Here is a 57,671-nt window from a genome sequence, read left to right on the forward strand (position 1 = left end):
AAGGAATTGGTGAAAAATTGGCTGTATTTCTTCAGGGAGAAGCAAGTTACAGGCATTCCAATATCCATACATTTAAATCTAACAATTTCTCAGCAGGTTTGCGACCGGGAATTACATTTATGATGGATAAAAACTTAGCACTAGAAGCATCTGTAGGATTTCTAGGATATTTCTCAGGTACTTCGGAGGAAGACGGCGGACTTTCTGAACGGGATAATAAAGGATTTAGAGCGTCATTGAACTCTTCTAATTTACTCTTCGGATTAAATTATTATTTTTAAAAGCAATGATTAATGACAACCGCAACCGTCTTTTCCACAAGCTTTTGCGGTTTTCTTTTTCCAGAAAAATTTCTTCACAAGAAAGCCTACTGCAATCAAAAATGTAATGCCTACTAATATTTCCTGAATCATACTTTTACTTTAAAAATTGATACGCAATAAATCCTGCAACATAAGCAATGAGTGTCATGGCGCCTAATTGAATCATTGGCCATTTCCAGCTCTTGGTTTCTCTTTTTACAATTGCCAATGTACTCATACATTGCATGGCAAATGCATAAAATAACAATAGTGAAATTCCTGCGGCAAAGGTAAATACCTTTTTTCCTGAACCTGCATGCACTTCCGATTTCATTTTTGCTTTAATCGTATTTCCTTCTTCATCATCACCTTCACTACCAACACTATAAATTGTTGCCAAGGTTCCAATAAATACTTCACGTGCAGCAAACGAACTTACCAAAGCAATCCCAATTTTCCAGTCGTATCCCAAAGGTTGTATCACAGGTTCAATAGATTTTCCAATGGTTCCTAAAACGGAGTTTTCCAATCGTAATCCTGCAATTTCATCTTCAATTACGGCATCTTTAAACTCTGAAATTTTGGTTTGAATGGCTGCATTTAAATCTTGTTCGGTATATACTGTTCGGTTGGTCGTAAAAGTAGCTGCTAAACTTTCTTTGTAACGTAGAATTTTATTGTCTAGCGCAATTTGTTGAATCTCACTGAAGCCATTTTTTTCAAAGGATTCAGTGACAATGGTTTCTGCATTTTTAAAAGTATCATTGACACCTACAGAGGCTAAAACCCATAAAATAATAGAAATCGCTAAAATGATTTTTCCAGCTTCAAACACAAAGGCTTTTGTCTTTTCAATCACCGTAAACGCTACATTTTTGAATAGTGGAATTTTATATTTTGGCAATTCCACGACAAAGTATGACTTGCTTTCAATCTTTAGAGTTTTGTGTAAAATATAAGCGGAAAGTAGTGCAATGGCGAATCCAATTACATACAACAACATTAACGTAATTCCTTGCCAAGTAAAAAACCAAAAGACAGGTTCACCTGGAATGATCAATGAAATTAGAATAGCATACACAGGCAAACGCGCAGAACAGGTAATAAATGGTGTCACTAATATAGTAATGAGACGTTCTTTCCAACTTTCAATGTTTCTGGTTGCCATGATCGCAGGAATAGCACAGGCAGCTCCAGAAATTAAAGGAACCACGCTTTTTCCGCTTAAACCAAATCGACGCATGACTTTATCCATTAAAAAGACCACACGACTCATATAACCACTTTCTTCTAAAATGGCAATAAACAGAAATAGGAAGGCAATTTGTGGAATAAATATGACGATTCCGCCCAAACCAGTAATGATTCCATCGGCAAGCAAATCGGTAAACATACCTGCGGGCAATACTTCTTTTGTCCATTCGGCCAAGGAGCCAAAAGAACTGTCAATAAAGTCCATTGGTATATTACTCCATTCAAAAATCACTTGAAAAATCAGCAATAATAATACTGCAAAAATGGCGTATCCGAAGAATTTATGGGTAAAAATCCGATCTAGTTTCGCCTGCATATCGGTTGCTTTTGAACGATCAACCGTATACGATTTTTTTAAAGCTTCATTGATAAACTGATAGCGAACAATAGTTTCACGATGCTGTACTTTTTTAAGCTCAACTGTTGAAAGTGAAGTTAAAAGTTCAGTATGGGTAATGGTATTTTGTTTAATTTTTTCTGCTGGAATACAACGTGCTGTAGGAAGATTGCTGTAATTGAGAATAGCTTCTTTTACCTTGTCAATTCCAGTTTGTTTTTTGGAACTGATAAGTACAACCTTTGTATTCAGATCGGCTTCTAATTGTGAAATATCAAGTGAAATTCCTTTCGGTTGCATCCGATCAGCCATATTAATGACTAAGATTGTTGGAATTTCTAAATCCTTCACCTGCGTAAAAATGAGTAGGTTTCGCTTTAGTTGCTCCACATCAGTGACGACAACCGCTACATCAGGATAATTAACATTGTCACGATTATTTAAAATATCGATGGCAATTTTTTCATCTGCGGAAGAAGCATTCAAGCTATACGTTCCGGGTAAATCTAAAATGGTAGCTTTTTGTGTCTTGGAAAGTTTGCAGGTTCCTGTTTTTTTATCGACCGTAATTCCAGGATAATTTCCAACCTTTTGGTTTAAACCTGTTAAATGGTTGAATAATGACGTTTTTCCAGTATTTGGATTTCCTATTAAGGCTACTTTTATTGTTGAATCACTCATAGCAAATAGGATTAAATAACTTTTTCAATTCTGATTTCTGCAGCAGTATCTTTTCTGATGGCAATATTGCTGTCATTAATCGTTAAAAATAAAGGACCATTAAATAAAGTAGTTTGTACAAGGGAAATTTCGTTTCCAGGCAAACAGCCCATTTCTATAAGTTTTAGTGGAATTGTGTCTACTGGAAAATCAAGAATAATTGCCTTTTCTCCTTTTTTTAAATCTGCAACAGTCAATACGTCTTTATTTAGATTAATTTTAAAGAAGCAAAAATAAGCTAAAAAGTTTAGTTAGAAAATTTCCATGTCAAAAAAGCGTTATTCGTCGTAAGAAGCTTTTAGGATTTCAATTTCTTCAAGAAGTCTTTCAATTTCTTCTTTTTTGGTGCCATCATAAAATCCACGAATGCGACGTTCTTTATCGATTAACATAAAGTTCTCGGTATGTACCATACTATAATCTTCATCGCCATTTGATTTTACAGCCAAATACGACTTACGAGCCAAATCGTAAATTTCCTTTTTGTCGCCGGTAACTAAATTCCACTTGGCATCGTTTACACCTTTTTCTAAAGCATATTTTTTTAATTGCTCAACCGTATCAATTTCGGGAATCACAGAATGCGATAACAACATTACTTCATCGTCATCGAGAATTGCTTTTTGGACATCTGCCATATTTTTTGTCATAATTGGACAAATAGTTTGACAAGTGGTAAAAAAGAAGTCAGCTACGTAAATTTTCCCTTTATACGTGTCTTGCGTGATGGTTTCACCGTTCTGATTCACCAAAGAAAAGTCATTTATTTTATGATATTTACTTACATGTTGTATGGAATTGTCAACTAATTCGACATTTACATTAGCAGGTTGATATACATTGAGTACTTTTTCCTTACGAAGTGCAAAGTAGAAGGTAATCATGATAATCGCTGATAAACAGGTCATTACGATAGCGAATAGTCTGTATTTTCTAAAAAATGATAGCATTAAATGTCGTTTAGCGGATAATTTTACAGTTCATCGATTAAATTTTGGGTGTTCATCGAAAAAACCCTGTACAAATTTACGATTTTTATTTTTGGATAGGAAAAATTCCTATCTTGGTAATCCCAAATCTAACTTAACTATGAAGAAAACCATTTTAGCCCTTGGTTTCTTATGGACTTTTATCGCCTTTGGCCAGACAGATCAGGAATTGATCGATGTGGTTGAAGGAGAGTATAATAAAGCAAAGCAGTTACAGGATTTTCAAGCAAACGAAAACACAGCTTCTTACGATTTATTATCTCAGAAACTTGAAATAGAAGTCGATCCAGCTGTTCATTATATTAAAGGAAAAGTTACTACAGAGTTTCGCTCTTTAGAAAACAAAAACACAATTGTGTTTGACTTAGCAGACAATTTAGAAGTGTCGTCTGTTACTACTGAAGAAGCAACTTTACCATTCACGCACCAAGATAACGAACTTACCATCACATTTGCTAAAGATGTTTGTGAAGATGCTATTCGTACCATAACCATAGCATATGAAGGAGTTCCTAACAAAAATCCTGGTGGAGATGGATTTGTAACTACAACACATAACAATACGCCATCATTATATACACTTTCTGAGCCATACGGTTCAAGAGATTGGTGGCCATGCAAACAAGACTTAAACGACAAAATAGATCAAATTGACGTCATCATCACTGCTCCCAAAGCATACAAAGCTGTTTCTAATGGAATGGTAATATCAGAACAAGAAAGTGGAGCAATGGTGACGACGCATTGGCAACATAATTACCCAATTCCGACATACTTAATTGGTATTGCGGTTACAGATTATGAAGTGTTCTCGCAAACTGTTGAGAGAGATGGATATAGCTTTGATATTGTAAATTATGTATATCCAGAATCAAAAGAAAAAGCAGAAGAGTACACGAAAGTAACTGTTGAAATTATGAATCTTTTCCAAGATTTATTCGGAGAGTATCCGTATAAAGATGAAAAGTACGGTCATGCAGAATTTGAGTATGGCGGAGGAATGGAGCATTCTACAATTTCATTTATGGGGAACTTTAGCAGATCATTAATTGCACATGAATTAGCACACCAATGGTTTGGAAATAAAGTGACTTGTGACTCTTGGAATGACATTTGGTTAAACGAAGGTTTTGCTACGTATTTATCTGGTTTGGTTGAAAATCACTTTGATGGTGAAGAAGACTTTATCAATTGGAAACGTGGAAAAATTGCAGATATCACAACTTCAAGAGCTGGTTCCGTATATGTAGAAGATGAAAAGTTAGACAATCCTGGACGTATATTTAGCTCTCGCTTAACGTACAATAAAGGAGCAATGGTGATTCACATGTTGCGCCAACAATTAGGAGATGCTGTATTTTTCAAAGCTATCAGAAATTATTTGAATGATGAAGAATTAGCGTACGGATATGCTAATACAGATCAGTTACAAACACATTTAGAAAAGGCAAGTGGACAAGATTTACAAGAGTTTTTCAACGATTGGATTTATGGTCAAGGATATCCTTCCTATGATGTAGCTTGGTATCAAGGTGCTAAAGATGAATTGAACATTACAATGAATCAAGCGCAATCAAGCAAAAAAGTAGACTTCTTTGAATCAAAAGTACCTTTCTTAGTATTAGGAATGAATGGAGAAGAGGAATACATTACGATTGATCATACTTTTGATGGACAATCTTTTGCAGTAAATTTTGACTTTGAAATTTCTGATATCATTATTGATCCAAAATTCGATTTAATCTCTCGAAATAACAGTGTTAGAATTGATATTGAAGCTGTTGCTGAATTAGAAATTCAATCTTCTATCAACAATACAGCAAATAAAACTACCTTAGTTACTGCTAAAAAATAATACGACACTACATCGTTTCTGAATAAATATGGTGAAATCCAATTATTAGCGTGCTGCTATCTTTTTTAAGTAATCATAAAAGCTTACTTTTGTGCGTTCTATAAACATTTTATATTATAAATGGGAGTATTTATTCAGATTACATCGTTTGTCCTTATCATTTCAATTCTTGTAATTCTTCATGAATTAGGGCATTTCATACCAGCAAAACTTTTTAAAACAAAGGTTGAAAAATTCTATTTATTCTTTGATCCGTGGTTTTCTATTGTAAAAAAGAAAGTAGGAGATACGGTTTATGGAATTGGATGGTTACCCTTAGGTGGTTATGTGAAAATTGCTGGAATGATTGATGAAAGCATGGATAAAGAACAAATGGAACAACCTCCACAACCTTGGGAATTCCGTTCGAAACCAGCTTGGCAACGTTTAATCATCATGTTAGGAGGAGTTATTGTAAACTTCTTATTGGCTTGGGTGATCTATATCTCAATCTTTATGTATTATGGCGAATCTTACGTTCCTGTAGACAAAATAGAGCACGGTTTACATTTTGATAGTGTTAGTGAAAAGATTGGACTCAAAACGGGCGATAAAATTATTGCCATAGATGGAGACAAAGTTGAAAAACTAGATAAATACCTTAATATTGATTTATTACTTGGTGATGAAGTAACGGTAATTCGTAACGGAAAAGAAGTAACGGTTGCACTAAGTGATGAAGGAAAAAAAGCAGCCTTAGACAGTAGAGGAAAGCAAATTATCATTCCACGATACAATACATTAGTAATTGGAGAAGTTGTAGATAGTACAAATGCAAAAAAGGCAGGTTTACTAGCAGGAGACAAGGTTATCAAAGCTAATGGAAACACTTTTGAGTTTTGGGATGAATTTAGTGATGAAATAGGAAGAAATAGAGGAAAATCTATTGCCATTCAGGTAATGAGAAATAATGAATTGATAGACATTAACGCTCAAATTCCAGATAGTCTTGGTTTAGGAGTGAGACCAGATTTAGAACTTGCTCAAGAGAAACTATCTATTACACGTGAATATGGCTTTTTTGAAGCAGTGCCAAGAGGTTTTGAAGAAACTATCAATGTATTAGTCCGTCAGGTAAAACAGTTTAAATTAATCTTTAATCCAGTCATTCAAGGATACAAAAAAGTAAAAGGTCCTATTGGAATCGTAGAAATGATGCCTTCACAGTGGAATTGGTACTTCTTTTGGAGCTTTATGGCGATGTTCTCTGTATGGTTAGCCTTTTTAAATATCTTGCCTATACCGGCTTTAGATGGTGGCCATGTGATGTTTTTATTATACGAAATCATTGTGGGGAAAGCTCCATCGCAAAAAGTTATGGAAATAGGGCAAATTATTGGATTCGTACTCATTATGAGTTTAATGGTTGTGATCTTTGGAAATGACATTTGGAACCTCATAAAAGGTAATTAATCAATAGGAATCGAACAGAATTAAAAAGTTTTTCAAATTTTTAAAAAAAATGTTTGTTCGAAATAAAAAATAGCATATATTTGCCCTCGCAAAAAGCAATAACACTCCTCCTTAGCTCAGTTGGTTAGAGCATTTGACTGTTAATCAAAGGGTCCTTGGTTCGAGCCCAAGAGGGGGAGCAAAGCTTTCGAAAGCCATCCATTAGGGTGGCTTTTTTTATGCGCTTACTTCTCGTGAAATTAACAATTCTTTTTACACTTATATTTTTTGATACCACTTTAAATTTTTCTGATCTACTGCTGCTTTTCAGAAAAACAAAGAATCCTATTGTCTAAAAAAGTCAATATTTTCAGAAAACAAGATACACTTTTGTATTTACGACATCACAATCAAATATGGACACTTAAAACGAGTCATATTTTAGGTATCCATACAAGAGTAAAATAAATCTTAAAAATCTTCTTAACATTTAATTAGTAGGAAAAAACACAAAATTTAGCTTAAAATTCAACGCTTATTTGAAAAATTCGACGCTTATAAAATAATGTTGTGTAAAAACAGAAAAGTATTTTCCTTTAATACCCAAAGACTAAAACGAGCTTCCTTTTCCCCAATCCTTTTTAAAGGAATTATTAATAAAAAACGTATTGTAATGATGTTAAAACAAAAAGAATCAAAGCATAAGATCAGAGATACAAAAAACTATCTTTTGGTGGGCACCAAACATCAAGGTGAGTACATAGAAAAATCAAAAATCGTATACATAGAAGCCTGTGAGTGTTACTCATGGATATATCTGAGCAATGGCTTAAAAGTACTTAGTTGTAAATCTATAGGTTATTATGAGCAGCTATTCTCAGAGAACAATTATTCCCGTACCCATCGTTCGTATTTAATTAATCTTTCTCATTTGAAAAGCTATGAGCCACGCTATCGCTTGGTACATCTAAAAGGAGAAATTGTCTTACCTGTGAGTCACCGAAAGAATCGAACGATTTCTAAAATGGTAAGTAACCAGGAATCTAGTACTCCATTTAAAATGGCAGTGTAACAACATACATCTTCAAAAAACAAAAACTAGTAAGTAACTAAAATTAAAACTTTATGAAAAAACTGATTATTGTAAAATTGTGCATGCTTTTTTGTTGCTATTTGGGTTTTTCTCAAATAAGCAACACAGAGTACAGTACACCAGCGGTTATTCCTCAAAGCCCAGAAGTAGCATCACTGCTTCGTTACAGTGAAGTACCTGTTTCGTATTACAACGGTATTCCAAATGTTGGCGTACCCATTTATACGCTTCAAGGGAGAGAGCTATCAGCTCCTATTAATTTATCATATCATGCAGGAGGACATCGTGTCACCGAAGAAGCAAGTTGGGTTGGACTGGGCTGGAGTCTCTCAGGAGGTGGTCAGATCAGTCGAACGGTTAAGGGACATCCTGACGATCATGGTCAGTATGGGTTTATCACTAATCCTTATACGGTAGATTATATCAAGCTTGTATGCGATGGTGATCCATCAGTGGCGAATGATACTAATGGATGTGTATATTACACAGGAGAAGAGGCAATCACACAACGCTTTGATTACGAGCCAGATGATTTTAACTACAGTATGTTTGGTCAATCTGGACGTTTTATGTTCAACCAAGAAAGAGATGCCACCAATCCTAAAGGTGAAATCGTTCAATTTCCGAATAAAAATGTCATTATTGAGCCTAATTACGATGGATACAAAATCATAGGTTGGACTATTACTGACACTAATGGAATTGTTTATGAATTTGTAGAAGGTAATGTATTTGAAACTGCCGAGACATTTCAAAAGAGTGCAGGCGCAATAGAGCTTTCTACTCAAGATGGTAATAGTAACAGTTATATAGAAACATGGGATTTGGTAAAAGTAACCAGTCCAAATGGAGATATCATTACTTTAGAGTATGATCATCCAGTTTTAGATGGTTTTTCATCAGCATATCCTTACAATGATATTACCACTGCTCAAGGATCACAATCACTCATTGTACACAGCAATGGAGTTGCTTTAGGAGATCAAGACAGAAAGCGTATCGAGACATTTTCTGTGACTAGACGTCATTATACGCTCCTTTCAAAAATTACCAGTAGTAAAGGCTCTGTACATTTTATACGTGATACAGCCAATCGATTAGATACTCAATCTACTAAACAACGATTAGCATCTGTAGAAGTATACAATGTCGATAATGACCTTACTCAGCGTATTAAGTTTACCCATGGATACTTTAATAGCCAACCAGTCTCAAGGAATGAGTTTATAGGGTCTAATATAGCCGATATAGCCGCAGGAGCAGATAGCTTTTTAAATAAACGCTTGTACTTGCAAAAAGTTACTTTTGAAGGACATTATGATGGATATAATTCAGCTGATGATTACAGCTATAGCTTTGGCTACAATACAGAAACTATGTTGCCAGATAAGCGCTCTTACGCACAAGATCATTGGGGATATTATAATGGCAAGAGCAATAGTAATTTAATTCCTTATCATGGCGCCGGAAATACCCAAAAAGCAAACCGTGAGGTTGATCCAGATTATAGTAGTGCGTGCATATTAAACAGTATTACGTACCCTGAAGGCGGAGTTACCAAGTTATATTATGAAAATAACCGAGGAGACGTCTATCATGTTGATACGCCTCCCTATTTAGAAGAAAAAGTAAAAGTAGCAGCACTTGCGACCAATCCACATAGCATCACCGAAAATGGAAATGCTACAACGTATGTATTCTGGTCAAATAATTTTGCGGTAAGTAACAATGCAAAACCCTCAGCGAGTGATCCAAATAAAGTACAAATGGAGTATTTCGGATTCTCCAATCGTTGTGACAATGTTGACGCCATATATACAGGAACAGATCAAATATGTGACTCCATGTTCTTTGAATTATACGAGGTAAATGGACTCAGCGAGACACTTGTTCAGCGTTATTCTATTTGGGAATCAGGTTCATTACTTGTTGATAAAAATGCAACCTATAAAGTAAAAATAGAAATTACTTCAGATGGAGATAATTACAATCTTATCGATCATTACAGTGATGTCACTTTTTCATGGTTTGAAGAAAATCCAAATCAGAACGGCGAAGTATTTGATTATTTCGGAGGCATTCGAGTAAAAGCCATCAAAACCTATGATAAGCGTAAACTTGCCTCTTATAAAAGTTTTGAATACAGTGATGGCTATATCGTAAGTCAACCATTTTATTTTTCAATTGGAAGTAATGATGTTCGTAAATATGTTTCCCAAAGTTGGGTTCCATTACAAACCACACAGTCAGGATATGCAGGATATAAAACGGTTGTAGAAAATATCCATGAGGTAGCCACTGAAACAGGTTATAGTACTTTAGATGCAGGAAGTTCTGGAATGCGACAAGTGCGACGTACGTTTTCAGCAGCCTCTACAGATATCGCTTTTCCAGGAGCACCATACACGCAAGAATGGGTTGGTGGTCATCCACTACTAGAAGAAGTGACAGGAAAGAGCAGTTCGACTACTAGCTATGTCACTTTTGCTAGTGAAAATATAGATAATATTAGAGGTTTTATCTTGCAAAGAGAATATCATTTATGGCCTTTTGATTTGGCAAGTCATAACGCTATTGTTACCTGTATGAATGGAGGTAACTGTAATATTTCAAGGAATATCTACAATATATGGCCAGGACAAAAATTTCCAGACAGACAAACGGTGGTCACTAAAGAAGGAACACGTGAGCTATCACAAGTCACTGAAACCTTCTATGAGAGTGTTCCCAATCATCACAATCCCACCAAAACTAGTTTTACCGACAGTAAAGGTGATGTGTATGAAACAGTGATTCGTTATCCTTATGAGGAGAATATCACAACACTCCTTGCAGAGAATAAACTCAATTTTCCGTTAAAGACACAGCAGTATAAAGAAGGCATACTCATGCAAACAGCGATCACTGAGTTTGGAAGTTTTACAGGAAGTGATCCAGTAGCGAATCCAACAAATGTGTTATTGGCATCTATGTCTGGAGCAAAAAAGACAAATACCCTTGAAGAGCGTGTTACCTATCATGGATATAACAAATATGGACAGGTACGTGAGGTATCAAAAACTGATGGTACGCATATCACCTATATATGGGGCTATAATTACAATTACCCTGTAGCAAAAATAGAAAATGCTACCTACGGGCAGGTATCTGCCATTGTAAATGAAGACAATATTCAAAATCTTACAGGATCAACTTTAGAAAATACACTTAATGAGCTGCGAGGTGGATTGCCTAATGCAATGGTCAGCACCTATGTATATCAACCCCTAGTTGGTGTTACACAAACCACGGATCCTAGAGGAAGAAATACCTATTACAAATATGATGGTATGGGGCGTTTAAAGCATGTATTGGATCATGACCAGCATGTATTAAGTACGAACAATTATCACTATAAGAATAATTAAAAACAGCCGTAGACAAATGAAAAAACACATATATACCTTACTACTGATTTGTGGTTTTATAACGATCATAAATGCACAGAGTACAGCTCCATTTGGTCCAGTGAATTGTGATACGTATTATTACGATTTAGACCGTGATGGTTTTGGAGGACAGACCATGTATACAGGAAGCGCAGAAGTGACTCCTGAATTTAGAGAACTTAATAAGCTAGTTTGTAATAGCAGTGACTGTGATGATAGTAATCCGCAAATAAACCCAAATACCAATTGGGCAATACTAATTGATAGTGATGGCGATGGTTTTTATGTAATTGGAAGCGTAGAGAAAACCTGCGTGCCAAGTGATCCCAATGCAGTGCTTATTGGAGAGAATGCTATCCTTGAAAACTTTTCGTACTTACAACTTGATTGTGATGATACCAATGGAAGTTTGAAACAATCAACACTTTATTATGAGGATATCGATGGTGATGGTTTTGGAGATATTGAATCTGTGATTTTATCTTGTTCAGGAAGTATACCAACCGGTTATGTAGTAAATGCTGGCGATAGTTGTCCTGATGTGTCGGGAGATTATAATGGCTGTCCTGATGTTACTACTGTAGAGGGAATCAATCAAAATAAAAATTATGTCCATAGCATCAGCTATCAAAGACCAGTACATTTAATAGAGTTATCAAATCTAGCAGCGAAAGATAAGATAGAACAGGTGACGTATTTTGATGGTATGGGACGCGCTCAAATGCAAGTGGCTATTGGACAATCACCAAAAGATGGAAGAGATATCAAAACAATTATCTCTTATGATAGTTATGGACGCGCAAATACAGGCTTCTTACCGTATGTAGGTACACAAAGAGGTGGTGGTTTTGTAAATAAACAAGTAGGAGGAGCTCCCAATACAGATGCTGAGATCAATGCAGAAATTAAAGAACAACAACAGTTTTATCACAATAAATATCCAGAGGATGTACAAAGCTTTACCACCAGCAATGGAGGACTAACTATGTTAAATAATCTGGAGAACATTCCTGAAGAGTTATTGGATGATATTGCAAATAACACCCCAGAGACAGGATTGTTATATCCGTCCTACACAACCAATACCTATGATGAAATAGATAGACCTATCCAAACGGCAGCCCCTGGAAAAGACTGGTCGTTGGATTTTAATCATACCATTAAGATGGAATATGATTTAAATGATGAAACTATTGACGGGGTAAAACGTTACGATGTATCACATCCAGCTAATGCGCCAGAGGATATTGTACTATCAGAAGGGCAACCGTACTCTACGGGAACGTTATATAAGAGTATTACCAAGGATGAAAACTGGCAACCAAACCAGCAGTATGCTACTGATCATACTACGGAAGAATTTAAAAATAAATCTGGTCAGGTAGTTTTAAAGCGTACCTATAATGGAACACAAGAATTAAATACCTATTACATCTATGATGACTTTGGAAATCTAACCTATGTATTGCCTCCAATGGCTTCAGCACAGCCAGATATCAATTCGAATAATACGCTTGAAAAGTTCTGTTATCAGTACAAGTACGACCATAGAAATCGATTGATTGAGAAAAAAATTCCAGCCAAAGGATGGGAATACATTGTCTATGACAAACTAGATCGTCCAGTGCTTACCCAAGATGTAAATCTAAGAGGAAGCAATACATGGCTATTTACCAAATACGATGCCTTAGGAAGGGTGGTTTACACAGGAAAGTATATCGACAATACCAATATCACTAGAGTGAGCTTACAAAACATTGCTTCATCTAATACTAACTTGTATGAGACTAAAAGTAATACAGTTTCTACACTGGTAGGAGATACTTATATTTTCTATAGCAATAGTGTATTTCCAAATATCGGATTAGAAGTATTAACAGTGAACTATTATGATAATTACTTTTGGGATGTAGGAACTTCTTTTGAAGCAAATTATAACCTTAACAATAATGATGGAGTCACCACTACAGGAATTGAACAAAAGAAATCAACGGGACTGACAGGTTCATGGACAAATTCAGGATTTGCTACTGAAGGAGCAATTTATGGCGATGGATACATTCAATATACTATAAAAGGAACAGAGAATCAGCGTGTAATGGTTGGACTCTCTCATGAAGCAACCGCTGGACCAATTCATTATAGTTCCATCAACTATCGTATCTATACAGGATATGGAACCGATGGTCGTATTCGTGTCTATAAAGACGGGAACTTAGAATCTTTTCCGAATACCTATTGTGTTATTGGAGATACCTTTAGAGTAGAACGCTCTGGGAATCAGATTCTATTTAAAAAGAATGGAGAAACCTTTCATGCAGTAACAACGGATTATACTGGAACACTTGTTGGAGATGCATGCTTCTATGATCCTGACACTGCTATTGAAAACGTATATATTGGATATTCCGTAATGGGACAAACCTTTACACAAAACGTAAAAGGATTGGCAACAGGAAGTAAAGTACGCGTATTAGATACGGGTGATTGGATTACAACGGTATCGTATTATGATGAAAAAGGACGAGCAATTCATACAGCGTCTCACAACACCTATTTAGACACGAATGAAGCAGTAAGTAGTTTGTTAGATTTCACCGGAAAAGTACTCAAATCAAATATGACACATAAGCAAATAAGCAATGATCCTGTAGTAACCAACGATGAATATATTTATGATACCAATAACAGATTGTTGTATCAAACCAAACAAATCAATAATGAGGACAAAGAGCTTATTGCTAGAAATCATTATGATGAACTTGGACAATTAGTTCAAAAGCAAGTTGGAAGTAGTTTGCCTGAGATTAGTAGTTATGAGAATGTAAATAACATTACCCAAGACAAAGACAAGCTTACCAAAACATCTGCTAATGGATGGGATAGTGGAGTCAATACAACTACAACCATTATGGGTGATGGATACCTAAGCTATATGCTACCTCAATCCACTAAAACGATGATGGTTGGACTCTCTGATGTAGTAGGTGATGATAGCTATCAGAGTATTAAATATGCCATCTATACCACATCTGTTGGAGGGATTCATATTCGAGAGAATGGAACTACACTTTGGAATGTCTCCACCTATGTAGGAGGTGATACTTTTAAAATAGAGCGTCGAGGAAGTACAATCTATTATCTAAAGAATAATGAGATCTTCTATATCTCAAACTCAGTGGATAATGGAACAGCACTGCTTGGTGATGTAGCCATGTTCCACAATGATGGAAATATCAAGGATTTAGTACTTATCGATCTTGAAAAAGAGCTACAAGAGGTAGATTATACTTATAACGTACGCGGTTGGCTTAAAGGTATTAATGATGTAAAAAATCAGGGAGACGATCTCTTTAGTTTTGCCTTAAAGTACAACGACACCAGTGATCCAACCAAACAGTTATTCAATGGAAATATCTCTAGCACATTATGGAAAACCAAAGGGCAAGATAGCTCACTAAAAGATTATGTTTATGGCTATGATCCGCTGAATAGAATCATTAGTGGTATGGACAATACTGGAAACTACAACTTAGACGAAGTGGAGTATGATATGAATGGGAACATCAAACGTTTACAACGTAGTGGACACAGAAATGAGGCTTTTACTGATTTTGGAGTCATGGATCAATTGGTATATGAGTACAATGGAAACCAATTAGAAAAAGTAACGGATGCTACGAGTATCGACTTTGGATTTAAAGATGGAACTAATACAGGCGATGATTACAGTTATGATGCCAATGGAAACATGGTGGAAGATAAAAATAAAGGGATTACTAGCATCACTTACAATCATTTAAATCTTCCGACACAAATTACATTTGATAATGGGAGTACAATTACGTACTTTTACGATGCAGCAGGTATAAAGCAACAGAAAATTGTAAATGACCAGAGTAATGAAAGTCAACAAGACACGTATTACGCTGGAAATTACATTTACAAAAAATCAAATGCACAAACCGCTGCTGCACTTACGTTCTTTAACAGTGAAGAAGGCTATATAGAGCCGCAATTTGATCCAAATAAGCCAACAAAGATAACTGGTTTTAACTATACGTATCAGTACAAAGACCATTTAGGAAACATTCGACTTTCCTATGAAGACATTGATGGAAATGGAGTTATCAAAGCAGATACAGAAATCAAGGAAGAGAATCATTATTATCCTTTTGGACTCAAACATAAAGGGTATAATAACCAGATTACTGGAAGAGATCATCAGTATGAATTTGCAGGAGAAGAGCTTGAAGAAGATTTAGGAAAAAATACAGTTGCATATCAATGGAGAGATTATGATCCTGCAATCGCTCGTTTTAACAAAATTGATAGATTTTCTGAAAAGTATACTGATTTAACTCCATATCACTTCTCTGCCAATAGTCCTTTGTATTTTAAAGAAATTAAAGGAGATAGTATTAGGCTAGTTTTTGATAACGATAGAACAAAAATAAAATACGAGACAGAGGTTAATAAAGGTACTGGAGGTTTTTATGAAGTGCAAATTGACTCTGACGGAAAAGTTACTGGCTTAAAAGCAACAGACAAAGAAGGGGAAATGACAGAAGAGCAAAAAGCATTTTATGAACTATATAAAAATGTTGCTGATAGTGAACATGCTGTAGAAATGAAAGTATGGGGAAGGTCTGTTGATGTTAATGTTGGAAGCTGGGCTCTTAGTAAAATAGATATGTCAGATATCCAAGCATTTGATGAAGCGGGAGAAGGAGGTTCTACCAGTGCTGGTGCTCTTATTCATGAAACTGTAGAGCAACATGAAAAAATTAAAAATGGTTTTAGACCCGGAGAATTAGCAACAGAAGGTTATGCTCCTGCACATGAAATAGCCATACAGGCAGAAAATAGAGTAAATGGAAATGTTAGAAATGGTAATGAGTATACTGAAAAAGATGGAACCGTAACTGTGCAGAGAATAATTCCAAATACATTAACAGGTAAAAATAAAGTTACAAAGAAGAAAAAGAAAAAATCATAAACAATGAAAAAATCAAGTTTAATATTACTATTAATAACCTCAATATTTTTTATTGGATGCGAAAGAAAAGAGTCTAAAAACTGTAATGAAAATATAGAGTTTAAAGATGCATTTATGTCTAGTGTTTCTAAAATAGAAGAATACACTTCTGGGAAGGGAACAAGAAAAGATTTTGATAATAGTTTAAAATTTTTGTCTAAATATGTGAAAGTTTCTTTTGAAGATATGATGAATTATTCAAATGAATATACCAATATTAATGTATTCAAAAAAGATAAAGAAAATTGGTTAAAATGGTATGAAGAACAAAAATGTAATTATATCAAATTTCAATAAAACTAATTCTATAACTATTTTTTAGAAAAAAAACCGCTCACAATAGATTTGTGGGCGGTTTTGCTTTTCAGCATATTCAGTTATTTTATCCAAAGTTTTTCACTCTTCTCAAGTAAGTGCTCTGTTAAACCCGTCTTGTGGGTAATGGTACAGATTAGTTGATTAACTAATTTAAAACTATAATTAATTGTAAAACAGTAAATTATAAATAGATTTATACTGTAAAAGGATGAACATTATGTTCATCCTTTTCTTTTTTAACGCATTTAAAGGTTTTAAAATGCGTTTTTTTCATCTTAGTGGTTCAAATTAGTTGATGGAAAAATATGAAGTGTAAAAAGTGTAAAGGTCTAGCAGTTAAAAATGGCAAACAATCAAGCGGTAAGCAAAGTTATTATTGTAAGGCTTGTAAGCACAGTTTTCAAAGAAGCTATAATTATAATGCTTACAAAATTGATACGAATAAAAATATTTATCAGTTGCTAAGAGAAAGTGTTGGTGTTACTGCAACTTCTCGTCTACTTTCTATATCAAAGACTACGATCATTAAACGCATAAAACAGATGGGTTGTTTGATAACAAAACCGTTATTTAATGAACATCATCAATACTATGAACTTGATGAAATGCGAGTAGTAGTTGGCTATAAATTAAATGAAGCTTGGATTACCTATGCAATCAATAGATACACCAAAAAAATCATCAACTTTATTGTAGGTAGAAGAACCAAGCGAAATATTTCTGTAATTACAAAATCAGTGCTTCAACTCTACCCGAAAATGATATTTACTGACCGATTAAAAACATATAAAAGCTTAATTCCCAAAACTCAACATGACACGAGAAAGAAAAATACAACAGTCATTGAAAGACACAATTTAACCTTACGCACACACCTAAAACGTCTCTCAAGAAGAACAATTTGTTTTAGTAAAACCTTTGAGATGCTAGAAGCGACCTTAAAACTCTATCTTTGGGGTTATCAATTAAAGTTTTGAGAAATATTCTATACTTTGTTGATCATATCAAGTAACGCTCTTTTATTTCCTTTGTAACTTTTGTTGAGTAAATTATTCTCATATTCATAATAGTTAATCATCGCTTTTTTGTAGCCAATAATAATTTTTTCACTTATAGGGTTTTCTGAAAATGCAAAAAAGATAATATGAGCATCAGGAGAATTAATACTCGATGGAAATTTACTGTGTTTTATCCAATCAGTAAATGCTTTTATATCGGTATCATTGAAATTAGTAGTAGTGACAAATTTTTTAAAAGTCATTATATAAATATGAATTATTTCAAAAATACAGAATTGTATTAAAAAAAACACCTCCATCTTTCAGGAAGTGCTTAAAATATTTAATTGTTATTTGAGCCACAACTCGTAGCTCTTCTCATAACCTATCCAATTGTTGTTCATATCAAAACCACGATTGGCAAGTTCCCAACGAATCATTAGCTTGAGCGGAATTTTTGTATGAAGAATAAACCTAAGTAATTCGCCATTCATTGTGGAAAACACACCACGCAGTTCTTCCCACATGCCCACATAATCTTCATCCATACCAATCATTTTCAAATGTTCGTATGAAATATTGGAATAATCTTGTGGTAATTTTTCAAATGTTTCCCCTTTAAAAGTTGGATGATTCTTTGGTACAACCAAATAATCTCCACGACTACTTTGAATCACACCAAATTGTGAGCCTTCTACTCGATGACTAAAATTTAGCCAAATAGCATGATCAATCGCTTTTGTTAGACTTGGATGTCTGGGGAGTTTGTTTTCCATTAGCTTTTGGTTTTTGTGGTTCTGTTTTTACAGTTTTCACTTCCTTTCTTTTTTCAAGAATCTCTTTACTCCAATTATAGGTTACATAGCTAATGACAAACATATCATCAGCGATAACATTTAGGAGTTCTTCATTTTCCATTTCTACTAGGTTGTATTCTTTCGGAATACTTCCGTTGTAAATAGAAGTGATGATTTCAATGAGTTCTTTTCGTTTGAAGTATTTAATCAACAGGGAAGTGACTTCTAGTGTATTATTTTCAGTACTTGATCTTCTCTTTAAAATTCCTGAGAAGATTTTTAATAATGATTTTTTTGTATCATCCATAATGTTTAAATTTTTAATTGTGTTTGTGGAATATTATTTTAGGTTAAATACACAGGAATGATCCTAAGATATTTTTCATCATGCATCGCTAACTTTTTAACTGTAGCTAGAGAAGACTTAGCATCTTCAACCGATACATAGTATTTCTGATTATTGAAGTTTATGAGTTCCTTGGTATGTAACTCTGGATTGATATACGCGAGAATAAATACCATAATCATATTGCTTTGTATCGTTCCAAGATGTGAACTTCATCTTTTTGAAATGTTCCATTTTCAACACCAGAGTGCATCATTTCAAATGCGTCTTCTACGGTTTCAAAGAAACGTTTGGGAGGACTATCAACTTCATACACATTTTCTTGGGACACACTAACATCATAGATACCATATACTCTAGTAATTTTTCCTGCTTTTTGTTGCAAAGACATATAATTGCTGATGTCATACTCATCCCATATGATAATATCTTTTTGACCTAGATAATGTGTTTGATGTCCTAATTGTTCCAAGGTATTGTAAACACCACGAGGATTAATATGATCATGAGTAGATAGTTCTTGCTCCCACTGATTTATGTAGTGACGAAGAATATATAACTCATCATCAATGACTTCCAAGAGTTCTTTATGACTTGCTGTGTCTAAGTCTTCTACTTGTTGCAATCCAATATCTCCAAACATGAAGTCAAGGATTTTCAAAAGTTCCTCACGCGAGAAGAAATTTTCAAAGAAGGAACTCATTTGCGGATGCTTTTTCTCTGTAAGCTGTTGTTCGTAACAAGACAAAAAATGTCTTAGTACCGTTTGCGTTGTAATATTCATTTGTAAAAAGTTTTAAAAGTTTGTGATTTAGTTTTCTTTTACTTCGCAGTGATTCATAATCGTTGCGAGTAAATAGTTGTAATCTTTCGATTTCGCTTCTTCAATGACAGCATCAATTTCTTCACGAGTCCAGCCTTCTTTTTTGGCTTGTGAGCCAAAGAGTCCCATGATGACATAGGCGTTTCCGTCTTTTCCGACAAGGTCTAAGTTGACCGTTTTGTTTACGATTTTTTTCATGTGTTATGTAATTTTAGTGAGTAAATCTTTGAATGGTACTTCTTTGAAGTAGAGATCGCGTTCAATGGTCAGTCCAAATGGGCGTTGTATTGCTTCCATTTCATCAATAGAGAAATATCCCCATTCATCGAATGCTAATCCTGTAACATAGCCATAGCAGATGCTTGTTTCAGGATCATATTCAGTTGCGTACCATGTTCCTGATCCAGCAGGATCAAAGAATTTGGCAATAACAAGAGGATCTTTCTTTTGCGGACCAACTTCTTTGAATCGCTTTTGTAATTCATCATTGATGAGTTTCATAGATATTAAATTTTAAAGGTTTGTATTTGTTTTTTAGATTGCGTAGTTTGCTACGAGTACCTCAGTCTTTCGAGGTCTGGTTTCTCCTGCTTGTGCTTTTTTGGCAGAAAGAGGCTTATCAAAAGATTTGATGTGCCAACCGTTTTTCTTGATGTATTCTTGGAGTATTTCTGATGGATACGAGGAAAGCAGAAACTTTCCTTTTACACTCTTAAGAGTGTTTAATAAATTCTTGTAATCAACTTCAGTGTATCCGTCATAGTGACCTTGATTACTATTAATGTATGGCGGATCAACATAATGGAACGCATCTTCAGTGTCACGAGAAGTAATTACCTGACAGGCATCATGTGATTCAATTTGAGTGTTCTCCAATCGCTTTACAATGTCATCAGTAAACTTGATTTTCTTTTGCTTAAATGCTTTTACCTGACTAGCACAGCGAGAATATCCAAATGATCCAACTTTTGAAGCAAATCCTAATTGGGTTGCGATGTAAAATGCCCAAGCGATCTGCAATTTTGAAAACAGATGTGGCATTCGATAAATGGTAAGTGCTACTTTATAACTTGCACGTGAAAAGGGTGTTGCTTCAATTTTTTGTTTAAGGTTGTCAAAGTCTGTTTTACAGACTTCATAGAAAGTCACAATAATGTTATTGCTGTCATTTATAATTTCAGACTCGGCAGGCTCTTTGGCAAAGAATACCGCTCCACCACCGAAGAAGCTTTCAGTATATATTTTATGAGGATGAATCAATGGAAGAATATGTTTGAGCATATTGATCTTACCACCGTAGTAGGATATAGGAGTTTTAAGTTTTGACATATACAGGACAATGGGATTAGAGAAATAATGAAGTCTGTATAAATCTTTTTAAATTGTTGAAGTGTCGTTATAAAATCGTATCTGCACTAAAGGGAACTGATGGTTTGCCATCAATCATTAATCTTAGGTATATAGAATAGTTGGCTAGGGAAGTGAAGTCAGTAGTACTAAAGACAGGATAAAATTCTTTTGCCATTAAGTTGGCATCCGTAATTCCAAGTCTGAAGCATACAATCGTTCCCACGTTTCCAAGCACACTATTACGTACTTCAATATTTAATTGATGGAGAAATTGGTTGGCGAGAATAAGTCCAATTTTGAACTTACGAATCTGCGCAAGCATTTCAGAGATAAGTTCGGTACTCGATAAAATTTGAAACTCATCGATATATAAAAAATAGGGAACTCGCTGATGCTCTGGAATATCAATTCGAGAGAAACAAGCAGATGCTAGGGAAGTCAGAAGTAATCCGCCAAGAATATTGGCAACATCGCTTCCAACGTGTCCTTTAGCCAGATTGATAATCAAAATTTGATTTGTATCTATGATTTTTCTAAGCGAAATCTGTTCATCATTTTCAACAAGAACTTTTTTGATGATTCGATGCGATAGTAATGCACCAATCTTATTCATAATTGGAAGCAGATCATTCGGTTTATACTTTGGAAATTCTTTCTCCCAAAAGAGGAGAATCTCCTCAGATGAAATATGTGTAAGGCATGAGTTTCGATATGACGTATCATGCATGATTCTTAAAATATCAGACAAATTTGCTTTTGGTTGTTCCAAGAGAGAAAGTAAAATCATTCTTAGAATGTGTTCCATTTTCATTCCCCAAGCTGACTTCCAATTACGCTTAAATATTTCTAAAATATTAGATACAACAAGGGAACGTTTTGCAGCACTTACTTTCCTTAGCGGATTATATCCAAACGGTATTTCAGGATCAGTCACATCAAAATAGATAAGTTTCCGATCTGGAAAACGATCTTGAATGTTTGCTACAATTTCAGTTGAAGCATCTCCGTGCAAGTCCAAAAATGTAAATCCACGCCTAGCTTCTACATCTTGCATCATCAGTACTTTTAATAGTGTCGTTTTACCACTTCCACTTTTGCCAAAGCAATAAAAATGTAACATTCTATCTGCCTGTCTGATGCCAAATAATTTTCCATCACTTCTAAAATTAGTTCTTGCGAAATAGCTGATATCGTTCAAATTATTGAAAAAGAACATGGCTTTATGGCTAGTAAATGAATAAGGATATTGAGTTGTATTTGTCAATTTTCATGGACAAAAAAAGGAACTACTTGCTTTTTTTAAATGCTATGGTAATTTTTAGAAATGCTTGAAGATATTTTTTGCGTGCTAACTTATACCTATTATATCATATTTAGACGTATCAAAAATCTTTGGCTAATCATCGTAAGGGGAGCATACAGTCCTTGCAAAAAAATCATTTATGAAATACACTATTACAAGCTATTTTAATACAAACAAAATTCCGTTGGGCGAAAGCCTCGTTATTACTTTTTTGTGATAACTAAAACGACAGCGGCGAGTTTTTTCATTTTTTCTAATTTTTGAATTGGAAATATGAAAGACCCGCTCAGATCGTTTTTGGCGGGTCTTTTATGTTTTATGAATATTCAAAAATCTATAGCGACTTATTTAAACTGGAAAAGTGGTCACACCAAACACAGTTATGTTCCTTACAAACGTCAATTAAAACTATTTGCTGAATACCTAGAAAATCGTGGAATAACAGTATTAAATATGATTACCAATGACCATATCATTGCTTACCATAACTATATGGAAGAAACTGGATATAAAGATGCTACTATCGCATATTCCGCTAGAATCCTTAGAAACTATTTTTGGTTTTGGAAGGGAAGAAAAGAGACTAGCGTAATCAATGAAGAAATTAAACCTCCAAAATTTATAAATACTGAAAAAGATGTTGTTACAGAGGAAGACTTTGAACAATTAACGATGGTACTTGATGATCGTTATGCAGAAGATTTAGTTAAGAAATTAGTGCTACATCTTTTATGGGATACTGGAATGCGAGTGAGTGAACTCTTAGATATCAAACTTACTGATATTAGCAAACAAGGGAAGCAAGGACTTAGAACTGCCAGAGTTAGAACTCGAAAATCTATGCGATATAATTTAGTTGTTTGGGGAGCAGACACCAACGTATTACTTAATAACTACTTGGGAATTCGCTTATGTATGAATACCGATAGTAAATACTTACTGATCAATCCAAAAACAAAAGAACGATATACTCCAAGAAGCATTCAACGTTGGATAAAACAAATCACAGAGATGACTCTGATTGACAAGAACATTACTCCGCATAGTTTCAGACATGGAAAGGCTAATAATATTTTAGAACAAGGCGGAAATATGAGAGATGTATCAGCATTACTTAGACATGTATCTCCAACATCAAGTTTTCATTACTTACAGTTATGTGAAAAGCGTTATAAGGAAACCGCAGGACGTTTTCTTAAAACCGCAGTATAAATTAAAAACAATCCGGAGCAGATTGTTTTTTGTTTGTAGCTAGTGTATAATCCATGATAAGTACCTTTAACTAGTAAGTATAGTTTATGAACTTAAATGTTTTATTACAAATTAATGCTTTGTATTAAAATAGCTAAACTTAGTATCAGATGCCAATGCCCTCAAGTAGGGTATAAAAATTTACCATTGTAACGTCGTAAAATATATGGTATACGATACGTATGTCGCATAACCTTAGAAGGGTTTTACGACATACATACATCTAAATTCATAGATTATATTGGAGCAATCCTAAGGTTACTGGTACATTAAAATTTAATTTATAATGTCAAAATTTTATAATGTAGTAGTTAAAAAAGTAATTCCTGATAGTAAGGAAAAAGCTATTTATCACAAAGTAGGAACGGTAAAAATCACCAAAAATGGCGGTTGGTTTTTACAGATGTATCATCAGCCAAATACGGAGTTTATGATCTTTCCAAATCATAATGAAACCTTACCAGTAATTGAATTTACCGATCATGAAGCTTAACAATACTACCGCAGTTCCGAATGCCTTTTTTGATAAGCAAATGACTGAATTAAGCGGTTCTGCAATTCGCGTGTATTTAAAAATTATTCGTAATACCATTGGTTGGCGTGATCCAAGTGGACGTATTAAAGGACGTGATTGGATTGCTCATTCTCAATTTGAAAAAACAGGAATTTCCAATCGTAGTGTCACAAGCGCTATTGAAGAACTCCTTCAAAAAGAACTTATTACCGTTACGGATTATGTTGGCAATTCACTCAACAACCCTATAGAGCGTAAAAAAGCTAAAAGAGTCTACTACTCCATTGTAGTGGATAACCTTGAAAAAATTGCACTCCAGACCGAAAAAAACGACCAAAACAAACCGCAAGAATTGCGGACTACAAAAGAAAACTTTTTACAAAATTACAACGCAGAAAATGCAAGTCCAGACCAAAGAAGAATTAAAGAAATACTAGAGCAGGAACGGCGCAAGCAAATTCAAAGAGATTGCTGGGTATAATTTATTTTTTGGAGCGTGTAATTTCCCTAAAGGAAATTATAAGGGCTATCTGTTAATAATTGATCTATTTGGCTATTGTATTAAAGATTTCAAGTTGATGCTTTATATTTTTGTTTAAAAAATCACTATCTAGAATATTAACTATATCAAATATTGAAATACCATAATCTAAGTATGCACTGATGATCAATTGTGATTTCAATTTTACTTCATTAATGTTTATCTTTTCTAACTCATCTCCCTTTAAACGTAATAAATAATCGATTAATAAAGACCAAGATGCAACATCTGATTTGTTAGTATTCATAAGAACATCTAAATTATCAAATAAGAGCTTTTCTGTTTTTTCTTTATATTCAGGATAATTGTCTTTTACTTTATAACAAGCTAAGCAGAACTGAACAGATGTTCGTAAGTCAGGTACTTGATTTAATCCTAATGGAATGCCAATGCGGTTTTCTTCCCATATACTGATTAGTTTAGGAAAAAGAAGTTTGATAATTTCATTTAGTTCTTTTTCAGAGTTATAATGATCTAAAAGTCCGTCAAGAATATCTACTGTAAAACAATACTTTCTGTCATCATTACTAGAGATAAACCACCAATTTGAATTGTTAATAAGATTTTGTGACAACCAATTTAAACCAAATTTCCAAAATTTATCGAGAAATAAATCAGACTTATCATATTCAATATTATCTAATAAATTTGCTTTCTCAAAAGCTTTTAAAGTATTTAAAACATAGGCAGTTGTTAGTGGATCAGCATTCTGATCAATATTTGGAGGTTCTGCAGACCAAGACCAAGAATTAGTCATTTGATTAATAACATAAATGATACTCTCTAAAGCTAAGTTTAAAGATTTTCCATGTTTTAATAAAAACAAAGCACCTGTAGCTGTATGGCGAGTGTGTATTCTAATTCCAGTTTCTGGCACATAACCCGAACCTATATCTTTTTTCATACCAATACCACCATTTTTGGAAGATCTTCGATTTAATAAGTAATTTTTGAAGTCAAGAAAAAATGACTCAAACTCGTTTATTTCAAATTTATCTAAAACATTCATAACCCAAAGACTAACAGTAACACTACCGGGGTCTTTGTGTCCATAACTTTGAGATGATGATGCTAACGATCGACCCCATACCCCTATCGGAAATCTATCTAATATCAATAATAAAAGAGCGTCTTCAATAATCCTTTCAATATTGTTTTTAGAATATATTTCAGAACAAGTTTTGAAAATGGATTTTAGATTTGATAATTGATCATAGATAAGATCTTCTTTCTTATTCAAAGATAATGTCCAATTTTTAGTTGAAATTTTAATTGGTGAAATACTTAAATTTTTAGTTAGTGAAGACTCTTGAAGTTCTTTAATCAATTTATTACATTTTATTTTATCCTCTACTGATAATCCAGTATTTGGAATTGGTATAAAACATTTAAAGAAATTCTTTAAATACAAAATATTATGATTTTGCATCTGATCAGTCCCATTAGATGAAGAGCAAAAAAAGAATGCTAGGAAAGAGCGTAAGGTTCTAACAGGAAAGATTCCCAAACGAATTTCGTTATTTAATTTATCATCATCAATATTAGCATTAATAACAAATTTTCTGTATTTCTTTATTGAATTATGCGGATTAGCTTTAAATACTTTTCTTCTGATTTGATTTTCTTTTTCTTCAAAAGATTTGATCTCAGTTCTAATAGCTAAGCCAATGTTAATATTACGATTGGTGGGCACAAGATTTTGAATAAATTCTTCATATTTCCCATCAATAACCTTAAAGAGTTTTTCACTAGCCATATATAAAAATACAATTTCTCAACTAATTATTTCACTGTTTCGACTGCTGATTCGACATCAAACAGATGATTATTGAAAAGAGCTATTATTTTAAGGGAATTCGATCATTAATTTAATTTCTAACTGTCTGATTCGCTCACTGTTTCCATTGATACTCTCTGCTTTGTTTTAAATATTTGCTACATATAAATAAATGTTCATTTTCATGTTGTAAAATCAACTCCTGTTTCAGTAAAGCGTTATAAAAAAAGTCCCATCCAAAATGAATGGGACACCCATCTGTAATAGACAGGGCTGATTTCCTTAATCTCACCTAAGGAAAGTATCAACTAATCTTAAAGTTGCTGTAACAACTATTTAAGATCTAAGTGTACTATACAAGTAATATATGTATATGTACAGTCATTGATACTGTACCTAAGTGACTTTGTGGATAACTGAAAGTTAACCTAAAAAAGTTACAGAATATGAAAAACAAAAAATCAGGTGTAAAAGATGAACACCGTAAAAAATCACAGCAGTACTTAACTGCGATAAAAGAGATGATAAAAACACCATCTCTTCGAAGACTGGGTTTCGAGAAACTACAAATTATCGATCACGAAAGCCTTCCAAAAGACCTTCACGTACAATACTTGTACATACGTTGCAGATACCACATTTTTGAATTTGAATACACATTCAATATCGAGCATCTTGAATTTGCGAACGATTGCACAGATGAAATGGTTGCACTAGCAAAAGAGAATGATGTACCATTAAAAGCTAAAAAAGTATTTCGTTCGTGCCAGAGTGAAATACTTGTTATCGCTCCACATGAAAAAAGTAGATACACGAAAGTACTTCCACGGGCGCGCCTTGTATCTCACCAATATTTCGCGAAAGCGATTTAAAGACAATCGGCAATTTGAGTGGCTCTATATGGAGTTGACCAAATAAAACTTTTAACAGCACCTCTGTAACAGGAGGTGCTTATTCCACCACATAATTTACAACAAACGCATCGTAAAAAATCCATTTGGTAACACAACCAAACAGGATAGATAAATCACACACGTATTTCAATCACATCAATTCTATGAAAACACAAAAGACAAGATCGCCAGTAGATCATAAACAAACTGCTAACAAAAGACAGTTGAACCTAAACCATCTTTTAAAAGAATGGTGGAAAAACAATCACAACAATAACTTAAAATCATAATCGTATGAAAAACAAAAATCACAGCGCCAACATCGTGTACACCAACAGCAAAGCGGATAAGCTACTGGCTGTTGAAATCCCTATTGCTACAAAAGATATTGTGATACATTCACAGGACTTAGCAGTAAAAGAACTTCCTAAGCTGAAAGATTCGCTCAAAATGTACTTACCTATGATTGTTGCACCATTTCAGGCAATCCTTGAAAATGTACATCAGCTTATCGGTGCAAAACGCGCCGTAGCAGATAAAGAAGCAATTGAAGAACAGTACGCAAAGGAGCAGCAACTGCTGACGGATAAATGTAATGATCTTAGCGAAGACCTTCGGGTAGCCAAGAAAAAAGAACGCGAATACAATAGCAACTTAGGACATGAAATTCGTAACTGGCATATTGCACTGTTCTTCTTGGTGTTGCTTTCCTTTACAGAGATTCTGTTAAATTACAAGATTTTTTTATTGATCTCCAGCACAAGTATTGGAGCATTAATATCAAGCTTGGGTCTGGCTATTTCGTTCTTCATTATTGCGCATATTTTCCCAACGATTTTAAGATATTTTGAAAGACGTTGGGTCAAATGGTGCGTGGGACTTGGCATTATTTCATTTGTTTCTGGTCTGCTCTATAGTTTTTCAAAGCTTCGTCTGAGTTACACGCAAACGATGAATGATGGTACTACTGATAATGTTTCAGAGTTTAATTTTCTCATCATCAATTTGACGCTGTTTCTCTCTGGAGTTGCACTGACGCTCATCTACAAGCCTACGAAAAAAACGTTCTCAGATTACTATAAGCATAAGCGCATCGGGAATCAGATTAAAAACCTGAATAGGGAATACAAAGAAGCAGAAAAGCGACTGATGACACTCGAGCAGGAAAAAGGTGAAAAACTCAGCAAACTTGACGGCGTACTGCTGATGGCACACCACTACGAGCAAGTCATCTCTGCCGCCTATCTCAAAGCATTTGCACTGTGGTGCAACGAGAACCTTATTACGCGCAAGGATAAAGTTCAACCGCAGGCATTCTTAGAAACTCCTACGCCACTGACTACCTATTTTGATAAGGTAGAATTTCAAACAAATACATCACATCAATCTTCAAACCATTAAAAACACCTCCTATGAAAACAACATATCTATTACTGATAACACTTCTAAGTATCGCTTTTACAAATTGCACCGATAGCATTACGCCAAAGATGCATTTTCTCACATTTGCTATTGATCAAACAGAAGGTATTCCTTTCTCGTTATCATACGATCAGGTATTGCAACCAATGCAGGATGTACCCCTTCATGATGGCATTGAACTGTCCATTATCACAATTACGGATTTTCACTACGCTGATAAATATAGCCTGATTACAGGTACTGGAGAAATAGGTTGGTTTGCTAATGATCATGAACGGTTACTAGAGCGAAAGAAACTCTTTGCTTCGTTTAGAGAAGCACTCACACCGTTTTATACCGATACTACGCGCACCAATCGCTCCGATATTTATCGCGTAGTGATTAAAGAAGTGAATGAACTGGCACAAAAGTCAGGAAGCAAAACACTCATTATTGATTCCAATTTACAGGAGCATAGCTTCTTTTCAGTCTACAACAAGACGCATCTGCATCAATTGTTTCATAACCTTGATGCCGTAGTAAAACGTTTTGAATCAGCGCACGTACCGCATGATGATCTCTCAGGGATTACCGTCATTATTGCGCAGAGTCCAACACCAGAAGATCAAAAACTGTTCACTCAACTTTTAAGACTCTACAAAAATATTTTGGAACCGCGTGGCGCAACGCTACAGGTAGGTATGGATAGGCATATTCATATTAACTAATATCAGTATGAACGATTCATTATTCCTTCGTTTTGTAAAAGCAGTCTTCGGACTGCTTTGGAAACTGTTCTTAAACCTGCTATATCTAGCAGGGCGAATACTAGAAGTATGCATTACCGCACTGAATAATCTATTAAAAAACTACATCTAAAAATGAAACAGATTTATCCTATTATAGAAAATGGCTTTGAGATACTGGTAAATGGTTTGGAAGATGTACTAACGTATCTGAATCCAAATAAACACCGACTCAAAGGACAGTTTATGCGAGCAGGGAAGATTCTCTCTTCCAGAAACAAAGGCTTTAATCTCAACGGGAAAAGCATTACACCTAAACTCTCCATGCAGGGTGTACTTATCAATGGAGAAACAGGCAGTTTCAAAACCGCAGGTGTTGTGGTGAGAAGTGTCCTAACGGTACAGGGAAGTCAGATCATTCATGACCCATCCAAAGAGCTTTTTGAAAAGACAAGCGGCGCATTAGCTGAAAAAGAATATCATATATTACAATTGGATTTTTCATCTCCTAAGACATCACTGAGATTTAATCCAATGCTTAGAGCTACTAGCAAAAGCCAAATAACCCAGCTAGCGACCAATCTGGTCACCATCGGCTCAGAAGATGAAGCAGACTCGTTTTGGAATACCAAAGCCATAGAAGTACTCTATGTCCTTATTTCAATATTAAAGACCCAAGAAAAGCAGTATCAGACCTTATCAAACGTAGTATATCTCCTTGACATGATGCAATCTACCGAGTACAAAGGACTGGTGGATCAGCTTTTTGCAAAGTATGCCAGCGAAGCACTTTTTGTGAAATATACTTCTGTTACCTCACAATCGGACAACACTTTTTCTTCTATTGTGTCCACGGCACAAAGCGCAGTGCAAATTTTTGCCTTAGATGAAAACATTGCTGAGATTACCTCAAGTGATACCATTGGAGATTTTGATTCCATCCGCAATGAACTCACAGCAATGTACTTGCATTCAAGTACTGCCAAAATGAGGTATTACAGCAAAATTACCAGCATCTTCCTCTCGCAATATTTTGAAAATTTCTTTGAGGATTTGCCAAGTAAGGAGATGCATGATGTGTATTTTCATTTGGATGAAACCCCCATTTTATCAATCAGTTCCTTAGATATTATCGCCAGTAATATTCGAAAATATCGAGGCGCATTGATGTGTGTCTGCCAGAACGCTCAGGCTCAGTTGACTGCAAAATATGGGAAACGTGCGGATGCTATTATCAGTAACCTCAGAACCAAGGTCTATTTATCAGCAGACCTGCAAACTGCTACGGCACTTGAGCGAATCCTTGGTCGTTATGAATTTGAAGACAAGCAGGATAAAGACAAAATGAAATCGCGTGCAGTATTAAACGCTGATGAAATAATGAGTCTACCAACCAACAGGGCACTTATTTTAGTCTCTGGTATGCGCACCATATTTGCACGTGTAAAGCCATATTTCAAAGTAAAGGCATTGCGAGAATTATCAGAACTACCGCCATACGCGTCTAATGCGCATATTGGTACTGACACCATTGCATTATTACCACTTGAAGAACTCTTTCCAAAAACAGACACTGATGAAACCAACTAGTTTTACCTCAGTACATGATTATCTTGATCAACTTTTTAAAGGAGGCAATCCAAGTAAGGAAGACATTATTCTTGCCAAGAAGAACTACTGGCGAGCGTATAACACCGATTTGAAACGTAGGAAGCGATCTGCCTGTCCTACGTTCCAAATCTCCTTTTCCAAAGATGAATTGTTACGCATCAAAGAGAAACTACAACAAGGACAATCAGTATCAAAATACATTTATCAGCTGGTAAAACAGCATATTGAATCGCACACTATTCTGCCATCAAAAGTAAATACTGCTGTTATTGAACAGCAACTGTTTTTAATTAGTGAATACCTACGTGAGTTACTCGATTATGAAGATATTGATGCAGAAAAAATCACAGAACTTGAAAACCATATTCAAACCTTAGAAACGGTAATACAAGAATCTTTATGATTATAAAATCCAAAAGTTACAAGCATGACAAAGCCTATACAACAGTAGTAGATTATGTGATGCGAGAATCAGAGCAAGATAATAGTTTTGTCCTAACGCGATTTATCAAAGGAAAGAATCCATCTAATGCTGAAATCTCCAAACAGTTTTTAGAAAATGAAAAGCACCGTGTGAATCCACGAAAGAATAATGTAAAACTGTATATGGAGATTCTCTCGTTCCACGCTCATAATGCGAAAGATTTGACGAATGACAAGCTCAAGAAGATTGCACGTAAATACTTGTCATTACGTAGTCCACACTCGGTAGCACTAGTTACCGTGCATCGAAAGGAAAAAGACCATGTACATCTTCACGTATTATTAAGTGGTACAGAATACAAAACAGGGAAGTCAGTACGTATCTCACGTGATGATTTTAAGCACAAAGTGAAAATCCCAGCAGAGCAGTATGTGCAGAAGAATTTTCCTGAGCTACATCGCTCTGCCATACAGCACGATTCCTCAAAAAAAAAGTACTAACCAAGGATGCAGAATATCAAATGCAACTGCGTGGAGCAGTCTCTGATAAACAGTATTTGATTACTATTTTAAAAGACAATTACACCAAAGCATCCTCGGAAAAAGATTTCTACACCAGATTGCAGGAACAAAATATTGAATTGTATTCTCGAAATAATAAGATTGTTGGTGCAAAACTAGAAAGGAAATTCAGATTCAAAACGCTTGGCTACGACAGAGTCTCACTTCAAGAATTAAACAAAAACCTCTCTCAAAACAAACGTTTAGACATGCTTAAGCGCATACGTTTACATCAAGAACAACAACAACAATCAAAGGAGCGTCAGGGACGTGAAAGAACAAGAAAAAGAGGTCGTTAAACGCCTCTTTTTTTGATTACTTTCCAAAGGTTCTAGGAGTTTCCTAGCAGGATCGCATTATGAAAATGAGCTTGTGATTGTCATAATGCAATCCTGCTCACTCACTGTCCTAAAAGTTTTCCATAGGGGAATCATGGGATTACGACTTAGTTCAGCTAGTGATAAAATGTCCTTAAAGCTTAAAGCGACTAAGGACATTTTTGTATAGGATACTCTATTTTCATCTTAACTATTTTTTATAATGATAGATTTCACTGTCAGTTGCGTTGACTTTATCATGACCGTTTGTAATAGTAAAATTCCAAGTATGATCAACTTCTATCTCTTCTATTTTAACTTGATCTCCTAATAACCAGTCTTTAACTTTTTTTTCATCTAATGTGTTGATAGCAAACTCTTTTATGTCTCCATCAATAAGAATATCAAAATTTCTGTGATTAGGATAAACATGAGTAATCTGTCCAATTTTCATAAATAATTATTTATATATTAAATATATGCAAAGTATAGTAAAAAACTAAAAGCTTAGTATTCCTGCTGGATATTTTATCTTATTAAGAAGTTTTTTATAAATCGAACCCACACTCCAAAAAAACTGGATTTTGAATATGTAGTACAACACACATTCATTGTTATTTTATTGTTTTATAAACTTCACAGTCTGCAATTTTCCAAACACATCTTTCACTTTCAAAAAGTACAATCCATTGGATAAATTACGCACATCAATCTTTTCTTGATTGGAATAAGAAACTAATTTTTGACCTTGAAATGAATAGATTTCTATAGTACTAATTGCTGATGGAGAACTAATTTGCAAAAAATCTTGTGTCGGATTCGGAAATACTGACACATTCAAGTTCTCCTTAAATGTTTCTGTAGACAAAGAATCATCACTTAAATCAATAATGTTAAATGCGAGTTCTGTATTTCCATCAAAGTTAAAAGCAACATTCATAGCAGTATTACCTTGCTCAAAAGAAACCAAACTATAAGGACTTGATGTGCCTGTATAGGATGGCACTAACAATCGTCCATCATTCATAATACTAAGCCTGTTATAAGCGATTGCACTTGAAATTCCATTAGGATTATTTCCACTTCCATTGCTATCAAATATAAGTGTAACAATATCTGAATCAAGTTTGTATTCTGTTAAATAAGAAGATATAGGAATACCAATACTTGGGAACACCGTTTGACTTTCAATATATAAGTTATTATTAACGGTATATAATTCCGTAGGATTTCTTCCAGTTTGGTTTACTGCATGATCAAACTGATACAGAATTGAAAACACTCCAGTTGCACCATCTATTTTGAAAATACTGCCATCTGTACCATGAGAATTTTCCAATGTTCCGTAAATATCTCCACTTGGTACTTCAACAAGTCCTGCTTGACCACTTTGAGTAAGATGTTCAATAATGGTGAACTGACTTGTTTGCGTGTCAAAAGAAAACACAAATCCTTCATTATTTGTTCCGCCACTTGAGGTTACTCCGTACATAATTCCATCAGATGAAAAAAACGATGCAACGGTATTTACTAAATCATCGGATTCATAGAGTGCATTGTAGGTATGAGTAAGCGTATTGTATGAAAAAATAGTTCCGCGATATAAAACACCGTTTCCTGCCCAACGCTTAATGCCGTAGATGATATTATCTTTTTCAAAAAGACGAATACGTTCTCCAATTGTACTGCCATCAGATAAAGTACCAAAAAAATGAGCAAGCGAATGTGATCCATCACTTGGATCATATTCTATAAGTGTACCTTGTCCTGAAGCGAACCCACCGAACCGAGTATAGATGTAAATGAGTCCATTAGTAGTTTCTATAAGACTTACTGGATCATTTCCGTAGCTAAACGTTTCAATGGTAGCAAAATCAATCAGTACCGAATACGCATCAGTATCAGGATCAAAACTAAAGAACCTGTCTTCATAATTTGAACCGATATCTGTTCCACACACACCATAAATAGTTCCATCACTTGCTTTTATCATAGCGTTGGGTGTCTTTCCGTCAGTTCCAAAATCAGTTCTATTCAGTGCTGACGTTGATTGGGTAGTAGTGTCGTATTCCATCAAGTTACCATTCCCTTGATAGATTTGGTTTCCATAAACAATACGGTTATCACTTGTTTTAAAGAGTGATGTTCGTATCACACCATCGTCGAGTCCATTTAAGGTCAGATCAATGGTGCTGTTTGCGATATCATATTTAAAAAACAATTGCTCATCACTATTGGATTGTAACAAACTTACACCATACAACTTTCCTGCATCAAAAAGTAAGGGTTCAAAACCGCGAAACGAAGCTTCATTTCCTATGGGTTGTACATTGCTTGGAAATGAGTATACGTTATTAAACGCAACTGTAGTAAGGTCAAATTCATATATTCTTGCGCCTCCACCTGTTAAGGGATATACATAACCGTAGAGCATATTGTTTCCTCCTTCAGTTAGATTATCTGCTTTTTCTGATGCTGATAAATCATACAGTACGGAGTAGGTATTAGTCGTAGTATTAAATTCAAAAATAACTCCTTCATCATTTGTTCCTCCATAAGTAGTTGCACCATATATGTTTCCATTGCTGTGTTCCATCAAAGAATGACACCAATCGCCAGTAGCCGTAGCAAAAGTGTGTTCAATGGCAAGTGTTGCAGTAGCTATATCGTAGGAAAACAAAATATTCGTTTGTGCTGTTGGACGACTCAGTCCATATAACTTTCCATTGCTAGTATATATCAGATCAATCACTTCACTTACTCCAATAGATGCAAGTGATACTAGCGGTGTTATGGTTTGCGAATTAATATCATACCGAACAATGGATGTACCTGTAAAAAACTGTTGTTGCAGAGCATATATGCTTACGCTATCAGTGCAAAGTTCAGTTATATAATTAGTATCGGTTGTTCCTACGGCTTCAAAGAAATGAAGAATCTGAAAATTTTCACTCACTGGATCATATTCATATAGTGAACCTTCTCCAAGAAACCCATCCTCATCAGTTACTCCATAGTATTTACCACCAATCTCTACAATATTATCATGTGGTGGCGCACCATTATCAGTAAAGGTATATTTGGTTTGTGGCACATCATCCGTAATTTGAATAATAGTACCAAAGCTATTAGACTGATCATTGGAAGCGAATCCAAGATAATTGGTTTGTGAAAAAGCCAGGAATGGGAAAAAGAGAAGAACAAATATAATCCGTTTCATAACAGGTTGAATTTAATGGTTTAATGAAACGAAGTTAATAAAAATGTTTATATATGTGGTAAATTATATGTTGTAATTTAATTTAAGTAGAAATACCACTTTTACAGGGAATCAATACTGCTCCTGTAATGGCTAAGAAAACACAACCTAAAGACCAAAAAGACCTTGATCCTAGAATTATACAGATTGCTGAAAAGCTAGAACGAATCCGAAAAGAAAAAGGATATACTTCGTATGAAAACTTCGCCATTGATAAAGGAATATCAAGGATGCAGTATTGGCGAATGGAGAAGGGAACAAACTTTACCTTTGAGAGTTTTTTAAAGATATTGGATGCTCATGGTATGAGTTTGAATGAGTTTTTTAATGAGTTTGAATAAAATTATACCTATTTTTGGATAGATAATTTTATTACAAAGAGTGCAAATAGATTTTGATGAAATAAAAGACGGTGAACACTTCGAAGACCTAACTATTGCCTATTTTGAAGAAGAGAAACATACTAAAGGTGATATTATTGATATAGGAATTCGTCCTTCTGGTACAGGAACAGATGGTGGTCGAGACATTCTTATTAGCTTCAAAGTAACAGATGGAATAAAATCTTTTGACAGGATTTGGATTATACAATGCAAATTTTGGAATAGAAATATTTCCACAAATGAGATTAGTGATATAAATATTCCTTCATTAATACACTCTTATAATGCTGACGGTTATTTATTAATATGTAGAAAGAAGCCAACAGCAAAACTAACTGAGCATTTTGAAAAATTAAATGACAATTGTAAATTCAACTATAATTACCTGATATGGTCAGGAGAGCAGTTTAAAAGGCTTCTTGGAAAAAGTCCTGAGAATATTTTGGCACAGTTTTTTCCAAAATATTATAAACAGATGCTAGAAATGAAAAAACTACTTAGTTAAATGAAAGCTTTTTTATCATATTCTATTAAGGATTCTGATCAAATCATTATTTCTCTATTGTCCACACAATTAAGAGAGAAAGGTTTTCATGTTTTAACAAGTCAAAACTTTTTTAGCGAGTACGTTGATTACACAACACAAAACGAAATAGACAGAGCTAATATTTTTATTGGTATAATTTCCAATGCTTCTCAATACCCTAAACGAGTTATTGACGAATGGAATCTAGCTGAAACTTCGGGTACTCCAACTATTTTATTAATTGAAAAAGGAGTAAATATCAATCCTGATTTTAAAGGTGATTATGTTCTTTTTGATAGAAGATATCCTAATGACGCAATTCAAGAGATTAATAGAAAAATGAGTCAATCAAAAGAAAGTTCTTCCGCTTGGCCGTGGATTATTGGAGGTGCATTAGTTTTAGGGCTAGTTAAGGTATTCTCTTCAATTAATGATGACTAATCATTTATAATTCATATAAAATCGTTCTCTTCAACACTTCTTATAATTTTTTCTCGTATGAAATTTTGCGTATAATCCGTCTTCCATATGTATATAGTTATAAATTATATTAAAAAATAATTTATTAAAAAGTGAAGATTAAAGAGCACAATAGTTAATGGGGTTTTTAAGTGATTAAGCTCACTTGTTATTCATAATTTTAATTTTGATAAGTTTATTCCTGCATTTGCCATGATGGTTATAAGTTGGGTATTTAATGTCTTGGAAATGAATAATAAAAATAAAATTTAATAACAAAAAAATATTCGCAATTGTGATACCTTTTTTTGTCCTTTTCTAATCAAGCGACTTTGAATACCTTGTAAATAAAGGGATTAAGTGTTGTCCTTTTTTTTCACAGCTTAACTTTGAATCTTTATGAAATGAAAGTAACTAGATACATAGAAAATATAAAAATGAGAGTTGGAACATTGATATTATGCATGACTTTTTTACTGGTTTTGGTAGTTTATTGGATTATGCCAACTAAAAAAATGAAAGCAGTAAACGGAGAAATGGTATCACTATTAAAATCTCTTAAAAAGGAGACAAGAGATAAAGATGGAAGTAGTCCTTGATTAAGGAATATAGTAAAAGTGTCAGAATGTCGTTATCAAGTTCCTCGGAACAGTCTTTGATTCTTAGTAAAGAATGGGACTGATTGAAAAGAAATTAGGATACTTAATAACTATCATTGAATGCACAGAAGACTATTTAGAGTCTTTGATTAAACTTATCGAAGTATCAGAAGCGACTAGAGATAGGACATTTGCACATGAGTTCGATAACTTTTTACATTTGAGTTACCTCCATGCTACTAGTGTTGTAGAGCTAGCAGTAATTACTAAAAATCTTGAATCTGCTATTTATATTTCAGAACAACGTTTTTTTATGAAAGCCACTAATCTCATTGTATATGAAATGATCAATACATATAACAAATATTCTATTGAATATAGAAGACTTTCTGAAAATAATCCTAAAATGAGAACTTCTCTTAATGAGCTAAATTCAAAGCTTAAGAAGTTTAGAAAAAAATTTAATATTGATAATAAAGTAAGTAGAGTAAGAAATAAAACGATTGCCCATTTAGATAAAGATGTCAAAGAGTATACTTCAATTGTTTCTAGTTTAAATAAAAAAGACACCATATCAATGGCTATGGAGTTTTTGATGATAATTTCAAAAGTAGACGATTTATTCCATCATTATTATAATACAGATAAAGGGAAGGTATATTCTCCTTCTGAAATTGAAGATTCTAAGAAAAAATTAGATCAACTATTATCCATATCAAGGAAAAGAGAGTAACTAAATATATTACTTTTTATTCCTAATTGTCTCAAGTTCCACCAATCGATTTTTCATCTTCACTTCCTGTAACTTTTCTACTCGATCTTTTTCAATAATTGAGTCCAACAGAATGGTAACTACATTCTGGTTATACTCACTCATAGCATCAATGCTTTCCAACTTATCCAACACCGTAAGTTCAACCTCTTGCTCCTCACGAAAAAACTCTGCCATAGGAACCTCCATTGCTTCAGCTAATTTTTCAAGCGTTGATAAGTTAGGAGATACTTGGCAAGATTCTACACGGGAGTAGGTAGACGTAATTACACCTGAACGCTCCGCTATCACGACCTGTGAAAGCTTCTTTTCTTTTCGAATACGCTTAAGATTTTCAGAGAGGACTTTTTGATAATGTGTCATAATGCACAATTTTTAAAATGGTATGTTTTGTGTAAATGTATCGATAAACATTGTAAATAGCAAAATACACAAATATATTTTTATTAAATTGCATATAATTGTGTATTTTGCTTATATTCGCATTATATTTTTGTGTATAAACACGATAACGCTCATTTTTTTAGTTATGAATCAATTTGATACCTCAAACAAGAACCACTTTATCTTTACCACTGAGCGATTGGCATTCCATATCCTTGGCGGTTTGTCCTCCTTCGGCTTGGATCGGCTTCGCGTAACGATCAAGGTACATCGAAACGAAGATGAGTTCCACGCCTTACGTCACAGCATTGATTTGTACAATGCCAACGGAGTTGAGAAGTTTGTTCGTAAGCTTGCTGAATTTCTGGAAATCGGAACTTCAGTTATTCGCAGAGCCTTGCAGGAACTCATTGCAAAATTGGAACAGCACCGACTGGAACTGCTTGATCAAGTTGAACAAGATGAAGTTGAAGAATATCTGCTGTCTAAAAAGGAACGTCGCTCGGCAATGGATTTTTTAAAGTCTCAAGACTTATTAGGAAAAACAAATAAACTCATAGGTAAAAGCGGTGTCATTGGAGAAGAGAATAATAGACTACTGATGTATTTGATCTTTACTTCACGTAAGATGAACAATCCGCTCCACTGTATTTCTTTTGGAAGTAGCGGTTCAGGAAAGACACATCTGCAATCAAGTATTGCAGAACTGATTCCTACCGAAGACAGATTAAGCTTGACTTCGCTATCAAGTAATTCCTTTTATTATTTCAAGCGACATGAATTGAAACATAAACTAGTCCTTATTGAAGATTTAGACGGAGCAGATGATGTTTTGTATCCGCTTCGAGAATTACAAACCAAAAAACGTATTACCAAATCAGTGGTGCAAAAAGGAACGGGTGGACAAGGAACAACCAAGAACTTGGTCGTTGAAGGACCCGTATCAGTTGCAGGATGTACCACCAAAGAAAGTATCTATGAAGACAATTCAAATCGTTCCTTTCTCCTCTACATTGATGAAAGTGAAGAACAGGACGAGCGTATTATGAACTATCAACGAAAGCTATCAGCGGGGAACGTTGATATTGAACAGGAATTACAAGCAGAAGCATTGTTGCAAAATGTACAGCGACTACTTAAACCTGTTCGGGTGATCAATCCTTTTGCTGAAGCACTCATACTTCCAAAGTCAGTATTTAAACCACGACGTACCAACGCCCACTACTTACAATTCATTGAAGCCGTTACCTTCTATCATCAGCACCAACGTGAATCAAAGTTCGACTTACACACAGGAGAAGAATACATTGAAACAACCTTAGAAGATATTAAGTATGCCAACGAACTGCTTAAACCAATCTTGCTTCGTAAATCAGATAATCTAAATGGTGCAACACGCAGTTACTTTGAACGTCTTAAAACATACTTACACAAAAAACAAGACAGCATATTTACCAATAGGGAAATTCGCAAAGAATTTAGAATGGCAGAAAGTACGCATCGTAGGTATCAACTAGTATTACAACAAGAAGGATATATCAAACGAAGAACGGATATACAAAGTGATTCGTTTGTGTATGAAATCGTAGATGTGGACGAGTTTGGAGAATTAGAAAACAGTATTAATTCAGCACTTAGTTTTTGCCTTGAAAAACTCGAAGAACAAAGAAATTAAGTGTTTACTGGCTGTGACTCACCATCTCCACCTCGCCACAGGTTCGCCACTTTTAAAGTGGCGAGTGTAACGTGCATATAATCAAAGAGTTGCGAATAGCTCGCCACTTAAAGCAAAATACAAAAGCTAGGTCGATAATCGACATGAGAAAATAACGCAGAACATCGTTAATAATGAAGAAATTACAACTTGAAAGCGAAACCTACATAACATTATTAGCCTCATACAAAGAATGGCTTGAAGTCCTTGGCTACGGAAAGTCTACCGTATACAACCTACCGAATCATTTACGCGAGTTCTTTCATTATTTAGAACGAAAAGGACATACTGGAATTGCTACAATCAATACCCAAACCGTTACTGATTACTATGATTATCTTTCACAGCGTGGTAATCAACGACGAGGAGGTTCTCTAAGTAAATCCTTTTTAAACAAGCACCAACAAGCCTTAAAGAAATTCTTGGACTATTTAAAAGAACACAATGCTCATGTAAATTTTGGTGTACATCTAAAACAAGAGAAAGTAAGTTATATAAATAATAAAACGATCCTTACACAAATTGAGATCAAAGAACTCTTTGAAGCCTGTCAGTATACGCACATGGCTTCATACTTTCAATCACGAGACAAAGCTATCTTGGTTTTGTTATACAGTTGCGGACTTCGAAGAAACGAAGCGGTGCATATTGATACCGAAGACATCTTATTTCAAAAAGGACGTATCTATGTCAGAAAGGGAAAGAATTACAAAGAACGCTTTGTGCCGATCAACAAATATAACTTGGAAATTCTCGAAGAATATGTATATGAACACCGAATGGAATTTGCAACTGACTATCAAACGGATGCACTGCTATTATCCTCCCTTGGTAAACGTATCAATGACATGACTATGGCACTCAGATTAAAAACCATTGTTGAGGCAACCCAAAATGAAGCGATCATGGAAAAGAATATTACACTCCATACCTTACGGCACAGTATTGCAACCCACTTGATGCAAAACAACGTACCTATTCAATTAATAAGTTCTTTTCTCGGACATAGTTCTTTAGAAAGCACACAAATCTATACCCATTTAGCTGATCCTTACGCCCACAAACAACGAGTTTATGAATAATAAAACATACTTACAGTACCTCAAAGAGAATGGATATTCAGAAGGAACGATTAAAACTTATGACGATACAAAGTCTCAATTTATAGCTTGGTGTGAGTTAAAAGAATATGATCCGCATACGATAAGCTACCGACAATGTTTGGAATACGTCAAGAAATTGCAAACAGGGAAGCATGGCAAACGGCTCAGTCAGTCCACCGTCAAACATAAAGTTGGAGCATTAAAAATCTATTTCAATTATCTTATTAATCAGGAGTTACGGTTTGATAATCCAGTTCAGAATATTAACATACGTGGAGTAAAGCGAACACTCAACCACAATCTCCTTGAGTTTGCAGAACTTGAAGACTTGTATTATAGCTATCCTACGCACAATATTGAATTTCCAAGTAGTCCTTCTGTTGCTATTCGCAACAAAGTTATCACAGGATTTATCGTCTACCAAGGAATGAATACGACCGCACTTAAATCTCTTACTGTAGATCATGTTCACGTCGAAAAGGGAATTGTGTACATACCAAGCACCCGAAAAACCAATGGGCGAACACTCGAACTCAAATCTCAGCAGATATTACCGCTTGTTCAATATCTCGAAAAACATCGAGAGATACTTCAAGAAGAACTCCAAAACTACTCACAAAACTTATTTCCAATTAACTCCAATCGTTTTGATATTATAAGGGTGCAACTCTACAAGAAGCTCAAACGTATTAATCACAAAATAGTCAGTCCAAAACAAGTACGTGCATCAGTCATTACGCATTGGCTATCTGAATACAACATTCGAGAAGTACAATACATGGCAGGGCATCGTTATATTTCTTCTACCGAACGCTACTTACAAGATGACCTTGAAAACTTACAAGAAGTTATTGAGAATTTGCATCCGATAAATTAAACACTTTTAGGAGTATTAAATCATTATTCTTCTTTTAAAGAATTTTTCACGTTACGGATTTCCGTAAAGAAATGATGAGTCAGTTTTTTATTTTTATCAATAATCTAGAATTTAAGTCTTTTTTAAAAATTAAATAATATACAATGCCTTATTATGCACCTCTAAAGAGAATAGAAATCACTACTCGAAATCGAATTATTGATGGTCTTCAAAGGTTAAGAACTCAATTTAGAAACCTTAATTTCCCAAATAAAAAAGCATCTGAATCCTTGATCTTAGGAACGTGGAACATCAGAAATTTTGATGATGATCGTTTTAATTACGGACCAAGATTAGACGAATCATATTATTATATAGCGGAAATTATTTCAAAGTTTGATGTAATAGCAATCCAAGAAGTTTGTACAGATTTGTGGCCTTTGAAAAAATTAATGAGAATACTAGGAGGAAGTTATGATTATATACTTACTGATACAACCCATAGCTCTCTAGGAGGTAATCAAGAACGTCTTGGTTTTATATATGATAAAAGTAAAGTCAGGTTTACAGGTGTCGCTGGAGAAATTGTACTACCTGAAAGATTATTAATTAGTGAGGTTACGAATAAAAAAAGGCAGTTTTCAAGAACTCCTTTCGGTGTAGAATTTCAATCAGGGTGGTTTAAATTTACATTTTCAACAGTCCATATTTATTTTGGAAGTAATGGTGTAACCACTACAAAGTATAAGAGAAGAGTCCAAGAAATAAATGCAGTAGCAAATTATCTATCCAAAGAGGCAAAGAATAGTGATTCTAATCATATTTTGGTTGGTGATTTTAATATCAAAGAACCTAGAAGTGAAGGTTATAATGCCTTAGAAAAAAATGGCTTTAGTGTTGTTAAAAATATAAAAGGGAGTAATAGAGACCAAACAAAATTTTATGACCAAATATCATTTAGATCAAGAAAAAATGAACTTCAATTTTTAGAGCCAGAAAGAGATGATAGAGTAATTCAGTTTTTTGATAGTATTTTTCGTGAGGAAGATTTTGAAACTTATAAGCCTATCATGAAAAAAAGAATTGAAGATAAGCTTGTTAAAGCAGAAAATGATTTAGCAGAGGCGACATCACAACGCAAAAAGAAGAAAGCAGAAGGTCAAATAAAAAGCCTAACAAAAGCTAAGTCAACTAATGAATCTTTAAAAGAATATTATGATGAATGGAAAACATTTCAAGCTAGTGATCATTTACCGTTGTGGGTTGAAATAAAAATTGATTTTAGTAATAACTATTTGGAATATCTAAAAACACATTAAAAACATTGATTCAAGTAGGTAAATACTCCGTATTATGTAGTTTTTTACTATATTAATTCGTTATTTAAGATAAAATAAAATATAGTAGATTTATATGGTACAGATTAATACACCTACAATTGAAAAACTTATCTACTCAAAAGATAATAATTTCATAAAGCAATATTATAAACAATCATCAGAAGTTAGACATTTTGAGTTTGTTCAAAAGACTCCATTTATTGTTTCTTCAGGCGAAGAATTATATTTTATTACAAGTAATCTAAATGATGAAGTGCCTGAAAATTGCACTTATTCAATATTAACGACTAGAAAGCCAACTAAAAGAGATTTTGAGTCTGGTTCTTTAAAAATTAAAAGGTGGCTAAAACATCCCTCTTTTCAAAATATGACTCCTCAAGATGTTATAAACTCTTGGGAAAATAAATTTAGATTTATAAAAGAGGATGTTGAAAAAAATATTAATGGCTTAAGACCTCCTCAAATTGGAGCTTTATATTCAATACTAGCCCATGTTCAAAATCCTGAGGAGCGAGCGATTATTGTAATGCCTACTGGTACAGGAAAAACAGAAACAATGTTATCTACATTAGTCGCGAATGGATGTAGTAAATTATTAGTTGCTGTACCTTCTGATTCTTTGCGTACACAATTATCAAATAAATTTATTACCCTTGGGTTGTTGAGAGAGTTTGGGATGGTAGATGACACTTGTCATAACCCTATTGTTGGTGTTATAAATCAAAAGTTTGAGAATGAAGAAGAACTTTTAGATTTCATTTCCAAGACTAATGTTGTTATTACCACAATGAGTATTCTTGCAGGAAGTACTAATGCACAACAACGGGTTATGTCTGATGCATTTAGTCACTTATTTGTTGATGAAGCTCATCATTCTGAAGCAAGTACATGGAAAAAATTCATAAACCTTTTTGATGATGAAAAAATATTTTTATTTACAGCAACTCCTTTTAGAAACGATGGTAAAAATTTAGAAGGTAAATTTATTTTTAATTTTTCACTCAAAGAAGCACAAAGGCAAGGGTATTATAAGAAAATTAATTTTTTGCCAATTAGAGAGTACGATAAAAAAGAAGCTGATAAAAAAATTGCAATTAAAGCTGTGACAAAACTTCGAGAGGATATTGCAAATGGTCATCAACATATCATAATGGCAAGGTGTGTTTCAAAAAACAGAGCGATTGAAGTTTTTGAATATTATAAAGACTATGAAGATTTAAACCCTATCATGGTATACACAGGAATAGCTGGGTTAAAAGATAAAGTGACAGCAATAAAAGCAAGAGATCATAGTATTGTTGTTTGCGTAAATATGTTAGGAGAAGGCTTTGATCTTCCTGAATTAAAAATTGCTGCAATACATGATGAGAGACAAAGCTTACCAATTACTCTTCAATTTATTGGACGATTTACTAGAACATCTTTTGAGAGTCTTGGCACTGCAAGTTTTATAACAAACATTGCTTATCCTCCTATCCAGCAAGAATTAAATCATCTATACGCAAAAAATGCTGATTGGAATTTATTACTTCCTAATATGAGTGAAGGTGCTACTGATAAGGAAATTGATTTTCAAGAGTTTTTAGAAGGATTTAATAATCTTGACGATTCAAATATTCCTTTTCAAAATATTAATCCCGCTATGAGTTCTTTTGTTTATCGTAATAATGGGAATAATTGGAATCCAAATAATTGGAGGGAAGGAATTAATAATATAGGAACTTACGAGCATCAATTTAGTAAGCATAATCCTGAAAAAAACACATTAGTTATTATTTTAGGAAAAGTAAATAAAGTTGAGTGGGGAGATTTTGATGTAGTTCAGAATATGGAATGGAATATGGTCGTAGTTCATTGGGATTTTAGACCTGATAAAAATTTAGTATTCATAAATTCTTCCTTAAAGAACTTATCTACAAGTAAATTAGTTCGAGCGATTTTTGGTGATAAATTTAACATGATCAATGGAATGGATATGTTTAAAATTTTTCATGACGTTAAAAGACTTACTCTTTATAATGTTGGAGCAAGAAAAGGTACAGGACGTGACATTAGTTTCCAATCATTTTTTGGGAAAGGAGTTCAAGATGGTTTAAAACTTTTAGAACAAGGGACTTTAATAAAAAATAATGTTTTTGGAGTTGGATTCAAAGATGGGGAGAAGATATCATTAGGTTGCTCTGTAAAAGGAAAGGTTTGGTCTTATTTAAGGGGTAATCTAAATGAGCTAACTCAGTGGTGTCAGAAAATAGGAGATGTACTAGTAGACCCAAATATTAACCCAAATACTGTATTAGAAAACACCCTTGTGCCTATTACAATTACTGAAAGACCAAATGTAATTCCAATTGCTATTGAATGGCATCATGAAATGTATGAGTATGCAGAGAATAGGTTTGTTATTCATATTGATGGAAATTCTTATGATTTATCTAATTCTGAATTAAATATAGTAGACACTCCTAATAATACTCCATTACGTTTCTCGTTTAAATGTGAAGATTTTAATATTTTATATGAATTGACCTTAGGAACTAAAATGGTTGATGGAAAAGAATTAGCATTTCATGACATTATCAAAATCTCCAATGAAAACCCAATTATTTCTCACGGAAATATCACAGAAAGCTTAACTGATTTTCTACAAGTTTTTACACCTACAATTTGGTTTGCTAATGGAGGTCAACTATTTAAAAACAGTTATGTTGTTCCAAAAGAACAGGTTGACGTTATTCCATTAGATAATATTATTTCATACGATTGGACCGGAGTTTCCATTAATAAAGAAGCTCAAGGTATTTATCCATACGAGACAGATTCTATACAGTATCATTTTATTAATGAAATAAGAGATGATTTTCAGATAATATATGATGATGATGGTTCTGGAGAAATTGCTGATATAATAGGGATTAACGATGAAGATAAAAAAATTGATATACATTTATTTCATTTAAAATATGCGAAAAATGGGCGTACTGGAAATGACATAGGTAATTTTTATGAAGTATGTGGTCAAGCTCAAAAATCTTTAAATTGGAAATACCGAAATGGAAAGGATTTTTTCGATCATCTTTTAAGAAGAATAACCAAAACAAAAAAAGGAGTATCGTGTAGTAGAATCATTAAAGGTAGTGAGCAAAATTTAGAATTATTATTAAACGCTGCTAAATGGACAAAAGAAATGAAATTTCATATTTATATTGTTCAACCAAGCCTTGTAAAAGGTAATGGCTCTGAAGATATTATGTTACTTTTAGGAAATACATATCACTATTTACATACTGTAGGGAATGTAGAACTCAAGGTTTATTCTAGTTAATCAAAAATAGTTATTAATGTAAAATATTATATATAATGAAAAATTTTGAGTTATTTGTTGATGAAACTGTTACTAAATGGCGTTTAAAAAAGAAATATATTCTTGAGAACCAAGGTTTAGCAGGAGTTAGTAATAGAGAATCTGGAGACTCAGCTGAAAATTATATTCTAAGAAAAATTGGAGGACTACCTCAGAACTATATTGGAAAAAAATCAAAAGGAAGTCAAAGTCCAGCTGATATTTTCGCAGTAGCAAGAAGAGGGCGTTTTTGGCACATAATGCTTATACAAGTTAAGAGTTCTGAAAATAAAAATAATATCTATACCCTTAATGAAGAAGACAAGAAAGTACTCAATGAGTTTGCTAAATTTTTCAAAAAAGAATTAAGAGCTTCAAAAACCATGAGTAATTATAAAAATAGTGCTGTAATTATTTCTGCTGGATATGCAGGAGTTTTTAATGATTTGAAAAATAGGAAACACTTTTTGAAAGACACGAAACATTTTAAATCTTTTAAAAAGAATATGCCTGATATAAATAGTATTAAATTAAATTTGAAGATTGCTTTAGCTCATAGCTTGGCAACATCTTAAACGTTCTTTGAATATATTTGAAAGGCTCTGAAAAACAGTAAAAGCCCTAAAAAATCCAAGCAGATTTGTCTCCCTTTGGGCTTAAACATAAAGGATATAATAACCAAATAACTGGGAGAGATCACAACTACGGATATAACGGAATTGAGGAAAGTGCCGAATTAGGACTCAATGTTCTTGAAATGGATATGCGTCAGTATGATCCTGCTATTGCACGTTGGATAGTAATTGATCCTGTGACACATTTTGACTATTCTCCATATCAAGCGTTTGATAATAATCCTATTTATTGGGCTGACCCTAGCGGAGCTGATGCTGTTGACTTTGCAACAGATTTATTTAATAGATCTCAAAACGGAACAACATGGACAAATAATAATGATGGCACATTTTCTGATGGTAATGGGAATAGTGTTGACTGTAATGAATGTGGAGTGCAATTTTATGAGATTGCAAAATATAAAGGAACATTACCAAATTATGATTATAGTGTAGCTTCTGAAGAATTTAAAGTTGGAGACTTTAATGTAGTACCATACTATAAAGGAAATACAATAGTTGGATATGGGGCTTCTAGAGATGGAAGGCTTGAGTATGTTCTTGATGCAGGGAGTATTGGATGGTTTCGTAATAATACATTTTTGACAAAAACATTAGCAGATTCATTTTATGTAAATGGTACTCCTGATCAAAGTACCATTGCAATGGCTTCGGGTGATGTATGGAAGGGATTAAAAAGTAAATGGGGAAAGGCTTTAAGTTCTCCAGAATATTATTTGTATGTAGCCACTTTATGGGCTGGAGGAACAAGATCAGCACCTGCAAAATCAGCAGCTAGAAATACAACAAGATCAGTTTCTCCATATAGTTTAGAGGCTACTCAATCAATTACAATTTCTAGAAGGCAATTCCAACTCCTCGTAAACGATATAAAAACTAACGGCATAAGAGTTCCTGTTGAATATTCTGTAAATAATGGAGTAAACTATATTGTGGATGGACACCATAGAGTTTATATTGCAAAAAGATTAGGTATAGATGTTCCTGTACGAGAAGTACAATTTCAACCAGGACATGCTATTATTGAACCAGGGAAAAATCCAGGGTATTTAAAACATATAAAATATTAAAATGTCAATTTATCAAAACTCATATTTCATTGTGCCTAAAAAAGGAGAATACACTCTATTTGAAGGATTAAACCTTAAAACTTTTTTTGAAGATGATTTTTTTGAAGATGATTTATTATGGAATAATTCTAAAATAAGCCTGAAGCAAATAGATAATTATCTGATTAAAAAAATTGATGAAGGAGAGAGTTGGTCAAAACATTTAAAGATTTATGGGAATAATGAAGGTAATTATTTAAAAATAATTTTAGAAAATGGCTTTATTGCTTCAATGTCATTTCGGGTTAATTTTACAATCGATTATTCAATTTTTCTTAACATAATTATTAATTTTTGTGAAATAAACAAACTCTTAATTGTTGATAATGAGTTAAATATTCTTCCATTAGATTACCAAATAATTAAAGATAGTCTTGAAAATTCTAAGGTATATAAAAATTATAAAAGCTTTGGTAATGGTACAGAATAGTTGATGCCATGCAATCCCTAGACGGCGCTAGAATGTCTGGGTAATGGGTTAAAATGGTGCTTTTGAAAAAAAGAGAAGTTTTAATTTTGAGGCTCTCTCGGTAATGGTACAGATTAGTTGATGAACTATTTTTGAATCATAAACATTTATAAAACAGTAAATTAAAAACAGATTTATATTGAAAAAGGATGGGCTTTATGTTCATCCTTTTCTTTTTTAACGTATGTAAAGGCTTTAAAATGAATTTTTTTCATCTTAGTGGTTCACATTAGTTGATAGGAAGATATGAAATGTAAGAACTGTAAAGGTCTAGCGGTTAAAAATGGTAAACAATCAAACGGTAAGCAACGGTATTACTGTAAAACCTGTAAACTGAGTTTTCAAAGAAGCTATAACTACAGAGCTTATAAAATTGATACCAATAAAAGCATCTATCAATTACTAAGAGAAAGCGTTGGTATAACGGCAACTGCACGGTTACTTTCTATATCAAAAACTACGATTATTAAACGCATAAAAGAGAAGGCTTGCTTGATAACAAAGCCATTATTTAATGAACAGAATCAATATTACGAACTTGATGAAATGCGAGTCGTAGTTGGTTACAAATTAAATGAAGCTTGGATCATGTATGCAATCAATAGATATACCAAAAAAATCATAAACTTTATTGTCGGCAGAAGGACTAAGCGAAATATTTCTGTAATAACAAAATCAGTACTTCAGCTCTACCCGAAAATGATATTTACCGATCGATTAAAAACATATAAAAGCTTAATTCCCAAAACTCAACATGATACCAGAAAGAAAAATACAACAGTCATTGAAAGACACAATTTAACCTTACGCACACATCTAAAACGTCTCTCAAGAAGAACAATTTGTTTTAGTAAAACCTTTGAGATGCTAGAAGCAACCTTGAAACTCTATCTTTGGGGCTATCAATTAAAATTTTAATAGTAACAAATAAAGATTTATTTCTGGTATCAACACTAAAAATCCATCAAAAATATCTTCATAAAAATATATAAGCGTCACATATTTCAGCTCTACATACACTATTTTAGTTATGTTGAATATTCCCCAAAATCCAACGTATTCAACTTAAAAATAGACGTAGATATACTGTGTATGAAGCTTACAAAACACTCATTATCAAATCATAAAATAAAAGCATTTAACTTGCAAGAAATTTTGATAGTACTCGCTATTATTGGAATTTTGTTGCTGATTGCGTTACCAAACTTGATGCCTTATATAAACAAGGCAAAAGCTGTAGAAGCACAAACGCAACTCAAAGCGATTCACTCGATGCAAACGCAATATCGCTATTTATATTCACGCTATTCGAACGACTTTAATGAGATAGACTTTGAAGTGCCACTCACAACCAATAAGGGTGGAACAGCGCGCTATTCCTATAAAATTACTGCCGCAAATAATGGAACATTCAAAGCACGCGCAGAAGCTATAGAAGACTTTGATGGAGATGGAGTTTATAATGTTTGGGAAATTGATGAAAAAGGCAATCCCAAAGAAATTGTAAAAGATTGATCGTTGCTGTAAAAATCATATTAACCCTAACACTCGTGGTCATTTTTTACCAAGATATCAAAGAAAGAAGTGTCTATTGGTTTCTATTTCCAATAGTAGCCTGTGCAGCAGGATATTTATATTTTATGAATACGTTTTTCGATCTATTTTGGAGAACGATTGCAGTGAATCTAGGAATTATAATGCTGATTTTAATTGTGCTTCAAACCTATACAAAATTCAAACTAAAAACGAGTTTACAAAAAGTCTTTGGATTGGGTGATGCCTTGTTTTTTCTGGGTTTATGTGTCGCTTTTCCAATAGCTTCGTTTATCATATTTTTTGTCTTTTCATTACTTTTTTCACTGCTGTTGCATGTTGTTCTAAAAAATAAAATTCAAGAAACATCCGTACCACTCGCTGGATATATGAGTGTATTTTTTATTGGAATTTATATAATGCATTGGACAGCATTATTGCCTAATATGTATAGTGTATGATGGAAGCAAAAGACTATAACATACATGTTTCGTTACAGCAGCTCATCAGCAGTTCGCAAGCGTATCACTATCGTGTGATTCCGGTTGCAGATGAAAATGAAGTGCTGACATTTAAGTCAGAATCTACAAATGAAGCGTTGCGAAAAGAACTCTCGATTGTGTTTGATAAAGAGATTCGACTCGAATTAGAATCTGTTGAAACCATTGAGAAGTATCTGGCAACGAACTTTCGAAAAACAGCAAGCAGCAAAGCAGAAGCACTACATTATACAGACGATTTTTTACAGAAAATCATCATTGCAGCCAAAGACATTGGAAGTAGTGACATTCACTTTGAACCGTATGAACATTCGTGTAGAATCCGTTTCCGATTGGATGGAAAACTCAAAGAGCAATATGTAATTCCATCTACGGAATATCCTGTGATTATCAATAAAATCAAGATCAAAGCACAGTTAGACATCTCTGAAAAACGTTTGCCGCAAGATGGACGAATCACAATCAATAATGCGCAAGGCGAATTTGATATTCGTGTCTCTTCTTTACCAACCTTGCATGGCGAAAAAATGGTGTTGAGAATCTTAAGTAAAGATGCTAATCATATCAATTTGGAGGAATTAGGCTTTTCTGAAGATGAATTATACACATACAAGGAAATCATCAAAAAACCGAATGGAATTATCTTGATTTCTGGACCGACAGGTTCTGGAAAAACGACGACATTATATGCAACTTTAAAGCTTTTGAATGATTCTGAAACGAATATTTTAACGATTGAAGATCCGATAGAATATACCTTAGAAGGAATCAATCAAGTGCAACTCAAAGAAAATATTGGGCTTGATTTTTCAAGTACACTCCGCACCTTTTTACGTCAAGATCCTGATGTGATTATGGTAGGAGAAATTCGTGATGCAAAAACAGCGAATATGGCGATTCGTGCAGCACTCACAGGACATTTGGTATTATCTACCATTCACACCAACTCGGCTTGGGCAACAGTTTCAAGATTGATAGACATGGACATTCCGCCATTTCTAATTGCAAGTACGCTCAATATGAGTGTGGCGCAACGTTTGGTTCGTAAACTTTGCAATCACTGTAAAAAAGAGCAATCTATAGAAACGGCTACTTTACCAAAAGATGTGGTTTTACCAAAAACTATTCAAACACATCATGTTGCAGTTGGTTGTAATGCATGTTATCAAACTGGGTATTTAGGGAGAAAAGCGATTTATGAAATCATTCCAATCGGAACAGAACTCATCAATCAGATCAAAGAAAATGAAACAGAAATTTCAGACTATCTGAAACAGAAAAATATAAAAACATTAAAAGACAACGCAATGACGCTCATTGGCAATGGAACAACATCTATTGATGAAGCGTACGCCTTGTTATCAAACTAAAAAAGATGAAGAAATTAATTCTTATCATATTACTATGCTTTATGCAGTTGGCAGTTTTTGCACAAGAGCAGCCACGTATCGAAGCTATAAAAAATCAACTGGAAACACTTGCTGTTGACAATGTTGGATTGACAGAAAATGTAAAAACAGACATTAGCGTTAATGGCGCTACGCTCAGTAGTTTTTTATTGGCAATTGCAGATATTCACAAGCTAAATTTTAATATTTCTTCTGAATTAAATAGAATTTCAGTAGCAACTAATTTTCCAAATGTGACTGTTGGCGATTTGTTAGTCTTTTTATGTAAAGAACATGAATTGACGATTGAATTCACAGGAAATATTCTATCGATAAAAAAATACATCAAGCCTGTTGAAAAAGTTCAGCCAAAGACGATTCCGATGACGTATGATATGAAAAATGATCGTGTGAGTTTGGATATCAAATCAGATACTTTGTATACGGCTTTTAAAAAAATCATGGTTAAAACTGGAAAAAACTTAAGTTTCTCGCCTGATATTGAAAATAAATTAATCACTTTTTATGTAAAAGACACTTCGTTTGATACTGCCATGGAACAATTAGCCTATGCAAATGGACTTTACATGGAAAAGGCAAGCAATGGTTTTTACATCTTCGAAAGTGATGTGCAAGCTATTTCTGATACTCAAAATGGTGCTGTAAAACCACAAGTTAGAAGAAGAAAGTCAAATTTCAACTTTAAAGTTGTAGACAAACAACGAAAAATGATAGAAGTTGATTTTACCAATGTTCCTATCGATGCCGTAATTCACGACATTGGGAATGCTTTAGATATAGACGTGTTTACATCTACGCCGCTAACGACAGCAGGAACTGCAAGTTTTAAATCGAAACGTATTTATTTTGACGATTTATTAACGAAGATGTTTGAAAGTAATCAAAGTCAAAATATGATTGTGAATACGAACACAAATGCAAATAGAAAGAATACAAATCAACGAGGAAATCAAAACAATCAAGCATCCAATACTGCACAAGCATTTTTCACTTTTAAGAAAGATCGAAATATGTATATTTTTGGGACAGCAAATCAACTGAGTCTCCGAGAAATTTCTATCATTCCATTAATGCATCGTTCTATTGAATTATTAACCGATTCCAAAGGCAGTTATTCCACAAGAGCCAGAAATAGTAATGTAGGGCAAAATAATACTAATTTTGGAAACAGAAATCAATTCGATTCTTTTTCAGGTGGAGGCAATAACAATAGTAATAGACCTACGTTAAGTAAAACTGGACAGTCAAATCAAGGAAAAGGTTTGGCAAATAACAATAGAAGTCAAGCGGAAGCACTGATCAATATTTTACCTGCTGATTTAATTGCCGATTTACAGATTCAAGCTGATTTTGAACTCAATAGTTTTTATGTTAGTGGTCCAAGTTCCAGTGTAAAACGCTTTCGAAACTTTATTGAAAAAATAGATCAACCAGTTCCAGTCATTTTAATTGAAGTCATGCTGATTGATGTGAGCAAACTATCTGTGGTAGAAACGGGAATTAGTTGGGGAATTGGTGATGGACCAACACAAACGAGCGGAAGTCTTTTTCCAACAACCAATCTAACACTTGGTGCAAATACGGTAAATCGTGTCATTGGCGGATTTGATGGTTTTGGTTCGTTCAACTTAGGAAAAGTTGTGCCAGAATTCTTTGCCAATATCTCTGCGATGGAACAAGATGGTGATATTAAAATTCGTTCTACGCCAAAAATATCAACGCTTAACGGGCATCGCGCTACTCTGTCAAATGGAACAACATCGTATTATGCCGTTACACAACGTAATATTTATGGAACGGACAATCCGCAAACTTCAGAGATCACCAATTATTATCCGATTGATGCTGAATTAGGAATTTCTATAAAACCAATTGTTTCTGGCGACGGACAAGTAACGCTAGATATCTTTGTCATTCAATCTACGTTTGGAAATCGAATTGATGAAAATGCACCACCAGATATCAGTTCTAGAGAATTTAGATCTATCATAAGAATGCGCGACCAAGATATTGCAGTTTTGGGAGGAATTGAAGAAATGCAGAATAGAAATGAAGGAAACGGAGTGCCGTTCTTAGCAAGAATTCCAGTGATTAAATGGCTATTTAGCAAACGAAGAAGACAAAAATCTAAATCTAGATTAACAGTACTTATCAAACCTACGGTAATTCATTAATGCTAGATACATTAAAAACATATTTGCTGTACGGAAATACTTATTGCGGTATTGAGCACAATAGTCAATACACTATTGAGGCCATACTATTGCAAAAAAAGAAAAGTGAAGTTGTTATTGATACATCTTTTGTAGCTAAAAATATTGAAGAAATAGCGCAGCATTTGCCAAAAAAGCAACACGCTTTTTTAATTGTGAATAATGATGCAGTTTTAAGTAAATATATTGAAAGTAACGAAAAACAAAGCAATCGTTTACTGTTTGAAGCATTTCCAAACTTAAAAATCAAAGACTTTTACTATGAAATAGACTCGCATGGTAGTTTTCATAACATTGCTATTTGCAGAAAATCTACGGTAGATAAACTAGTGGAAGTTTATAAAAAACACAATATTACTATTATTGGTTTTTCGCTCGGAAATGCCAAGACCTCTTTTGTGAATGATTTTATAGAATCACCGACGTATTATACGTCCAATGCATTACTGACGAAAGAAGCTAACCAAATCACAGGAATTTCACTAGTAGATACTATTCCAGAACAATCGTATTTGGTAAATGGACTGGAAGTAAAAAACACACAATTACTGACTTTTGCAGGCGCGTTATCATATATGCTAAAGTCAAAAAACACAAGCTCTAATTTTGATGAAGAAGAAACAAAACTTGTTGAAGACTTTCATCAGAAACGTTTCTTTAGTCAATTTCTATTATTCGGCTTAGGCTTTATTTTATTGTTATTACTGTTGAACTTTTTCATCTTCAATTCCTACTATAGTGCTGTGGAAAGTATGAAACAAACTGCTGCTGTAAATGGCTCGCAAAAGGAAAGATTACTGAAACTCAAAGCTGTTGTAGATGAAAAACAAAAAACTGTAGACGATGTTTTAAAAAACTCATCTTCCAGAAGTTCGTATTATATTGATGCGATAGCAAATTCACTTCCAAATACGATTCAATTAGCGGAATTAAAGTATCAACCAATTACCAAGAAAATTAAAAAGAATACGGCTATTCGGTTGACGCAAAATACCATCATAATTTCAGGAATATCTACCGATAGTAACCTACTTTTCAATTGGATTCAAACACTAGAAAGTTTTGATTGGATTGTAAAAGTAACACCTGTAAATTATGGATCACAATCGAAGACAACTTCAGAATTCACCTTAAAAATAGAGATGTCTGATGAGTAATAGTCTTAAAAATAAATTACTTATCGGAGGATTTGTTGTCCTGCTATTTTTGTGCTATAAATTTGCCATAGCGAATACATTTACATTAAAATCTGAACATTCAAAACTGATACAAGAACAAAAAATATTTGAAAACACACCAAAACAAATCGCGCTACTCAAGAAAAAAGAACAATACTACGATTCGCTATTAACCAAATATAAAATTGGCGGTACATCTTTGCAGAATAACTTACTCAATGTAGTTACATCATTTTCAAAAGCTCACAACCTAAAAGTGATCGATTTTTTAGAACCACATGTATATGCTGAACAATCATTAACCATAAATACCTATTCATTTACAGTAGAGGGACATTTTAATAATATTCTACAACTTATCTACACACTAGAACAACGCACTAAATACGGTGAAGTTATTAGTGTTTGGTATGAAAAAAAGAAAAACTATCGCACTGGTAAATCTTATTTACAAGCCAAAATCGTATTGCAAAGTTTAGGATAATTAACCTCCCAAAACCGTCCCCAATTTAAACATTGGTAAATACATAGCAATTAATATAATTCCAACCATGATTCCGACAAAAACAATAATCAACGGTTCCATGATAGTAGACATCATTTTCGATTGGCGTTGGACTTGCTCATGGTATTGTATATTCAATCTGTCAAAAATAAACTCAGTCTGATTGGTTTGTTCGGCGACTTTTACCAAGGTAATCATCTTATCACTAAAAATAGGATGCGAAGCCAAACTTTCACTCAAAGTTGCTCCTTGTAAAATAGATTGTTCTACACTTTCTAGAGCATCTTGCAACGGATAAAAGTCAATCATCTTTTTAACCAATTGAATACTATTGATTACAGGGACTTTGGAAGCTGATAATAACGCGACAGCTTGTGTAAACTGTGATAAATACACCGTTTTGATAAAGTTTCCAAAGAATGGCAGTTTTATAAGAAATTTATCTTTAAATCGGCGATACCATTCTTGTTTATTGAATAAAAATCGAGAGGAGAATAAGGCAATCATTCCAACCAAAATAATGAAACCATAGGATTTCATAAATTCCGAAACGCTAATGATAAATTCAGTAATACCTGGCAATGCGACCTTATTTTGTTTGAAAATATCTTGAAACATTGGCACTACAAATTGCAACATAAAGAGCACTACTAAAAATGCGGTACTCAATACTATAATTGGATAGGTAAGAGCACTAATCACATCACGGCGTTGTTGATTCTTTCTGCCAAAAAAACTGCCCAATTGCTTTACAACTTCTGCTAAAGTTCCAGTTTCTTCTCCAATTTTAATAGAATAATATTCGTATTCTGTAAAGGCTTTATGTGATCGAATAGCTTCCGACATGCTTTGTCCATCAACCAAATCTTCAACGACAGTTCCAAGTATTTCTTTGGCCGCTTTTTTCTTTTGTGAATTATGCAGGAGTTCCAAAGCTTCTTTTAACGAAACTCCGGCACTTAATAAAA

At 33.9% G+C, this 57,671-nt stretch carries 56 protein-coding genes and 1 tRNA gene (2 of these 57 cut by a window edge); 39 read left to right on the forward strand and 18 right to left on the reverse strand.

Going from position 1 to position 57,671, the window contains the following annotated elements; translation table 11 throughout:
* Positions 1–281 carry the 3' portion of an outer membrane beta-barrel protein gene (locus tag Q0845_RS00225; protein WP_298507363.1) on the forward strand. Its footprint begins 364 nt before the window's first position, so only the last 281 of its 645 coding nucleotides appear in the window; its start codon lies beyond the left edge, outside the window; its stop codon occupies positions 279–281.
* A gap of 9 nt (positions 282–290) precedes the next feature.
* Here the strand turns inward: Q0845_RS00225 and Q0845_RS00230 are convergent, their stop codons facing one another.
* From Q0845_RS00230 to Q0845_RS00245, 4 genes are all read right to left on the reverse strand, one after another.
* On the reverse strand, positions 291–413 hold the full coding sequence (locus tag Q0845_RS00230; protein ID WP_298507366.1) for a FeoB-associated Cys-rich membrane protein: 123 nt from the start codon (positions 411–413) through the stop codon (positions 291–293).
* Positions 414–417: 4 nt separating this feature from the next.
* Positions 418–2,574, reverse strand: coding sequence for a ferrous iron transport protein B (gene feoB / locus Q0845_RS00235; protein WP_298507369.1), 2,157 nt, complete (start codon positions 2,572–2,574; stop codon positions 418–420).
* An 11-nt stretch (positions 2,575–2,585) separates the two neighbouring features.
* Positions 2,586–2,810, reverse strand: coding sequence for a FeoA family protein (locus Q0845_RS00240; RefSeq protein ID WP_298507373.1), 225 nt, complete (start codon positions 2,808–2,810; stop codon positions 2,586–2,588).
* An 81-nt stretch (positions 2,811–2,891) separates the two neighbouring features.
* Entirely contained in the window at positions 2,892–3,563 is a 672-nt protein-coding gene (locus tag Q0845_RS00245; RefSeq protein WP_298507376.1) for an SCO family protein, read from the reverse strand.
* A gap of 139 nt (positions 3,564–3,702) precedes the next feature.
* Here Q0845_RS00245 and Q0845_RS00250 point away from each other — a divergent pair, with 139 nt between their 5' ends.
* The 8 genes from Q0845_RS00250 to Q0845_RS00285 all read left to right on the forward strand — a co-directional run bounded on the left by Q0845_RS00250 (position 3,703) and on the right by Q0845_RS00285 (position 17,742).
* A complete protein-coding gene (locus tag Q0845_RS00250; RefSeq protein WP_298507379.1) occupies positions 3,703–5,457 on the forward strand; it encodes a M1 family metallopeptidase in 1,755 nt (584 codons plus the stop codon).
* Positions 5,458–5,577: 120 nt separating this feature from the next.
* A complete protein-coding gene (gene rseP, locus Q0845_RS00255) occupies positions 5,578–6,909 on the forward strand; it encodes an RIP metalloprotease RseP (protein ID WP_298507382.1) in 1,332 nt (443 codons plus the stop codon).
* Positions 6,910–7,014: 105 nt separating this feature from the next.
* Positions 7,015–7,088, forward strand: a tRNA-Asn gene (locus tag Q0845_RS00260).
* A 473-nt stretch (positions 7,089–7,561) separates the two neighbouring features.
* Entirely contained in the window at positions 7,562–7,960 is a 399-nt protein-coding gene (locus tag Q0845_RS00265) for a LytTR family DNA-binding domain-containing protein (protein WP_298507385.1), read from the forward strand.
* A gap of 53 nt (positions 7,961–8,013) precedes the next feature.
* Positions 8,014–11,388, forward strand: coding sequence for a hypothetical protein (locus Q0845_RS00270; RefSeq protein ID WP_298507388.1), 3,375 nt, complete (start codon positions 8,014–8,016; stop codon positions 11,386–11,388).
* Between the two features lie 16 nt (positions 11,389–11,404).
* On the forward strand, positions 11,405–16,408 hold the full coding sequence (locus Q0845_RS00275; protein WP_298507390.1) for a DUF6443 domain-containing protein: 5,004 nt from the start codon (positions 11,405–11,407) through the stop codon (positions 16,406–16,408).
* Positions 16,409–16,411: 3 nt separating this feature from the next.
* A complete protein-coding gene (locus tag Q0845_RS00280) occupies positions 16,412–16,744 on the forward strand; it encodes a hypothetical protein (RefSeq protein WP_298507393.1) in 333 nt (110 codons plus the stop codon).
* Between the two features lie 326 nt (positions 16,745–17,070).
* Positions 17,071–17,742 carry an IS1 family transposase gene (locus Q0845_RS00285; protein WP_298507396.1) on the forward strand — a complete coding sequence of 224 codons (672 nt, stop codon included), beginning with the start codon at positions 17,071–17,073 and terminating at the stop codon, positions 17,740–17,742.
* A gap of 8 nt (positions 17,743–17,750) precedes the next feature.
* On the opposite strand, the gene Q0845_RS00290 is transcribed toward Q0845_RS00285, so the two are convergent.
* The 9 genes from Q0845_RS00290 to Q0845_RS00330 form a co-directional block, all read right to left on the reverse strand.
* Entirely contained in the window at positions 17,751–18,026 is a 276-nt protein-coding gene (locus Q0845_RS00290; protein WP_298507398.1) for a hypothetical protein, read from the reverse strand.
* Between the two features lie 87 nt (positions 18,027–18,113).
* The gene (locus Q0845_RS00295; protein WP_298507401.1) at positions 18,114–18,539 is read right to left on the reverse strand and encodes a hypothetical protein; all 426 of its coding nucleotides are present in this window, start codon (positions 18,537–18,539) and stop codon (positions 18,114–18,116) included.
* Positions 18,493–18,867, reverse strand: coding sequence for a hypothetical protein (locus Q0845_RS00300; RefSeq protein ID WP_298507403.1), 375 nt, complete (start codon positions 18,865–18,867; stop codon positions 18,493–18,495). Before Q0845_RS00300 ends, Q0845_RS00295 begins: the two co-directional genes overlap by 47 nt.
* A 38-nt stretch (positions 18,868–18,905) precedes the next feature.
* On the reverse strand, positions 18,906–19,082 hold the full coding sequence (locus Q0845_RS00305) for a hypothetical protein (protein WP_298507406.1): 177 nt from the start codon (positions 19,080–19,082) through the stop codon (positions 18,906–18,908).
* A gap of 2 nt (positions 19,083–19,084) precedes the next feature.
* Positions 19,085–19,690: a hypothetical protein gene (locus Q0845_RS00310; RefSeq protein WP_298507409.1), complete on the reverse strand. Its 606-nt coding sequence runs from the start codon at positions 19,688–19,690 to the stop codon at positions 19,085–19,087.
* 27 nt (positions 19,691–19,717) lie between these two features.
* Positions 19,718–19,927, reverse strand: a complete 210-nt coding sequence (locus Q0845_RS00315) for a hypothetical protein (RefSeq protein ID WP_298507411.1) — start codon at positions 19,925–19,927, stop codon at positions 19,718–19,720.
* Between the two features lie 3 nt (positions 19,928–19,930).
* Complete coding sequence (locus Q0845_RS00320; RefSeq protein ID WP_298507414.1) at positions 19,931–20,230, reverse strand: DUF2958 domain-containing protein; 300 nt, start codon at positions 20,228–20,230, stop codon at positions 19,931–19,933.
* A gap of 33 nt (positions 20,231–20,263) precedes the next feature.
* On the reverse strand, positions 20,264–21,058 hold the full coding sequence (locus Q0845_RS00325; RefSeq protein ID WP_298507417.1) for a DNA adenine methylase: 795 nt from the start codon (positions 21,056–21,058) through the stop codon (positions 20,264–20,266).
* Positions 21,059–21,125: 67 nt separating this feature from the next.
* A complete protein-coding gene (locus Q0845_RS00330) occupies positions 21,126–22,295 on the reverse strand; it encodes a type IV secretory system conjugative DNA transfer family protein (protein ID WP_298507420.1) in 1,170 nt (389 codons plus the stop codon).
* Between the two features lie 360 nt (positions 22,296–22,655).
* Here Q0845_RS00330 and Q0845_RS00335 point away from each other — a divergent pair, with 360 nt between their 5' ends.
* The 3 genes from Q0845_RS00335 (at position 22,656) to Q0845_RS00345 (ending at position 24,628) form a co-directional block, all read left to right on the forward strand.
* A complete protein-coding gene (locus tag Q0845_RS00335) occupies positions 22,656–23,594 on the forward strand; it encodes a tyrosine-type recombinase/integrase (RefSeq protein WP_298507422.1) in 939 nt (312 codons plus the stop codon).
* A gap of 325 nt (positions 23,595–23,919) precedes the next feature.
* On the forward strand, positions 23,920–24,126 hold the full coding sequence (locus Q0845_RS00340) for a hypothetical protein (RefSeq protein WP_298507425.1): 207 nt from the start codon (positions 23,920–23,922) through the stop codon (positions 24,124–24,126).
* The gene (locus tag Q0845_RS00345) at positions 24,116–24,628 is read left to right on the forward strand and encodes a hypothetical protein (RefSeq protein WP_298507427.1); all 513 of its coding nucleotides are present in this window, start codon (positions 24,116–24,118) and stop codon (positions 24,626–24,628) included. Before Q0845_RS00340 ends, Q0845_RS00345 begins: the two co-directional genes overlap by 11 nt.
* Positions 24,629–24,692: 64 nt before the next feature.
* On the opposite strand, the gene Q0845_RS00350 is transcribed toward Q0845_RS00345, so the two are convergent.
* Positions 24,693–26,444 carry a hypothetical protein gene (locus Q0845_RS00350; RefSeq protein WP_298507430.1) on the reverse strand — a complete coding sequence of 584 codons (1,752 nt, stop codon included), beginning with the start codon at positions 26,442–26,444 and terminating at the stop codon, positions 24,693–24,695.
* A 467-nt stretch (positions 26,445–26,911) separates the two neighbouring features.
* Between Q0845_RS00350 and Q0845_RS00355 the strand changes: the two genes are divergently transcribed.
* The 8 genes from Q0845_RS00355 to Q0845_RS00390 all read left to right on the forward strand — a co-directional run bounded on the left by Q0845_RS00355 (position 26,912) and on the right by Q0845_RS00390 (position 32,399).
* Positions 26,912–27,337: a hypothetical protein gene (locus Q0845_RS00355; RefSeq protein WP_298507433.1), complete on the forward strand. Its 426-nt coding sequence runs from the start codon at positions 26,912–26,914 to the stop codon at positions 27,335–27,337.
* Positions 27,338–27,522: 185 nt separating this feature from the next.
* Positions 27,523–27,648, forward strand: a complete 126-nt coding sequence (locus Q0845_RS00360; RefSeq protein WP_298507436.1) for a hypothetical protein — start codon at positions 27,523–27,525, stop codon at positions 27,646–27,648.
* A 4-nt stretch (positions 27,649–27,652) separates the two neighbouring features.
* A complete protein-coding gene (locus tag Q0845_RS00365; protein ID WP_298507438.1) occupies positions 27,653–28,759 on the forward strand; it encodes a hypothetical protein in 1,107 nt (368 codons plus the stop codon).
* An 11-nt stretch (positions 28,760–28,770) separates the two neighbouring features.
* Positions 28,771–29,487 carry a hypothetical protein gene (locus Q0845_RS00370; RefSeq protein ID WP_298507440.1) on the forward strand — a complete coding sequence of 239 codons (717 nt, stop codon included), beginning with the start codon at positions 28,771–28,773 and terminating at the stop codon, positions 29,485–29,487.
* A gap of 153 nt (positions 29,488–29,640) precedes the next feature.
* On the forward strand, positions 29,641–31,095 hold the full coding sequence (locus Q0845_RS00375; protein ID WP_298507442.1) for a type IV secretory system conjugative DNA transfer family protein: 1,455 nt from the start codon (positions 29,641–29,643) through the stop codon (positions 31,093–31,095).
* On the forward strand, positions 31,082–31,519 hold the full coding sequence (locus Q0845_RS00380) for a hypothetical protein (protein ID WP_298507445.1): 438 nt from the start codon (positions 31,082–31,084) through the stop codon (positions 31,517–31,519). The genes Q0845_RS00375 and Q0845_RS00380 overlap by 14 nt, the downstream gene beginning before the upstream one ends.
* Positions 31,516–32,040, forward strand: a complete 525-nt coding sequence (locus Q0845_RS00385; RefSeq protein ID WP_298507447.1) for a relaxase/mobilization nuclease domain-containing protein — start codon at positions 31,516–31,518, stop codon at positions 32,038–32,040. The genes Q0845_RS00380 and Q0845_RS00385 overlap by 4 nt, the downstream gene beginning before the upstream one ends.
* 20 nt (positions 32,041–32,060) lie before the next feature.
* Positions 32,061–32,399 carry a hypothetical protein gene (locus Q0845_RS00390; protein ID WP_298507449.1) on the forward strand — a complete coding sequence of 113 codons (339 nt, stop codon included), beginning with the start codon at positions 32,061–32,063 and terminating at the stop codon, positions 32,397–32,399.
* A gap of 229 nt (positions 32,400–32,628) precedes the next feature.
* Here Q0845_RS00390 and Q0845_RS00395 read toward each other — a convergent pair whose 3' ends face one another.
* Together Q0845_RS00395 and Q0845_RS00400 are read right to left on the reverse strand one after the other, a co-directional pair.
* Positions 32,629–32,871: a hypothetical protein gene (locus Q0845_RS00395; RefSeq protein WP_298507452.1), complete on the reverse strand. Its 243-nt coding sequence runs from the start codon at positions 32,869–32,871 to the stop codon at positions 32,629–32,631.
* A 165-nt stretch (positions 32,872–33,036) separates the two neighbouring features.
* Entirely contained in the window at positions 33,037–35,637 is a 2,601-nt protein-coding gene (locus Q0845_RS00400) for a choice-of-anchor tandem repeat GloVer-containing protein (RefSeq protein ID WP_298507455.1), read from the reverse strand.
* Positions 35,638–35,765: 128 nt separating this feature from the next.
* Between Q0845_RS00400 and Q0845_RS00405 the strand changes: the two genes are divergently transcribed.
* The 4 genes from Q0845_RS00405 to Q0845_RS00420 all read left to right on the forward strand — a co-directional run bounded on the left by Q0845_RS00405 (position 35,766) and on the right by Q0845_RS00420 (position 38,376).
* Positions 35,766–36,017 carry a helix-turn-helix transcriptional regulator gene (locus Q0845_RS00405; protein ID WP_298507458.1) on the forward strand — a complete coding sequence of 84 codons (252 nt, stop codon included), beginning with the start codon at positions 35,766–35,768 and terminating at the stop codon, positions 36,015–36,017.
* 40 nt (positions 36,018–36,057) lie between these two features.
* Positions 36,058–36,564: a restriction endonuclease gene (locus Q0845_RS00410; RefSeq protein ID WP_298507461.1), complete on the forward strand. Its 507-nt coding sequence runs from the start codon at positions 36,058–36,060 to the stop codon at positions 36,562–36,564.
* Positions 36,565–37,026 carry a TIR domain-containing protein gene (locus tag Q0845_RS00415; RefSeq protein ID WP_298507464.1) on the forward strand — a complete coding sequence of 154 codons (462 nt, stop codon included), beginning with the start codon at positions 36,565–36,567 and terminating at the stop codon, positions 37,024–37,026. It abuts the gene before it with no gap.
* 690 nt (positions 37,027–37,716) lie between these two features.
* Entirely contained in the window at positions 37,717–38,376 is a 660-nt protein-coding gene (locus Q0845_RS00420; protein WP_298507467.1) for a hypothetical protein, read from the forward strand.
* A 9-nt stretch (positions 38,377–38,385) separates the two neighbouring features.
* Here Q0845_RS00420 and Q0845_RS00425 read toward each other — a convergent pair whose 3' ends face one another.
* On the reverse strand, positions 38,386–38,778 hold the full coding sequence (locus Q0845_RS00425) for a helix-turn-helix transcriptional regulator (RefSeq protein WP_298507470.1): 393 nt from the start codon (positions 38,776–38,778) through the stop codon (positions 38,386–38,388).
* 166 nt (positions 38,779–38,944) lie between these two features.
* Between Q0845_RS00425 and Q0845_RS00430 the strand changes: the two genes are divergently transcribed.
* The 15 genes from Q0845_RS00430 to Q0845_RS00500 all read left to right on the forward strand — a co-directional run bounded on the left by Q0845_RS00430 (position 38,945) and on the right by Q0845_RS00500 (position 56,682).
* Entirely contained in the window at positions 38,945–40,474 is a 1,530-nt protein-coding gene (locus Q0845_RS00430; protein WP_298507473.1) for a hypothetical protein, read from the forward strand.
* Positions 40,475–40,647: 173 nt separating this feature from the next.
* The gene (locus Q0845_RS00435) at positions 40,648–41,595 is read left to right on the forward strand and encodes a tyrosine-type recombinase/integrase (protein ID WP_298507476.1); all 948 of its coding nucleotides are present in this window, start codon (positions 40,648–40,650) and stop codon (positions 41,593–41,595) included.
* The gene (locus tag Q0845_RS00440) at positions 41,588–42,493 is read left to right on the forward strand and encodes a tyrosine-type recombinase/integrase (RefSeq protein WP_298507479.1); all 906 of its coding nucleotides are present in this window, start codon (positions 41,588–41,590) and stop codon (positions 42,491–42,493) included. The genes Q0845_RS00435 and Q0845_RS00440 overlap by 8 nt, the downstream gene beginning before the upstream one ends.
* 143 nt (positions 42,494–42,636) lie before the next feature.
* Complete coding sequence (locus tag Q0845_RS00445) at positions 42,637–43,791, forward strand: endonuclease/exonuclease/phosphatase family protein (RefSeq protein WP_298507481.1); 1,155 nt, start codon at positions 42,637–42,639, stop codon at positions 43,789–43,791.
* 94 nt (positions 43,792–43,885) lie between these two features.
* Positions 43,886–47,134 carry a DEAD/DEAH box helicase family protein gene (locus Q0845_RS00450; RefSeq protein ID WP_298507484.1) on the forward strand — a complete coding sequence of 1,083 codons (3,249 nt, stop codon included), beginning with the start codon at positions 43,886–43,888 and terminating at the stop codon, positions 47,132–47,134.
* A 35-nt stretch (positions 47,135–47,169) separates the two neighbouring features.
* Complete coding sequence (locus Q0845_RS00455) at positions 47,170–47,727, forward strand: hypothetical protein (protein WP_298507487.1); 558 nt, start codon at positions 47,170–47,172, stop codon at positions 47,725–47,727.
* A gap of 65 nt (positions 47,728–47,792) precedes the next feature.
* Complete coding sequence (locus Q0845_RS00460; protein WP_298507489.1) at positions 47,793–48,857, forward strand: RHS repeat-associated core domain-containing protein; 1,065 nt, start codon at positions 47,793–47,795, stop codon at positions 48,855–48,857.
* A 31-nt stretch (positions 48,858–48,888) separates the two neighbouring features.
* Positions 48,889–49,326, forward strand: a complete 438-nt coding sequence (locus tag Q0845_RS00465) for a hypothetical protein (RefSeq protein WP_298507492.1) — start codon at positions 48,889–48,891, stop codon at positions 49,324–49,326.
* Between the two features lie 285 nt (positions 49,327–49,611).
* Positions 49,612–50,283: an IS1 family transposase gene (locus Q0845_RS00470; RefSeq protein WP_298507495.1), complete on the forward strand. Its 672-nt coding sequence runs from the start codon at positions 49,612–49,614 to the stop codon at positions 50,281–50,283.
* A gap of 174 nt (positions 50,284–50,457) precedes the next feature.
* A complete protein-coding gene (locus Q0845_RS00475) occupies positions 50,458–50,880 on the forward strand; it encodes a type IV pilin protein (RefSeq protein ID WP_298507497.1) in 423 nt (140 codons plus the stop codon).
* A gap of 35 nt (positions 50,881–50,915) precedes the next feature.
* Entirely contained in the window at positions 50,916–51,359 is a 444-nt protein-coding gene (locus Q0845_RS00480; RefSeq protein WP_298507499.1) for a hypothetical protein, read from the forward strand.
* Complete coding sequence (locus Q0845_RS00485; protein ID WP_298508754.1) at positions 51,359–52,768, forward strand: GspE/PulE family protein; 1,410 nt, start codon at positions 51,359–51,361, stop codon at positions 52,766–52,768. The genes Q0845_RS00480 and Q0845_RS00485 overlap by 1 nt, the downstream gene beginning before the upstream one ends.
* Before the next feature lie 5 nt (positions 52,769–52,773).
* Positions 52,774–54,981 carry a general secretion pathway protein GspD gene (locus tag Q0845_RS00490; protein WP_298507501.1) on the forward strand — a complete coding sequence of 736 codons (2,208 nt, stop codon included), beginning with the start codon at positions 52,774–52,776 and terminating at the stop codon, positions 54,979–54,981.
* Positions 54,981–56,177, forward strand: coding sequence for a hypothetical protein (locus tag Q0845_RS00495; protein WP_298507504.1), 1,197 nt, complete (start codon positions 54,981–54,983; stop codon positions 56,175–56,177). The genes Q0845_RS00490 and Q0845_RS00495 overlap by 1 nt, the downstream gene beginning before the upstream one ends.
* Positions 56,170–56,682 (forward strand): hypothetical protein, encoded by a 513-nt coding sequence (locus Q0845_RS00500; RefSeq protein WP_298507507.1) that lies wholly within the window; start codon positions 56,170–56,172, stop codon positions 56,680–56,682. Before Q0845_RS00495 ends, Q0845_RS00500 begins: the two co-directional genes overlap by 8 nt.
* On the opposite strand, the gene Q0845_RS00505 is transcribed toward Q0845_RS00500, so the two are convergent.
* On the reverse strand, positions 56,683–57,671 hold the 3' portion of the coding sequence (locus tag Q0845_RS00505) for a type II secretion system F family protein (protein ID WP_298507510.1). 151 nt of this gene lie beyond the right edge of the window; 989 of the gene's 1,140 nt are visible here — the last part of the coding sequence; the start codon falls outside the window, past its right edge; the stop codon is at positions 56,683–56,685.

Origin of the sequence: uncultured Kordia sp. (genome assembly GCF_947489565.1) — a bacterium.
Lineage (GTDB): Bacteria > Bacteroidota > Bacteroidia > Flavobacteriales > Flavobacteriaceae > Kordia.

Excerpts from the sequence above, each read along its gene's own strand:
- Q0845_RS00295 (WP_298507401.1), bottom strand. The coding sequence starts at position 18,539 with ATGGAAAACAAACTCCCCAGACATCCAAGTCTAACAAAAGCGATTGAT.
- Q0845_RS00485 (WP_298508754.1), top strand. The coding sequence starts at position 51,359 with ATGGAAGCAAAAGACTATAACATACATGTTTCGTTACAGCAGCTCATC.
- Q0845_RS00495 (WP_298507504.1), top strand. The coding sequence starts at position 54,981 with ATGCTAGATACATTAAAAACATATTTGCTGTACGGAAATACTTATTGC.
- Q0845_RS00430 (WP_298507473.1), top strand. The coding sequence starts at position 38,945 with ATGAATCAATTTGATACCTCAAACAAGAACCACTTTATCTTTACCACT.
- Q0845_RS00315 (WP_298507411.1), bottom strand. The coding sequence starts at position 19,927 with ATGAAAAAAATCGTAAACAAAACGGTCAACTTAGACCTTGTCGGAAAA.
- Q0845_RS00355 (WP_298507433.1), top strand. The coding sequence starts at position 26,912 with ATGAAAAACAAAAAATCAGGTGTAAAAGATGAACACCGTAAAAAATCA.
- Q0845_RS00275 (WP_298507390.1), top strand. The coding sequence starts at position 11,405 with ATGAAAAAACACATATATACCTTACTACTGATTTGTGGTTTTATAACG.
- Q0845_RS00500 (WP_298507507.1), top strand. The coding sequence starts at position 56,170 with ATGAGTAATAGTCTTAAAAATAAATTACTTATCGGAGGATTTGTTGTC.
- Q0845_RS00475 (WP_298507497.1), top strand. The coding sequence starts at position 50,458 with ATGAAGCTTACAAAACACTCATTATCAAATCATAAAATAAAAGCATTT.
- Q0845_RS00445 (WP_298507481.1), top strand. The coding sequence starts at position 42,637 with ATGCCTTATTATGCACCTCTAAAGAGAATAGAAATCACTACTCGAAAT.
- Q0845_RS00455 (WP_298507487.1), top strand. The coding sequence starts at position 47,170 with ATGAAAAATTTTGAGTTATTTGTTGATGAAACTGTTACTAAATGGCGT.
- Q0845_RS00405 (WP_298507458.1), top strand. The coding sequence starts at position 35,766 with ATGGCTAAGAAAACACAACCTAAAGACCAAAAAGACCTTGATCCTAGA.
- Q0845_RS00330 (WP_298507420.1), bottom strand. The coding sequence starts at position 22,295 with ATGTTCTTTTTCAATAATTTGAACGATATCAGCTATTTCGCAAGAACT.
- Q0845_RS00310 (WP_298507409.1), bottom strand. The coding sequence starts at position 19,690 with ATGAATATTACAACGCAAACGGTACTAAGACATTTTTTGTCTTGTTAC.
- Q0845_RS00320 (WP_298507414.1), bottom strand. The coding sequence starts at position 20,230 with ATGAAACTCATCAATGATGAATTACAAAAGCGATTCAAAGAAGTTGGT.
- rseP (WP_298507382.1), top strand. The coding sequence starts at position 5,578 with ATGGGAGTATTTATTCAGATTACATCGTTTGTCCTTATCATTTCAATT.
- Q0845_RS00345 (WP_298507427.1), top strand. The coding sequence starts at position 24,116 with ATGAAGCTTAACAATACTACCGCAGTTCCGAATGCCTTTTTTGATAAG.
- Q0845_RS00440 (WP_298507479.1), top strand. The coding sequence starts at position 41,588 with ATGAATAATAAAACATACTTACAGTACCTCAAAGAGAATGGATATTCA.
- Q0845_RS00285 (WP_298507396.1), top strand. The coding sequence starts at position 17,071 with ATGAAGTGTAAAAAGTGTAAAGGTCTAGCAGTTAAAAATGGCAAACAA.
- Q0845_RS00350 (WP_298507430.1), bottom strand. The coding sequence starts at position 26,444 with ATGGCTAGTGAAAAACTCTTTAAGGTTATTGATGGGAAATATGAAGAA.
- Q0845_RS00245 (WP_298507376.1), bottom strand. The coding sequence starts at position 3,563 with ATGCTATCATTTTTTAGAAAATACAGACTATTCGCTATCGTAATGACC.
- Q0845_RS00435 (WP_298507476.1), top strand. The coding sequence starts at position 40,648 with ATGAAGAAATTACAACTTGAAAGCGAAACCTACATAACATTATTAGCC.
- feoB (WP_298507369.1), bottom strand. The coding sequence starts at position 2,574 with ATGAGTGATTCAACAATAAAAGTAGCCTTAATAGGAAATCCAAATACT.
- Q0845_RS00420 (WP_298507467.1), top strand. The coding sequence starts at position 37,717 with ATGGGACTGATTGAAAAGAAATTAGGATACTTAATAACTATCATTGAA.
- Q0845_RS00325 (WP_298507417.1), bottom strand. The coding sequence starts at position 21,058 with ATGTCAAAACTTAAAACTCCTATATCCTACTACGGTGGTAAGATCAAT.
- Q0845_RS00425 (WP_298507470.1), bottom strand. The coding sequence starts at position 38,778 with ATGACACATTATCAAAAAGTCCTCTCTGAAAATCTTAAGCGTATTCGA.
- Q0845_RS00280 (WP_298507393.1), top strand. The coding sequence starts at position 16,412 with ATGAAAAAATCAAGTTTAATATTACTATTAATAACCTCAATATTTTTT.
- Q0845_RS00490 (WP_298507501.1), top strand. The coding sequence starts at position 52,774 with ATGAAGAAATTAATTCTTATCATATTACTATGCTTTATGCAGTTGGCA.
- Q0845_RS00415 (WP_298507464.1), top strand. The coding sequence starts at position 36,565 with ATGAAAGCTTTTTTATCATATTCTATTAAGGATTCTGATCAAATCATT.
- Q0845_RS00265 (WP_298507385.1), top strand. The coding sequence starts at position 7,562 with ATGATGTTAAAACAAAAAGAATCAAAGCATAAGATCAGAGATACAAAA.
- Q0845_RS00395 (WP_298507452.1), bottom strand. The coding sequence starts at position 32,871 with ATGAAAATTGGACAGATTACTCATGTTTATCCTAATCACAGAAATTTT.
- Q0845_RS00380 (WP_298507445.1), top strand. The coding sequence starts at position 31,082 with ATGAAACCAACTAGTTTTACCTCAGTACATGATTATCTTGATCAACTT.
- Q0845_RS00400 (WP_298507455.1), bottom strand. The coding sequence starts at position 35,637 with ATGAAACGGATTATATTTGTTCTTCTCTTTTTCCCATTCCTGGCTTTT.
- Q0845_RS00340 (WP_298507425.1), top strand. The coding sequence starts at position 23,920 with ATGTCAAAATTTTATAATGTAGTAGTTAAAAAAGTAATTCCTGATAGT.
- Q0845_RS00230 (WP_298507366.1), bottom strand. The coding sequence starts at position 413 with ATGATTCAGGAAATATTAGTAGGCATTACATTTTTGATTGCAGTAGGC.
- Q0845_RS00365 (WP_298507438.1), top strand. The coding sequence starts at position 27,653 with ATGAAAAACAAAAATCACAGCGCCAACATCGTGTACACCAACAGCAAA.
- Q0845_RS00470 (WP_298507495.1), top strand. The coding sequence starts at position 49,612 with ATGAAATGTAAGAACTGTAAAGGTCTAGCGGTTAAAAATGGTAAACAA.
- Q0845_RS00290 (WP_298507398.1), bottom strand. The coding sequence starts at position 18,026 with ATGACTTTTAAAAAATTTGTCACTACTACTAATTTCAATGATACCGAT.
- Q0845_RS00270 (WP_298507388.1), top strand. The coding sequence starts at position 8,014 with ATGAAAAAACTGATTATTGTAAAATTGTGCATGCTTTTTTGTTGCTAT.
- Q0845_RS00250 (WP_298507379.1), top strand. The coding sequence starts at position 3,703 with ATGAAGAAAACCATTTTAGCCCTTGGTTTCTTATGGACTTTTATCGCC.
- Q0845_RS00390 (WP_298507449.1), top strand. The coding sequence starts at position 32,061 with ATGCAACTGCGTGGAGCAGTCTCTGATAAACAGTATTTGATTACTATT.
- Q0845_RS00375 (WP_298507442.1), top strand. The coding sequence starts at position 29,641 with ATGAAACAGATTTATCCTATTATAGAAAATGGCTTTGAGATACTGGTA.
- Q0845_RS00300 (WP_298507403.1), bottom strand. The coding sequence starts at position 18,867 with ATGGATGATACAAAAAAATCATTATTAAAAATCTTCTCAGGAATTTTA.
- Q0845_RS00370 (WP_298507440.1), top strand. The coding sequence starts at position 28,771 with ATGAAAACAACATATCTATTACTGATAACACTTCTAAGTATCGCTTTT.
- Q0845_RS00450 (WP_298507484.1), top strand. The coding sequence starts at position 43,886 with ATGGTACAGATTAATACACCTACAATTGAAAAACTTATCTACTCAAAA.
- Q0845_RS00385 (WP_298507447.1), top strand. The coding sequence starts at position 31,516 with ATGATTATAAAATCCAAAAGTTACAAGCATGACAAAGCCTATACAACA.
- Q0845_RS00335 (WP_298507422.1), top strand. The coding sequence starts at position 22,656 with ATGAAAGACCCGCTCAGATCGTTTTTGGCGGGTCTTTTATGTTTTATG.
- Q0845_RS00305 (WP_298507406.1), bottom strand. The coding sequence starts at position 19,082 with ATGGTATTTATTCTCGCGTATATCAATCCAGAGTTACATACCAAGGAA.
- Q0845_RS00360 (WP_298507436.1), top strand. The coding sequence starts at position 27,523 with ATGAAAACACAAAAGACAAGATCGCCAGTAGATCATAAACAAACTGCT.